This is a genomic window from Enterobacter cloacae complex sp. IR5418 (genome assembly GCF_049238105.1).
Lineage (GTDB): Bacteria > Pseudomonadota > Gammaproteobacteria > Enterobacterales > Enterobacteriaceae > Enterobacter > Enterobacter hormaechei.
In genome coordinates, this window is record NZ_JBMKHS010000031.1 from 1 (window position 1) to 53,084 (window position 53,084).

General features: G+C 55.2%; 49 protein-coding genes and 5 pseudogenes. 22 read left to right on the plus strand and 32 right to left on the minus strand.

Features of this window, described 5'->3' with window-relative positions; genetic code table 11:
• Nucleotides 1-220: 220 nt before the first annotated feature.
• The gene (locus ACOTX7_RS19190; RefSeq protein WP_221813192.1) at nt 221-700 is read left to right on the plus strand and encodes an Hcp family type VI secretion system effector; all 480 of its coding nucleotides are present in this window, start codon (nt 221-223) and stop codon (nt 698-700) included.
• Between the two features lie 88 nt (nt 701-788).
• Nucleotides 789-1,214, plus strand: a pseudogene (locus tag ACOTX7_RS19195) (DUF3828 domain-containing protein).
• Between the two features lie 71 nt (nt 1,215-1,285).
• On the opposite strand, the gene fusA reads toward ACOTX7_RS19195, so the two are convergent.
• Nucleotides 1,286-3,385 carry an elongation factor G gene (gene fusA, locus ACOTX7_RS19200; protein WP_221813194.1) on the minus strand — a complete coding sequence of 700 codons (2,100 nt, stop codon included), beginning with the start codon at nt 3,383-3,385 and terminating at the stop codon, nt 1,286-1,288.
• A gap of 161 nt (nt 3,386-3,546) precedes the next feature.
• On the opposite strand from fusA, the gene ACOTX7_RS19205 reads away from it, so the two are divergent.
• Nucleotides 3,547-3,846, plus strand: coding sequence for an ArsR/SmtB family transcription factor (locus ACOTX7_RS19205; protein WP_006810729.1), 300 nt, complete (start codon nt 3,547-3,549; stop codon nt 3,844-3,846).
• On the opposite strand, the gene ACOTX7_RS19210 is transcribed toward ACOTX7_RS19205, so the two are convergent.
• The 12 genes and pseudogenes from ACOTX7_RS19210 to ACOTX7_RS19265 all read right to left on the minus strand — a co-directional run.
• Nucleotides 3,839-4,480 carry a helix-turn-helix domain-containing protein gene (locus ACOTX7_RS19210; RefSeq protein ID WP_221256032.1) on the minus strand — a complete coding sequence of 214 codons (642 nt, stop codon included), beginning with the start codon at nt 4,478-4,480 and terminating at the stop codon, nt 3,839-3,841. The two genes, ACOTX7_RS19205 and ACOTX7_RS19210, sit on opposite strands and share 8 nt — an antisense overlap.
• 91 nt (nt 4,481-4,571) lie before the next feature.
• Nucleotides 4,572-5,573, minus strand: coding sequence for a Kdo(2)-lipid IV(A) acyltransferase (locus ACOTX7_RS19215; protein ID WP_221256033.1), 1,002 nt, complete (start codon nt 5,571-5,573; stop codon nt 4,572-4,574).
• Between the two features lie 185 nt (nt 5,574-5,758).
• Nucleotides 5,759-5,989 (minus strand): tautomerase PptA, encoded by a 231-nt coding sequence (gene pptA / locus ACOTX7_RS19220; protein ID WP_221256034.1) that lies wholly within the window; start codon nt 5,987-5,989, stop codon nt 5,759-5,761.
• Nucleotides 5,990-6,026: 37 nt separating this feature from the next.
• Nucleotides 6,027-6,644 carry a glutathione S-transferase family protein gene (locus tag ACOTX7_RS19225; RefSeq protein ID WP_047354855.1) on the minus strand — a complete coding sequence of 206 codons (618 nt, stop codon included), beginning with the start codon at nt 6,642-6,644 and terminating at the stop codon, nt 6,027-6,029.
• A gap of 66 nt (nt 6,645-6,710) precedes the next feature.
• Nucleotides 6,711-7,484, minus strand: a complete 774-nt coding sequence (locus tag ACOTX7_RS19230; protein ID WP_221813195.1) for an amino acid ABC transporter ATP-binding protein — start codon at nt 7,482-7,484, stop codon at nt 6,711-6,713.
• Entirely contained in the window at nt 7,468-8,394 is a 927-nt protein-coding gene (locus tag ACOTX7_RS19235) for an amino acid ABC transporter permease (RefSeq protein ID WP_221256036.1), read from the minus strand. The genes ACOTX7_RS19230 and ACOTX7_RS19235 overlap by 17 nt, the downstream gene beginning before the upstream one ends.
• Before the next feature lie 9 nt (nt 8,395-8,403).
• On the minus strand, nt 8,404-8,913 hold the full coding sequence (locus ACOTX7_RS19240; protein WP_221256037.1) for a GNAT family N-acetyltransferase: 510 nt from the start codon (nt 8,911-8,913) through the stop codon (nt 8,404-8,406).
• A 9-nt stretch (nt 8,914-8,922) separates the two neighbouring features.
• Nucleotides 8,923-11,186 (minus strand): annotated as a pseudogene (locus ACOTX7_RS19245) (NtaA/DmoA family FMN-dependent monooxygenase).
• A 16-nt stretch (nt 11,187-11,202) separates the two neighbouring features.
• A complete protein-coding gene (locus ACOTX7_RS19250) occupies nt 11,203-12,324 on the minus strand; it encodes an amidohydrolase (RefSeq protein WP_221256039.1) in 1,122 nt (373 codons plus the stop codon).
• The gene (locus tag ACOTX7_RS19255) at nt 12,321-13,322 is read right to left on the minus strand and encodes an LLM class flavin-dependent oxidoreductase (RefSeq protein WP_221256040.1); all 1,002 of its coding nucleotides are present in this window, start codon (nt 13,320-13,322) and stop codon (nt 12,321-12,323) included. Before ACOTX7_RS19255 ends, ACOTX7_RS19250 begins: the two co-directional genes overlap by 4 nt.
• Nucleotides 13,323-13,431: 109 nt before the next feature.
• Nucleotides 13,432-13,971, minus strand: coding sequence for a shikimate kinase (locus ACOTX7_RS19260; RefSeq protein ID WP_221256041.1), 540 nt, complete (start codon nt 13,969-13,971; stop codon nt 13,432-13,434).
• A gap of 71 nt (nt 13,972-14,042) precedes the next feature.
• Nucleotides 14,043-14,135: pseudogene (locus ACOTX7_RS19265) on the minus strand (cupin domain-containing protein); the annotation flags it as partial.
• A 13-nt stretch (nt 14,136-14,148) separates the two neighbouring features.
• On the opposite strand from ACOTX7_RS19265, the gene ACOTX7_RS19270 reads away from it, so the two are divergent.
• Together ACOTX7_RS19270 and ansP are read left to right on the plus strand one after the other, a co-directional pair.
• A complete protein-coding gene (locus tag ACOTX7_RS19270) occupies nt 14,149-14,466 on the plus strand; it encodes a LysR substrate-binding domain-containing protein (protein ID WP_260630811.1) in 318 nt (105 codons plus the stop codon).
• 328 nt (nt 14,467-14,794) lie between these two features.
• The gene (gene ansP, locus ACOTX7_RS19275; protein WP_221256042.1) at nt 14,795-16,291 is read left to right on the plus strand and encodes an L-asparagine permease; all 1,497 of its coding nucleotides are present in this window, start codon (nt 14,795-14,797) and stop codon (nt 16,289-16,291) included.
• A gap of 92 nt (nt 16,292-16,383) precedes the next feature.
• On the opposite strand, the gene ACOTX7_RS19280 is transcribed toward ansP, so the two are convergent.
• The gene (locus tag ACOTX7_RS19280; protein WP_006810744.1) at nt 16,384-17,445 is read right to left on the minus strand and encodes a YncE family protein; all 1,062 of its coding nucleotides are present in this window, start codon (nt 17,443-17,445) and stop codon (nt 16,384-16,386) included.
• Nucleotides 17,446-17,692: 247 nt separating this feature from the next.
• On the opposite strand from ACOTX7_RS19280, the gene pqqU reads away from it, so the two are divergent.
• Nucleotides 17,693-19,810 (plus strand): TonB-dependent receptor PqqU, encoded by a 2,118-nt coding sequence (gene pqqU, locus ACOTX7_RS19285; protein ID WP_221256043.1) that lies wholly within the window; start codon nt 17,693-17,695, stop codon nt 19,808-19,810.
• Between the two features lie 131 nt (nt 19,811-19,941).
• On the opposite strand, the gene ACOTX7_RS19290 is transcribed toward pqqU, so the two are convergent.
• The 3 genes from ACOTX7_RS19290 to ACOTX7_RS19300 all read right to left on the minus strand — a co-directional run bounded on the left by ACOTX7_RS19290 (nt 19,942) and on the right by ACOTX7_RS19300 (nt 22,543).
• Nucleotides 19,942-20,610, minus strand: coding sequence for a GntR family transcriptional regulator (locus tag ACOTX7_RS19290; RefSeq protein ID WP_221256044.1), 669 nt, complete (start codon nt 20,608-20,610; stop codon nt 19,942-19,944).
• A 256-nt stretch (nt 20,611-20,866) separates the two neighbouring features.
• Nucleotides 20,867-21,901 (minus strand): NADP-dependent oxidoreductase, encoded by a 1,035-nt coding sequence (locus tag ACOTX7_RS19295; protein ID WP_221256045.1) that lies wholly within the window; start codon nt 21,899-21,901, stop codon nt 20,867-20,869.
• Between the two features lie 66 nt (nt 21,902-21,967).
• On the minus strand, nt 21,968-22,543 hold the full coding sequence (locus tag ACOTX7_RS19300; protein ID WP_006810748.1) for a helix-turn-helix domain-containing protein: 576 nt from the start codon (nt 22,541-22,543) through the stop codon (nt 21,968-21,970).
• Nucleotides 22,544-22,690: 147 nt separating this feature from the next.
• Between ACOTX7_RS19300 and ACOTX7_RS19305 the strand changes: the two genes are divergently transcribed.
• Both ACOTX7_RS19305 and ACOTX7_RS19310 read left to right on the plus strand, forming a co-directional pair.
• Nucleotides 22,691-23,209 carry a GNAT family N-acetyltransferase gene (locus ACOTX7_RS19305; protein ID WP_221256046.1) on the plus strand — a complete coding sequence of 173 codons (519 nt, stop codon included), beginning with the start codon at nt 22,691-22,693 and terminating at the stop codon, nt 23,207-23,209.
• Entirely contained in the window at nt 23,206-23,655 is a 450-nt protein-coding gene (locus ACOTX7_RS19310; RefSeq protein WP_047354868.1) for a DMT family transporter, read from the plus strand. The genes ACOTX7_RS19305 and ACOTX7_RS19310 overlap by 4 nt, the downstream gene beginning before the upstream one ends.
• A 3-nt stretch (nt 23,656-23,658) precedes the next feature.
• On the opposite strand, the gene ACOTX7_RS19315 is transcribed toward ACOTX7_RS19310, so the two are convergent.
• Together ACOTX7_RS19315 and ACOTX7_RS19320 are read right to left on the minus strand one after the other, a co-directional pair.
• Entirely contained in the window at nt 23,659-23,892 is a 234-nt protein-coding gene (locus ACOTX7_RS19315; RefSeq protein WP_125357687.1) for a YdcY family protein, read from the minus strand.
• 74 nt (nt 23,893-23,966) lie between these two features.
• Nucleotides 23,967-25,565 (minus strand): ABC transporter substrate-binding protein, encoded by a 1,599-nt coding sequence (locus ACOTX7_RS19320; RefSeq protein ID WP_006810752.1) that lies wholly within the window; start codon nt 25,563-25,565, stop codon nt 23,967-23,969.
• Nucleotides 25,566-25,847: 282 nt separating this feature from the next.
• On the opposite strand from ACOTX7_RS19320, the gene ACOTX7_RS19325 reads away from it, so the two are divergent.
• From ACOTX7_RS19325 to ACOTX7_RS19335, 3 genes are read left to right on the plus strand one after another with little or no spacing between them, the layout of a single operon-like run.
• Nucleotides 25,848-27,179: an SrfA family protein gene (locus ACOTX7_RS19325; protein ID WP_221813197.1), complete on the plus strand. Its 1,332-nt coding sequence runs from the start codon at nt 25,848-25,850 to the stop codon at nt 27,177-27,179.
• 4 nt (nt 27,180-27,183) lie between these two features.
• Complete coding sequence (locus tag ACOTX7_RS19330) at nt 27,184-30,165, plus strand: virulence factor SrfB (RefSeq protein ID WP_221256048.1); 2,982 nt, start codon at nt 27,184-27,186, stop codon at nt 30,163-30,165.
• The gene (locus tag ACOTX7_RS19335; protein WP_221256049.1) at nt 30,162-32,336 is read left to right on the plus strand and encodes a virulence factor SrfC family protein; all 2,175 of its coding nucleotides are present in this window, start codon (nt 30,162-30,164) and stop codon (nt 32,334-32,336) included. Before ACOTX7_RS19330 ends, ACOTX7_RS19335 begins: the two co-directional genes overlap by 4 nt.
• Nucleotides 32,337-32,369: 33 nt before the next feature.
• Here ACOTX7_RS19335 and ACOTX7_RS19340 read toward each other — a convergent pair whose 3' ends face one another.
• Both ACOTX7_RS19340 and ACOTX7_RS19345 read right to left on the minus strand, forming a co-directional pair.
• A complete protein-coding gene (locus ACOTX7_RS19340; protein WP_205922445.1) occupies nt 32,370-33,128 on the minus strand; it encodes an alpha/beta fold hydrolase in 759 nt (252 codons plus the stop codon).
• An 86-nt stretch (nt 33,129-33,214) separates the two neighbouring features.
• The gene (locus ACOTX7_RS19345; RefSeq protein WP_003856960.1) at nt 33,215-33,388 is read right to left on the minus strand and encodes a GhoT/OrtT family toxin; all 174 of its coding nucleotides are present in this window, start codon (nt 33,386-33,388) and stop codon (nt 33,215-33,217) included.
• A gap of 243 nt (nt 33,389-33,631) precedes the next feature.
• Here ACOTX7_RS19345 and ACOTX7_RS19350 point away from each other — a divergent pair, with 243 nt between their 5' ends.
• The 3 genes from ACOTX7_RS19350 to ACOTX7_RS19360 are packed head-to-tail and all read left to right on the plus strand — an operon-like array spanning nt 33,632 to nt 34,525.
• Nucleotides 33,632-33,958 (plus strand): DUF1971 domain-containing protein, encoded by a 327-nt coding sequence (locus tag ACOTX7_RS19350; protein ID WP_221256050.1) that lies wholly within the window; start codon nt 33,632-33,634, stop codon nt 33,956-33,958.
• A 27-nt stretch (nt 33,959-33,985) separates the two neighbouring features.
• Nucleotides 33,986-34,339 carry a DUF1971 domain-containing protein gene (locus ACOTX7_RS19355; protein WP_032673849.1) on the plus strand — a complete coding sequence of 118 codons (354 nt, stop codon included), beginning with the start codon at nt 33,986-33,988 and terminating at the stop codon, nt 34,337-34,339.
• A gap of 3 nt (nt 34,340-34,342) precedes the next feature.
• On the plus strand, nt 34,343-34,525 hold the full coding sequence (locus tag ACOTX7_RS19360) for a DUF1869 domain-containing protein (protein ID WP_003856955.1): 183 nt from the start codon (nt 34,343-34,345) through the stop codon (nt 34,523-34,525).
• A gap of 35 nt (nt 34,526-34,560) precedes the next feature.
• Here the strand turns inward: ACOTX7_RS19360 and patD are convergent, their stop codons facing one another.
• From patD to ACOTX7_RS19375, 3 genes are all read right to left on the minus strand, one after another.
• Nucleotides 34,561-35,985 carry an aminobutyraldehyde dehydrogenase gene (patD, locus tag ACOTX7_RS19365; protein ID WP_221256051.1) on the minus strand — a complete coding sequence of 475 codons (1,425 nt, stop codon included), beginning with the start codon at nt 35,983-35,985 and terminating at the stop codon, nt 34,561-34,563.
• 140 nt (nt 35,986-36,125) lie between these two features.
• Nucleotides 36,126-37,550, minus strand: a complete 1,425-nt coding sequence (locus ACOTX7_RS19370; protein WP_221256052.1) for a PLP-dependent aminotransferase family protein — start codon at nt 37,548-37,550, stop codon at nt 36,126-36,128.
• An 82-nt stretch (nt 37,551-37,632) separates the two neighbouring features.
• The gene (locus ACOTX7_RS19375; RefSeq protein WP_000205128.1) at nt 37,633-37,821 is read right to left on the minus strand and encodes a hypothetical protein; all 189 of its coding nucleotides are present in this window, start codon (nt 37,819-37,821) and stop codon (nt 37,633-37,635) included.
• A 393-nt stretch (nt 37,822-38,214) separates the two neighbouring features.
• Between ACOTX7_RS19375 and ACOTX7_RS19380 the strand changes: the two genes are divergently transcribed.
• The 4 genes from ACOTX7_RS19380 (at nt 38,215) to hslJ (ending at nt 41,314) form a co-directional block, all read left to right on the plus strand.
• Nucleotides 38,215-39,609 (plus strand): cytochrome ubiquinol oxidase subunit I, encoded by a 1,395-nt coding sequence (locus ACOTX7_RS19380; protein ID WP_221256053.1) that lies wholly within the window; start codon nt 38,215-38,217, stop codon nt 39,607-39,609.
• A 5-nt stretch (nt 39,610-39,614) separates the two neighbouring features.
• Nucleotides 39,615-40,625 carry a cytochrome d ubiquinol oxidase subunit II gene (gene cydB, locus ACOTX7_RS19385; RefSeq protein ID WP_006810765.1) on the plus strand — a complete coding sequence of 337 codons (1,011 nt, stop codon included), beginning with the start codon at nt 39,615-39,617 and terminating at the stop codon, nt 40,623-40,625.
• Nucleotides 40,625-40,753 (plus strand): DUF2474 domain-containing protein, encoded by a 129-nt coding sequence (locus ACOTX7_RS19390; protein ID WP_048339493.1) that lies wholly within the window; start codon nt 40,625-40,627, stop codon nt 40,751-40,753. The genes cydB and ACOTX7_RS19390 overlap by 1 nt, the downstream gene beginning before the upstream one ends.
• 123 nt (nt 40,754-40,876) lie before the next feature.
• On the plus strand, nt 40,877-41,314 hold the full coding sequence (gene hslJ, locus ACOTX7_RS19395; protein ID WP_047354879.1) for a heat shock protein HslJ: 438 nt from the start codon (nt 40,877-40,879) through the stop codon (nt 41,312-41,314).
• Between the two features lies 1 nt (nt 41,315).
• Here hslJ and ACOTX7_RS19400 read toward each other — a convergent pair whose 3' ends face one another.
• Nucleotides 41,316-41,582, minus strand: coding sequence for a DUF333 domain-containing protein (locus ACOTX7_RS19400; protein ID WP_003856935.1), 267 nt, complete (start codon nt 41,580-41,582; stop codon nt 41,316-41,318).
• A 268-nt stretch (nt 41,583-41,850) separates the two neighbouring features.
• Here ACOTX7_RS19400 and nifJ point away from each other — a divergent pair, with 268 nt between their 5' ends.
• Together nifJ and ompC are read left to right on the plus strand one after the other, a co-directional pair.
• Nucleotides 41,851-45,375, plus strand: a complete 3,525-nt coding sequence (nifJ, locus tag ACOTX7_RS19405; RefSeq protein ID WP_221256054.1) for a pyruvate:ferredoxin (flavodoxin) oxidoreductase — start codon at nt 41,851-41,853, stop codon at nt 45,373-45,375.
• 388 nt (nt 45,376-45,763) lie between these two features.
• The gene (gene ompC, locus ACOTX7_RS19410) at nt 45,764-46,903 is read left to right on the plus strand and encodes a porin OmpC (protein WP_221813263.1); all 1,140 of its coding nucleotides are present in this window, start codon (nt 45,764-45,766) and stop codon (nt 46,901-46,903) included.
• A 35-nt stretch (nt 46,904-46,938) separates the two neighbouring features.
• On the opposite strand, the gene ACOTX7_RS19415 is transcribed toward ompC, so the two are convergent.
• The 3 genes from ACOTX7_RS19415 to ACOTX7_RS19425 form a co-directional block, all read right to left on the minus strand.
• Nucleotides 46,939-47,361 (minus strand): GFA family protein, encoded by a 423-nt coding sequence (locus ACOTX7_RS19415; RefSeq protein WP_221256055.1) that lies wholly within the window; start codon nt 47,359-47,361, stop codon nt 46,939-46,941.
• Nucleotides 47,362-47,364: 3 nt separating this feature from the next.
• Nucleotides 47,365-47,562, minus strand: coding sequence for a hypothetical protein (locus ACOTX7_RS19420; RefSeq protein WP_003856931.1), 198 nt, complete (start codon nt 47,560-47,562; stop codon nt 47,365-47,367).
• Nucleotides 47,563-47,753: 191 nt separating this feature from the next.
• Entirely contained in the window at nt 47,754-47,885 is a 132-nt protein-coding gene (locus ACOTX7_RS19425; RefSeq protein ID WP_260630815.1) for a hypothetical protein, read from the minus strand.
• Nucleotides 47,886-47,955: 70 nt separating this feature from the next.
• On the opposite strand from ACOTX7_RS19425, the pseudogene ACOTX7_RS19430 reads away from it, so the two are divergent.
• Nucleotides 47,956-48,153, plus strand: a pseudogene (locus ACOTX7_RS19430) (tyrosine-type recombinase/integrase); the annotation flags it as partial.
• Between the two features lie 49 nt (nt 48,154-48,202).
• Complete coding sequence (gene ttcA / locus ACOTX7_RS19435) at nt 48,203-49,138, plus strand: tRNA 2-thiocytidine(32) synthetase TtcA (RefSeq protein WP_001186974.1); 936 nt, start codon at nt 48,203-48,205, stop codon at nt 49,136-49,138.
• Nucleotides 49,139-49,181: 43 nt separating this feature from the next.
• Here ttcA and dbpA read toward each other — a convergent pair whose 3' ends face one another.
• The 4 genes and pseudogenes from dbpA to ACOTX7_RS19455 all read right to left on the minus strand — a co-directional run.
• Nucleotides 49,182-50,555, minus strand: a complete 1,374-nt coding sequence (dbpA, locus tag ACOTX7_RS19440; protein ID WP_221256057.1) for an ATP-dependent RNA helicase DbpA — start codon at nt 50,553-50,555, stop codon at nt 49,182-49,184.
• Nucleotides 50,556-50,612: 57 nt separating this feature from the next.
• On the minus strand, nt 50,613-50,759 hold the full coding sequence (locus ACOTX7_RS19445) for a hypothetical protein (RefSeq protein ID WP_275427718.1): 147 nt from the start codon (nt 50,757-50,759) through the stop codon (nt 50,613-50,615).
• 281 nt (nt 50,760-51,040) lie between these two features.
• Complete coding sequence (gene zntB / locus ACOTX7_RS19450) at nt 51,041-52,024, minus strand: zinc transporter ZntB (RefSeq protein ID WP_006810774.1); 984 nt, start codon at nt 52,022-52,024, stop codon at nt 51,041-51,043.
• 90 nt (nt 52,025-52,114) lie between these two features.
• Nucleotides 52,115-53,035: pseudogene (locus ACOTX7_RS19455) on the minus strand (methyl-accepting chemotaxis protein); the annotation flags it as partial.
• Between the last annotated feature and the right edge of the window lie 49 nt (nt 53,036-53,084).

Consider the following 53,084-nt stretch of genomic DNA (forward strand, 5'->3'; position numbering starts at 1 on the left):
GAAGATGCGTGATCTGATCCTTCAACTCAGCAAAAGTTCGATTTATTCAACAAAGTCAAAGCGTAGTCTTTCCTGTACTCGTCATAGGTTTTGGTTTGTTATGGCTTCACCTATTCCCTGAGTACTGTCTGTCATTAACATTGTTCACAATCATTATTCTGGTTTGGTTGTTTCCTCGACTCACCTCACGCTTAACAAAACTGAAATAAAAGGATTTACTATGTCTAATCCAGCTTATATGTGGTTAACGGATGAAAATGGTTCACCGATGATTGGCTCATCTTTGGTCTCCGGGCGTATCGGTGCCATTGAGTTGAAATCACTGACTCATAATGTCAATATCCCAGCCGATAGCAATACAGGTCGCCTGACGGGCACACGAATTCACGCACCGATTATGTTTCAGAAAGAATTCGATCGCGTTACCCCCCTTTTATACAAAGCTTTAACGACTGGAGCCACACTCAAATCAGCTATGATAAAAATGTACATAATTAACGAAGCTGGAATTGAAAGCGAATACTTTAACATATTCCTGGACAATGTTAAAATCACATCCATAACACCTGATTTATATCCTGGCGCAGGTTCTGGCACTCACCTGGAAACAATCCTTCTACGTTATGAAAATATTACCTGGAAGCACTGTGATGGTAATATCGTTTACAAAGATAGCTGGAACCACAGAGTTACAGCATAAACGTTTGGCACTGTCTAACTCCACAGTGCCATATTTCTCCCGTCTGGTATACCATCAAGCTCATTGCAGATAACACAGGTCATGATTAATGAAGCTACTCTTTTTTTTACTTTTCGCCCTGTATCCGCTCGCGGTCGCAGAAAACATTTATGCACCGGGTCAGGCGGCGCTTAAATTCAATCAATGATATATCGCACAGTTAGAACAGAACAAACCGCCCATACTCAATCCAGACATGATGAATGTTTACGTTGCCTCTGGGACAATTGCAGCCATAAAAGAATTGTATTCAGGCGACAGTAACGAAAAAGATATGCCCGACGCGGATATGTTTATCAAAGCGCAGGACTGGAATAATGACTGGAATCAGATAACCGTCTTACATTCAGATTTTGACGTCGTTTGCACAAACGTCTATATCGCGTTTGGTAAGAAGCAAGATCATGTTGTTGAAGATTGCCTCATTGAAGAGCAAGGAAAATGGAAAGTGCAATCGGCAACGCTAATTAAATAACAGGCTTAAACCCCCTGTCGTAATACTAAAAGCACATGGTAGCCAAATGACCACCATGTGCAATTAATTCACTACTTCACACGCTTCGCAATAATCTCATCCGCCACATTCCGCGGCGCTTCCGCGAAATGATGGAACTCCATCGTATACGTCGCGCGTCCCTGGGACATCGATCGCAGCGTGGTGGCATAGCCAAACATCTCAGCCAGCGGGACGTCAGCGCGAATAATCTGGCTGCCGTACTGCTCTGCCATCCCCTGCACCATGCCGCGACGGGAGGAGAGATCGCCCATAATGTTTCCGGCGTACTCTTCCGGCGTTTCCACCTCAACGTGCATGACCGGCTCGAGAATAACCGGATCCGCCCGCCGTGCGCCCTCTTTAAAGCCGAGGATCGCCGCCATGCGGAAGGCCATCTCCGAGGAGTCGACGTCGTGGTACGAGCCAAACGTCAGCGTCGCTTTCACATCCACAACCGGATAGCCCGCCAGCACGCCGCTGTTCATGGCCTCACGCAGCCCTTTTTCAACGGACGGAATATACTCGCGCGGCACCACGCCGCCCTTGGTGGCATCTTCAAATTTAAAGCCACTTCCAGGCTCCAGCGGCTCCAGGCTCAGGACAACATGACCATACTGCCCTTTCCCGCCGGACTGTCGGACAAATTTACCTTCAATATCCTTCACCGCTTTACGCAGGGTTTCGCGGTAGGTGACCTGCGGACGACCAATGTTCGCCTCTACGCCAAACTCACGCTTCATGCGGTCAACGATGATTTCCAGATGCAGCTCGCCCATCCCGGAGATAATCGTCTGGCCGGACTCTTCGTCCGTGTGCAGGCGGAACGACGGATCTTCCGCCGCCAGACGCTGTAGGGCGATCCCCATTTTCTCCTGATCGGCCTTGGTTTTCGGCTCAATCGCCAGCGAAATAACCGGGTCCGGAAACTCCATCCGTTCAAGGGTGATCACCGCATTCGGGTCGGTCAGCGTGTCACCGGTGGTGACGTCTTTCAGCCCGACACAGGCTGCGATATCCCCTGCGCGCAGCTCGTCCACCTCATGGCGATCGTTGGCATGCATCAGCACGATGCGTCCGATACGCTCTTTCTTGCCCTTCACCGGGTTGTACACCGCGTCGCCTTTGCGCAGTATGCCGGAATAGACGCGGATAAAGGTCAGCTGGCCGACGTACGGATCGCTCATCAGTTTGAAGGCCAGCGCCGAGAACGGCTCATCATCGCTTGGGTGGCGCTCGGCGTGCTGTCCGTCTTCATCAACACCGTCAATGGCGGGCACGTCCAGCGGAGACGGCATCAGCTCAATCACCGCGTCGAGCATGCGCTGCACCCCTTTGTTCTTAAAGGCGCTGCCGCACAGCATGGGCTGTATTTCACCGGAGATAGTCCGGATCCGCAGCCCTTTGATGATTTCCGCTTCATCCAGTTCGCCCGTCTCAAGGTACTTATCCATAAGTTCCTCGCTGGCTTCTGCCGCCGCCGAAACCATTTTTTCTCGCCACGCCTGGGCGGTGCTCAGCAGATCGTCGGGCACCGGCGCGTAGCTAAACGCCATACCCTGCGTTGCATCGTCCCACAGAATGGTGCGCATCTTGATGAGATCTACCACGCCGGTGAAGTGTTCTTCTGCCCCCACCGGGATCACAATCGGGACCGGATTAGCTTTCAGGCGCTCCTGCATCATCTGTACCACGCGGAAGAAATCCGCACCCGGGCGGTCCATTTTGTTGACGAAGGCCAGCCGCGGGACGTGATATTTATTCGCCTGACGCCAGACGGTTTCCGACTGCGGCTGCACGCCACCAACGGAGTCATAGACCATTACCGCGCCGTCGAGCACACGCATGGAACGTTCCACCTCAATGGTGAAATCTACGTGCCCGGGGGTGTCGATAATATTGATGCGGTGCGGTTCAAAGCCTCTGTCCATACCGGGCCAGAAACAGCTCACCGCCGCCGACGTAATGGTGATCCCGCGCTCCTGCTCCTGCGCCATCCAGTCGGTGGTTGCCGCGCCATCGTGTACTTCACCCAGCTTGTGGCTCATCCCGGTGTAAAACAGAATGCGCTCAGTGGTGGTGGTTTTACCGGCATCGATATGCGCGGAGATACCGATGTTGCGATAACGTTCGAGTGGAATGGGTCGGGGCATGATATTTCCTTACGTCGTTATGACGGGTATGTGACGACCGGGATGGTCGCGTATTCGTTCGTTTGTTATAATAGTCCCATTGTACGAGTATTATCGAACTATTTTTTAACGGTTGACCTATTGTTGATATAGCTCAATCTGACGTGAGACGCAGGAAAACGATGATCCCAAACCACCCGGAACCTGAACAAATAGTGTTGGAAAATGTGCTCTTCGCCCTCGGCAATCCGCTGCGACTGGCGATTATCCGCAGGCTGGCCGACGGCAGCGAACTGAGCTGTAACGCGCTGCGCCCGGAAGAGGTAGTGAAATCTACCATGACCCACCACTGGCGCGTCCTGCGCGACAGCGGCGTGATCTGGCAGCGCCCGCAGGGGCGCGAGAATATGATTTCACTGAGAAGAGAGGATCTGGACGCCCGTTTTCCAGGGCTGATGGCGATCTTGCTCCAGGCTAAGTAGCGGCAGCGTCCTCAAGACGATAAACCGGAACGCGCCGTGTTGTTCCGGTAAGGGTGTCGAACACCTCCGTATCGGACGTCGCTATTCTCATCCCGGTCTTCCTTAACCGCTGCACGTCGGCGGCTATGCGCTGGATACCAAACCAGAAAAGCCCGTCAAGCGCGGTGACCGCAAGCCCTTGTTCGAGCGCCATCTGGAGGCGCTCGCGGGGGGCTTTCACCTGCTGGGCAATTTGTCGGTAAGGCACTTCCGAGCCGCCGAACGCGTCGATTCGCTGAATACGGGTCTTCAGGTGGTAGGTAAACTCATCGGGAATGCCGTTCAAATCCTGTTTAAGGCTGTAGACGCAGCCAAACCGCTTGCCGTTGAACAGGACATTTTTTTGACTAAGCTGAAACTCATTTCTGATGCCATCAATCAGCTGCGGTGCGCGGGTAAGAAGTAACCGGAAGGGAAGCTCAAAGCTGGTCACATAATCCACATTCAGCAGCGCGAGACGCAGACGCTCTTCGGCCCCGGATTTCTGGTCATGACACTCACGTATCACTTCCGCCCACTGCCGCGTCAGGCGTTCCGGCTCGGCGGCTTCGGTGAGGTGGTATTTTTCAAGATGATAATCGACTCTTCCGGTCATGTGTGGCATCCCGTCAATGTGGATGCGCTAATTCTATCCAGCGCGGCGGGTTTTATAAAGGGCGGAGCGCACCCGCATCCGCCCTGCCGGGCTACTGCTGAATACTCGACCGGTCCGAAATATCGCTGGCAGATAAGGTTCTTGCGGATGAGGCGATCTGTTTTTTGCGTTTATACCGGTCCGGCTGGCCTTCAGGGCGGGTTTTGAACCGGCGATGCAGCCACATATATTGCTCGGGCGCCATCATCACGGCGCGCTCAATCGCCCGGTTCATCTGCGTGGCTACCGACACTTTATCGCCCCCCTGCAAGGTCTCGCTGATATCTTCGAGAATAATCAGCTCATACCCTGTACCGTCTTCTTTTCTGCGCGGTACAAACGGGATCACGGCCGGTCTGGCACTTTTCACCAGCATGTAGCTCCCGGCGGTTGTCGCAGCATCCGGGACGGCAAAAAACGGCACAAACACGCTATTCGTTTTGCCATAGTCATGATCCGGGGCATACCACAGGATCTCATTTTGCTTCAGCGCGCGGATCATGCCCTTCAGGTCATAGCGGTCAAGCATGGTTTTATTGGAACGCAGACGACCACGCGTCTGTAGCCAGTCAAGCAACGCATTATTGTTGGGACGATACACACCAATTCCCGCGTTAAGCATGCCGAAGATGCGCGCGCCCAGCTCCAGCGTCAGAAAATGCATGCCAATCAGCACCACGCCCATTCCCTGCGTCCGCGCCTGTTCCATATGTTCATAGCCCGTCACGCTGAAGTGTTTGCGCACGCGCCAGTCGGGCCAGAACCACGCAATCCCCGTTTCGATGACGCCCATCCCGACCGATTCAAAATTACGCTCAAGCAGACGCTCGCGCTCATCCTCTTTCATCTCCGGAAAACAAAGTTCAAGGTTACGTCTGGCAATGTCCACGCGGCGTGGAAGCAGACGCATGGCCAGGCGCCCAAGCCCGTGCCCTGTTTTTAACAGAAGCGGATAGGGAAGCTGAACCGTACACCAGAGCGCGGCAATGCCAGCCCAACTGAGCCAGTAACGGGGATGAATAAAGGCGAGTGAAAACTGAGGTAATTTTGTCATGAAAAAATTATCCTTTTACTATTTGTACTTAATGTAGTGCAGTTGCAGTGCTTACCTGCTGATTTAACGGATATTGTTCGGAGGGATGAATTGTAGCGGAATCGTTATGGTTTTTATTATCGATTTTTGCGAAACGGAATCAACGTGAGGTTTGCCGGGTGAAATTGCCCCACCCGGCTTGTGAATTACATCGAATAGCCGGGTTTCTTAATCAGTTCATCCAGTTTCGGGCCGATCTCGGTATCCCAGACCTGCGCCTTCCAGTCTGCTTCCTGAACTTCGTGAAGCGCCACGGAGATTGAGCGATCTTTGCTGTTCAGATGACGCACGATCGCGTTCGCGATATCCGCCGCCAGGGCCGTTTTTTGTTCTTCAGTCAGGTCGCGGGGAAAACATTTAATATCAACGTGTGGCATGAGCAGGGCTCCTTTGATAAGTGAGCATTCCACGTTATCAGATTATGTCGTTAGCTTTTAGCACCTTGTGCAGTTCCGGCAGCGCACAGACGGCATCCGCGATGGCGGTGATACCAGGCGTGTTGGCGGCAAACCACTCATGACGTGGCCCCCAGGTCCGCGCGACGGCGATATAGACGTCAAGCAGCGTTAGCTGTTGGCCAAAAGCGAAAGGCGAGGCACTGAGCTGGCTGTCAAACCACAGATAAAGAGATTTACGGTACTCAATACAGTTTTTCCTGAGCTGTTCCGGCGCATCCGGCGCCCAGCGTTCCGGATAATCTGCATACGTAAACGTGGGATAGACGTTTGCCACAAACCAGACGAGCAAACGCTGAAACTGTTGGCGCTCGGCCTGCCCGACGGGCGGCGCGAGATCGGGACATCGGTCGAGCACCATCAGGGCGATGGCCGCGGTTTCCGTCATTATTGTTCCGTTTTCCAGTTCGAGCGTGGGGACCTGGCACAGCGGATTGCGTTTTAGCAGCAGCTCACGCTGCGGGCCGGGCTGGTCAAACCCGTCCACGTTGACAAATTGATACGGGATATCTGCCAGGGTCAGCATCACCTCACTGATTGCCGAGCCCCAGCCGGGTACGCCATAGAGTTTAATCATGTTGCCCCCTCGGGGATAAAACCCTAAGTGTAGAGCACCATGAGCGGGTTATCCCAGGCGGGAAAACTACAATACTTTTGACAAAAACTGGCGCGTTCGCGGGTGCGACGGACGGTTTAACACCTCGTCGCTGCTGCCCTGCTCCACAATTTTTCCGTCGACCATAAACACCACCTGGTCCGCCACTTCCCGGGCAAAGCCGATCTCATGGGTGACCACCACCAGCGTGGTGCCGGAACGGGCCAGCTTTTTAATCACGTCCAGCACTTCGCCCACCAGTTCCGGATCCAGCGCCGAGGTTGGCTCGTCAAACAGCATCACGCGCGGGCGCAGCGCCAGCGCGCGGGCAATGGCGATGCGCTGCTGCTGGCCGCCGGAGAGGTGACGAGACCAGGCATCGGCTTTATCGCGCAGCCCTACCACATCCAGCAGGCTGTAGGCGTTCTCAACAGCCTCTTTTTTAGTGAATTTTTTATGCGCGACGGGCGCTTCAATCAGATTTTCCAGCACCGTGAGGTGCGGAAAGAGATTGAAGTTCTGAAACACGTACCCAACGTTGACGCGCTGTTTGAGGATCTCTTTCTCTTTTAGCTCGTAGAGTTTGTCACCCTGACGGCGATAGCCGATGTAATCCCCGTCTATCTGAATAAAGCCTTCGTCTACGCGCTCCAGATGGTTAATGGTGCGCAGCAGCGTCGATTTCCCCGAGCCGGAAGGACCGAGGATCACCGTCACGGAGCCCGGCGGGATCTCAAGCGTGACGTTATCGAGCGCTTTATGTCGGCCAAAAAACTTACTGACGCCGGTAATGGAAATGTGTCCTTCAGGAGAGGCTGGCATGAACAGGCTCCTGTGCTGGCGAAGAGGTAATGGAACGTGCGCGACGGGCTGCCCGGCTCTGGCTTACGGCGGATCGGCGCTCGCTGCGGGCGAGCGCTCGCTCAACAATATGCTGGATGGCAGAGAGAACGGTGGTGATCACCAGATACCAGACGGCGCCGACCATCAACAGCGGGATCACCTCCTGCGTGCGGTTGTAGATCATCTGTATCGTGTAGAACAGTTCCGGCATCGCCAGCACGTAAACCATTGCCGTCCCTTTGGCGAGGCTGATGATTTCGTTAAACCCGGACGGCAGGATGGTGCGCAGCGCCTGCGGGAGAATAATACGCACGGTGCGACGCCACGCCAGCAGCCCCAGCGCAGCGGCCGCCTCATACTGACCGTGATCGACCCCAAGGAAGCCCCCGCGAATGATCTCCGCGGTATAGGCGCTCTGCACCAGCGTCAGCCCCACGATGGCGGTAGAAAACTGCCCGAGCACGTTGATGGTGTCAAAGCTGCCCCAGGTAATGCCGGTAAAAGGCACGCCGAGAGAGAGCGTGTCGTACAGATAGGAGAAGTTATAGAGGATGATCAGCACCACGATCAGCGGCAGCGAGCGGAACAGCCAGATGTAACCCCAGGCCAGGCTGCTCAACAGCCATGATGAGGAGAGCCGCGCCAGCGCCAGCATGCCGCCCGTCACCACGCTCAGCACGGTAGCTATCAACGTCAGCAGCAGCGTCTGACCGACGCCTTCGAGGATCACCGGGTCGAAGAACCAGCGGGCAAAAACCGCCCACTCCCAGCGCGGATTAAAGGCCACGGACTGGATCACGACCGCCAGCACAAACAGCGCCACCACGGCGCCAGCAGCGCGCAGCGGATAACGTGCCGGGACCACTTTTATGGTTTCAACGTTGCTCATCGTCGCTCCTTATGCGGTTTTGCTGAGCGCTTCGCGGATCAGCGTTTTGGTGAAACGTAGCCGACCATCGAACGGCGGCTGGCTGTACTCTTCCGGATCGCGGTTGAGATCGAACTGCGGCTGATACCCCTGGCTGAGATAGAGCCGCACCGCCTCCGGCTGACGAAACCCCGTTGTCAGGTAGATGTGGCTGTAGCCCGCCAGCACCGCCCGGCGCTCCAGCTCCTGCACCACGCGCGCGGCGAGTCCCTGCTGGCGCAGCGTTTTATCCGTCCAGATGCGTTTGATCTCTGCGGTATGTTCGTCGAAAGGCTTGTACGCACCGGTGGCGATGATTTCGCCATCGCGCTCCAGGACGATAAACAGCCCCTGCGGCGCCAGGTACCACTCTGTCAGCTCGACTTCCGCATCCTTTGAAAAGCAGTCACCGTAACGCGCGGCGTATTCACCGAACAGCCCCTCGATAACAGGCTGAAGATCGGCATCTTCCGGGGAAACGTCACGAAATTTTTCACGCATAGCGCCTCCTTAATCGCCCAGACCGGCCGGATTAACGTCGGAACGGGGGATACGCTCCACGCCTTCCCCCCAGCGGTTCAGCACCTTGTCGTAATCGCCGTTCTTGATCACGCCGTTCAGCGCGGTCTGAACCGGTTCGACCAGCCCGCTGCCTTTTTTCAGCGTCACCGCGATATGCGCCGCCTTCGGCCAGCCGCCGTCGACGCTACCGACCAGTTTGGTTTTCCCGTTGAGCGCCGCTTTCCAGGCGCCGATCACGTTCGGGCCGAAGTAAGCATCCGCACGTCCGGACTGAATCGCGAGGGTTTGCGCCGCATCGTCTTTGGTGTAGATCGGCGTAAAGGGTTTAAGCCCTTTTTTGATGTTCTCTTCGTTCCATGCCAGCAGAATGGCTTCCTGATTAGTGCCGGAGCCGACGATGATGCGCAGCCCGGCGATATCCTCCGCCTTCTGGAGCGAAGCGATCGGGCTGGTGGATTTCACGTAGAAGCCAAGAGAATCCTTGCGATAGGTCGCGAAGTCGAACTTCTCTTTGCGCGCTTTGGTGACGGTGATGTTGCTGATAGCCGCGTCGTATTTCCCGGAGGCCACCCCCAGCGGCCAGTCTTCCCAGGAGGTGGGAACCACGTTCAGCTCCAGCCCGAGGCTGTCCGCCACCAGACGCGCAATGTCGACCTCACTTCCCAGCAGGGTTTTGTTGTCGTCAGAAAAGACCGTCAGCGGCGGTTGATTCAGGCCCGCTACCGCCACGGTAAATTTCCCCGGCACGGCAAAGTGATAGTCTTTCGGCAGTTGCGCGATCGCATCGCTGTTTTTGGCGGTATTGATCGGCGTTTTATTGGCCTCAATGCTCACGCCGGTGCCGTTAATATTGACGTTCTCTGCCCAGACGGCAGGGGTAAAGGCCAGCGCAAGCGCCAGAATAAGCGATGATTTCTGCATAGCGTTGTTCTCTTTTATTGTTGTGTGAACTGGTTTTTGGGCTGGTCTAAGCCCAGACTTTCGCGCAGCGTGGTGCCGGGATAGTCGGTGCGGAACAGGCCGCGCGCCTGTAAAACGGGCACCACCTGGTCGACAAAGCGCGGGAAGGTGTCCGGCGTGCCGCCCTGAATGATGAAGCCATCCGCCGCCATCTCTTCGAACCAGGCCTGTAAACCATCGGCCACCTGCTCCGGTGTGCCGGAAAAACGCGGGCGCGGCGATGCGGCTTCCAGCGCGACCTGACGCAAAGTTAAGTTGCGCTCACGGGCGTTACGCTTGATTTCATCGGTGGTGCTGCGGAAGCTGTTTTTGCCCAAATCGCCAATATCCGGGAACGGCGCGTCGAGGGGATACTGGCTAAAGTCGTGATGCTCGAAATAACGTCCGAGGTAATTCAGCGCATCAGCAATGGAGACCAGTGCCGCCGTGGTTTGATACTGCTTTTCGACGTCATCGGCATCGTTTCCGACAATGACGCTGACACCCTGGAATATATGTAAATCCCCTGCGCGACGACCGTGACTTTCCAGCTGCTGTTTAACATCGCGGTAAAAGGCCTGGGCGTCTTCCCGCGTGTCATGGTGGGTAAAGATGGCGTCAGCGTGTTTTGCCGCCAGCTTTTTACCGTCGTCTGACGCGCCAGCCTGAAAGACAATCGGACGCCCTTGCGGCGTGCGGCCAATATTCAGCGGGCCGGAAACCTGGAAGAAATCACCGTGGTGATCAAGGGTATGCAGTTTCGACGCATCAAAGAATTGTCCACTCTCTTTATTGCGGATAAAAGCATCCTCTTCCCAGGAATCCCACAGCCCTTTCACCACGTCGAGATACTCATCCGCAATGCGGTAGCGCAGCGCATGCTCCGGGTGTTTTTCGCGGGAGAAGTTCTTCGCCGATCCTTCCAGCGGCGACGTCACCACGTTCCAGCCCGCCCGTCCGTTGCTCAGGTGATCGAGGCTGGCAAACTGGCGCGCAACGGTGAAAGGCTCGCTGTAGGAGGTGGATAACGTGCCGACCAGCCCCAGGTGCGAGGTAATACTCGCCAGCGCGGACAGCACCGTCAGTGGCTCAAAGCGGTTTAAAAAATGGGGAATGGATTTCTCGTTAATATAAAGACCGTCGGCGACAAATATAAAGTCGAGCTTGCCCGCTTCCGCCTTTAAAGCCGTTTCTTTAACGAAATCAAAATTAATGCTGGCATCTGCGACCGCCGCCGGATGGCGCCAGGCAGACATATTTCCTGATGCACCATGCAAAATGGTCCCCAGCCGCAATTGTCGATATGCAGACATATTCACCTCAAATTAATTAAACGTGTCGCAGGGCTTGTTCCGCGAGCTGAGCAAAATAGCGGGCAGCGGGTTCGATGAGTGCTTCGTCCGGGTTAAATGCCGGGTGATGTAACCCATACGAACTGTTGCTGCCAATGCTGACAAACGCGCCGGGAATGTTTTGCAGATAGACCGCGAAATCCTCCCCGCCCATGTGCAGTTCCGCATGCCGGGTTTCATAACCCGCTTCGCGCGCGACCGAGGTGGCAAACCCGGCCCAGTGCTCATCGTTCACCAGCGCGGTGGGTCCGGCGTACCAGGTGATGTTGATCTGCGCGCTAAAGGCGCTGGCAAATCCGGCGGCGATTTCACCGACGCGCGCTTTCACGTTCTGCTGCACTTCCGTGCGGTGCGTACGCAGCGTACCCTCCAGCTCAACGCTTTCCGGCAGTACGTTCCAGGTATTTCCCCCGGCGATGCGCGTCACGCTCAGAACAACCGAATCCAGCGTGTTGACGTTACGGCTGGCAACGCTTTGCAGCGCCGTCACCAGCTGGCTTGCCAGCACAATGGCGTCGTTGCCTTCATGCGGACGTGCGGCATGTGCGCCTTTGCCGGTAACGTGAATAACGAAGCGATCGACGTTGGCATAGAACGGGCCGCCGCGCGTGGCAAACTCGCCGACTGGCAGTGAAGGCTCGTTATGCATGCCGAAAATCGCGCGTACGTCGCGTAATGCCCCGGCCCGCACCATGCTTTTTGCACCGCCGAAATTCTCTTCCGCAGGCTGGAACAGGATCCGCACGCGGCCGTTAAGCGAGGCTTCCCGCTCTTTCAGCTTTAACGCTGCGCCGAGGATCACGCTGGTGTGAATGTCGTGTCCGCAGGCATGCATCACCCCCGCACGCCGGGAGCTAAACGGCACCCCGCTGCGCTCGTCGATGGGTAACGCGTCGATATCGGCGCGCAGCGCAACCAGTGCGTTACCCGTGCCGATCTCCGCAACCAGCCCGGTCTTGAGATCGTAATCCAGCGGGGCAATCCCGGCCGCCGTCAGCCACTCGCGCAGGCGAGCCGTTGTTTCGACCTCCTGACCGGAGAGTTCAGGGTTCTGGTGCAGCTCACGACGCCAGGCAATCAGTTGTTCGCTAAAGCTCATACGGTCACCTCCCTGTTAAGACGCGCCTCGGCCAGCAGACGCAGGGACTGCACGCGCGTTGCGCCATCCGCCACCGGCGTGTCGATGATAAATTCGTCAATCCCCCACTGCTGATGCAGCGCGTTGAGCTGTTCAAGCACCGACGCCGCCGTTCCGGCCAGCAGAGACTGTGCCCGACGCGCGATGCGCACCGGTTCACTCCCCGCCTGCCGCGCAAAGGCGTAGGCCTGTTCTTCGCTGGCCACGGTGACGCGCTGCCCGTTTGCCAGTTCCACGCCCCACACTTCAACCTTCTGCGCCAGCGCGTCGGCCTCGGCCTGCGTGGGCGCAACGATCGCCTGCACGGCGACAATCACCTCCCGGACGCTGTGTTGACGCCAGGCTGTAACGACCTCGCGCAGCAGTTCAGGATCACCGTTCAGGTGGGCGGCAAAGACAAAATGCCAGTCGAGGGAGGCCGCCAGCAGCGCGCTTTCGGTGCTGGCGCCCAGCAGAAAACCCCGGGCAGGCACCGGCGGCAGCGGCGTGGCGCGAACGTCCTCCTCCGCTGACTGATTTTCAGGGCGGATCCAGCGATCGAGCTGCGTCAGTTGTTCAGCAAAGCTGCCTTTTTTCTGCGGATCCAGGCCGTGCTGCAACGCGCGGGTTGAGAGCGGCAGACCGCCGGGCGCTTTACCAACGCCCAGATCAACCCGGCCCGGCGCCAGGGCAGCCAGTACGTTAAAATTTTCGGCGACTTTATAGGGGCTGTAATGTTGCAGCATGACGCCGCCGGAACCCACGCGAATACGCTTTGTTTGCCCGAGGATCCAGGCAATCAGCAGTTCCGGCGAGGGGCTGGCAAGCTGCGGGGTATTGTGGTGTTCGGCAATCCAGAAGCGGTGATAACCCAGCGTTTCCGCCTGCTGCGCCAGTGTTAAGGTTCGCGCCAGCGCATCGGCGGCTGTTTCGTGTTCTGCGACGGGGCTTTTATCCAGAATGCTGATTCGCCATGACATGTTGCGTTCTCGTTTGACTTAACATGGCGTCATTATTAAAGGCGGATTTCACCTCTGAGAAACAATTTATTTACATTTGGATTGCCGGAAAACGGCAATAGAGGATCTGTCAACGGCGTGACTGGAGCGATGTAATGAGTGTTTCCACTTCATGCCGTCGGGTAATGCGGAGAAAGCGAATGTGTGCGTACTGCGGGTTGTGCATATCCGCTTCATAGCGTTTGCGGTTGCTGCGCCAGGTCTTGATCGTCCAGATGATGATGGAGTCCTTGCTAAAGAACGATTGACGAAAGCTTTCGCGGTTCCCCGTACCGGGCCAAAGCTCCTGTTTGTGCCATGCACGTTTGAAGGCTCGCGTCACCGCCTGCCAGAGCGTGCGGATAAACCCATGATCTATCCACACCACCATATCAACGTCGCGCCACTTTACGTCGCGTGTACGGTTGTAATTCCCGTCCAGTACCCAGTCAGGCGATGCGGCGAGCGTTTGTTCCAGCGCTGCGAGAAACTCCTCATCAGGGGTTCCCTGCCAGTTCGCTCGCCAGTAGAGCCTGTCCATCTCAATGTAAGGGATAGCCAGCGCCTCCGCGATTCGCCTGCCAAACGTGCTTTTCCCACTTCCGCTGGTGCCAATGATATTGATTTTCACCGTTCCGCCTGCACATGCTGAAGAAAACGGATCGAATCATAACGTTATTAATTGGTTTACGAAACGCCAGACTACTCGTTCGGATACTGCTCGTCGGCGACCTTCTCCAGCCACTCCACCGCACTGCCGTTAACCGCTTCTGCAATGGCGATATGGGTCAACGATCTGCTTTCCTTTATGGTCGTCGCCCGGGAGCGCAGCTTGGGGTATCTCAGTCGGCGCTCAGCAACGCGATGCGCAATCTGGAAGCGAGGGCGGGTTGACGGCCAGCTGATCCTCAACAGCCTGCCGCAACGCATCGATGCCGCCGAAAACGGTCTGGGGCTGGCCTACGTTCCAGAAGATTCGGTTCTCGACGCTCTTGCGGAAGGCCGGTTAGTGCGTGTTCTTGAAGCCTGGTGTCCGGCTTTTACAGGCTACCATCTGTATTATCCGAGCCGCCGCCAGCACACGACGGCGTTTGCTTTACTCATCGCAGCCCTGCGGGATTCCTGATGCCCTACCTGTCAGTAATTATTAAGTAAACCTGATGATTAAATCCGCATTTACTGGCCTTTTTGACTAAAAAAACGCCACGATTCAGCGCGTTGTGATCCCCGTCTGCTCTGACCACACGATTTCCTTCGACGTGCATCACTTTCGACACGGTTATATTTTGCGTCGCTTATCAATTGCGGGTAGGATGCCTCGCCATGTTTTGCCTTATCCATACACAGAATGACTGGAAAGGCAGCATGTGTCTGTGCAGAAGCAATCGTTTGTTTTGGCTTCCGCCAGGCAGGACTATCACGTTAATGGTTCAGACAGGCAAACAGGTAACTCAATGAAAACAAGCAATAAAAGCGCAGCCGATCATCATGCTGCGAAACGTCGCTGGTTGAACTCTCATGAAGAGGGCTATCACAAGGCGATGGGCAACCGTCAGGTGCAGATGATCGCCATCGGCGGCGCTATCGGTACAGGTCTGTTTTTAGGTGCAGGCGCACGTCTGCAAATGGCTGGCCCTGCTCTCGCCCTGGTCTATCTGGTGTGCGGGATCTTCTCTTTCTTCATCCTTCGCGCCCTTGGCGAACTGGTGCTCCACCGCCCTTCCAGCGGCAGCTTTGTCTCTTACGCCCGTGAATTTCTCGGTGAAAAAGCGGCCTATGTCGCGGGCTGGATGTACTTCGTTAACTGGGCGATGACCGGTATCGTCGATATCACCGCCGTTGCGCTGTACATACACTACTGGGGCGCGTTTGGCGATGTGCCCCAGTGGGTGTTCGCCCTTGGGGCACTGGCGATCGTCGGGACCATGAACATGATCGGCGTGAAATGGTTCGCCGAGATGGAGTTCTGGTTCGCGCTGGTGAAGGTGCTGGCCATTGTGATCTTCCTGGTGGTCGGTACCGTGTTCCTCGGCACCGGTAAGCCCCTGGACGGCAACGCGACCGGCTTCCACCTGATTACCGATAACGGCGGTTTCTTCCCGCACGGTCTGCTGCCAGCGCTGGTTCTGGTGCAGGGTGTGGTGTTCGCCTTTGCCTCCATCGAACTGGTGGGGACGGCGGCCGGTGAATGTAAAGATCCGCAGACGATGGTGCCAAAAGCCATCAACAGCGTGATCTGGCGTATCGGCCTGTTCTATGTAGGCTCCGTGGTATTGCTGGTGCTGCTGCTGCCGTGGAACGCATACCAGGCGGGTCAAAGCCCGTTTGTGACCTTCTTCTCCAAGCTGGGCGTGCCGTACGTGGGCAGCATCATGAATATCGTGGTCCTGACCGCCGCGCTCTCCAGCCTGAACTCCGGGCTCTATTCAACAGGTCGTATCCTGCGCTCCATGTCGATGGGCGGCTCTGCGCCGAAGTTTATGTCGAAGATGAGCAAGCAGCAGGTGCCTTACGCGGGTATCCTGGCGACGCTGGTGGTGTACATCTTTGGCGTGTTCCTGAACTATCTGGTGCCATCTCAGGTGTTTGAGATTGTGCTGAACGTCGCCGCACTGGGCATCATCGCCTCCTGGGCCTTTATCGTGGTGTGTCAGATGCGTCTGCGCAAAGCGATCAAAGAAGGGAAAGCGGCTGACGTTAGCTTCAAGCTGCCGGGCGCACCGGTGACCTCCTGGCTTACCCTGCTGTTCCTGCTGAGCGTGCTGGTGCTGATGGCCTTCGACTACCCGAACGGAACTTACACCATCGCCACGATCCCGCTGCTGGCGGTGTTGCTGATTGCTGGCTGGTTTGGCGTGCGTAAACGCGTGAACGAAATTCACAGCACTGCACCGGTTCATCCTGATGATAACAAACAGGATGGTCCCCTGGTGGAAGAGACCTCGCGTTAATAAAAAAGCCGGGTGGCGGCTTCGCCTTACCCGGCCTGCATTTCATGGTTTTTCTGGCCCGGTAAGCGCAGCGCCACCGGGCAATTCACACCTTACAACTCGATACGAATCACATCGTCAGGCTGGGTCGCTTCCTGCTGACGGGTGGATTTCTGTTTCACCGTCACGTACAGCGTCTTACCGTCCGCAGACAGCGCCAGGCTGTTCGGGTAGACCGGAGTATCGTAGGTTTTGGTCACTTTGTAGGTTTTGGCGTCAATCACGCTCACCTTGCCCGCCTCGCGGTGCGTCACATAGGCTTCGTTACGCGCGGGGTTGAACAGTACGGCCAGCGATTCTGGCGCGGCGATTTTCTGCATCACGCTGCCATCTTTCAGGCTCACCACCAGCACTTCTGGCTGTTTAGAATCCGTCAGGAACGCGCGCTGACCGGCAGTGTCCAGGCTCAGGTTCAGGTAGAAGTGTTCTTTTCCGTCGTCCTGCACCTTTTTACGGCTGAGGATTTTGTTGGTTGCCGTATCAATGGTGACCAGCTCGCCGTCCGCATTAGTGGTGTACAGACGTTTTGCCTGTGCATCCAGCGCCAGCCCGGTACTGAACGTGCCGGTGTTCGCGATGGTGTCCTTCAGCTTCAGCGTTGCGCCATCAACAACCCAGATCACGCTCTCCTTACCAATGCCGGTAATGTACACCGTATTCGTTGTGTCATCGGCCACCAGCTGGCGCGGCTGAAGCGGTTTCACCGTGTCGCTACGCTTGCGATCGTCCAGCACCAGGCGCCCTTTCACCTCGCCCGTTTTGGCGTCAATCGCCGTCACGGCGCTGTTGACGGTGTTTCCGAACCACAGCGTCTGGGTGGCTTTATCGATCGTGGCGCCAAACGGCTTGAGATCGTTATGAATCGCCTGCGTCACTTCAAGCGTGACCGGATCCAGACGATAAACCACGCCGCCCTTATCGGTTTTGCGGCTTTGAGTCGTCGCAACCCACAGCGCGTTTTCCTGCTGGCTGACGGCCATTTCATACGCGCCCTTGCCTACCGCCTTGCGCAGCATCTCTTCAGCAGCATGAACCTGGAACGTACCGGCAAACAATAAAGAACCCAGCAGCAGAGACCCACGCAGGCGCGGCGAGCACAGATGACGTAAAGACATAACAATTCCTTTTTAAATGAGGAGATTTACCGCTGACATCACTTCCGGTGGGCAAAGTCATCGCTTTGCCGTTATTTTAATGAGAATAGTAATCATTAATGGGTTGAATGTGGAGTATTTCTTTCCTTCAAACCCTTACATTCACGAAATGTGCGGTTATAGTTTTCATAACATTTACAAAGGATTTAACATATATACACAGGTTCCAGTTGATTTGGTTCGAATTTTTTCTTAATCGGTTTACTTCATGAAAATTATTACTGCCCGTAGGGTATCGCTACCCCTGCTGTTCGTTCCCGTCGTTTTTGGCCCGCTGAGCGCGATGGCCGCAGATGAACAGACCCTGATCGTCAGCGCCACGCCGCAAACCGTCTCCGAACTGGACACCCCAGCCGCAGTCAGCGTGGTGAGTGGCGACGATATGCGACATGCCACACCGCGCATCAACCTTTCTGAATCTCTGGGAAGCGTACCTGGCCTGCAAATCCAGAACCGCCAGAACTATGCCCAGGATCTGCAACTTTCTGTCCGCGGATTCGGCGCGCGCTCAACCTTCGGCGTACGCGGGATCCGCATGTACGTGGATGGCATTCCGGCAACCATGCCCGACGGCCAGGGGCAGACGTCAAACATTGACCTCAACAGCATCGAGAGCGTCGACGTGCTGCGCGGCCCCTTCTCCGCCCTGTACGGCAATGCCTCCGGCGGCGTGATCAACATCAACACCCAGACCGGACAACAGCCAGCCACAATTGAAGCCAGCAGCTATTACGGCAGCTACGGCACCTGGCGTTACGGCATGAAGGCCACCGGTGCGGTGGGCGACGGGACTCAGGCGGGAGATGTGGATTACGCCGTCTCCACCACCCGTTTCACCACCCATGGCTATCGCGATCACAGCGGCGCACGGAAAAACCTCGCCAACGCGAAACTAGGTGTGCGCATTGACGATGTCAGCAAGCTGACGCTGATTTTTAACAGCGTGGACATGAAAGCCAACGATCCGGGCGGACTGAGCTATCAGGAATGGCAGAATAACCCGCGCCAGTCACCTCGCGGCGATCAGTACAACACGCGTAAAACCATTAAGCAGACCCAGGCCGGGATCCGCTACGACCGCCAGCTGAGCGAACAGGATGACCTCAGCGTGATGATGTACGCCGGTGAGCGTGAAATGACCCAGTATCAGTCCATTCCGGCGTCCACTCAGCGTGACAATCCTGCGCATTCGGGTGGCGTAATTGATATGCAGCGCCACTATCAGGGTATTGATACCCGCTGGACCCACCGCGGCGAGCTGCTGGTGCCGGTAACGTTTACCACCGGCCTGAACTACGAAAATATGAGTGAAAATCGCCGCGGGTATGAAAACTTCGTGATGAACAACGGCGTGACGGATTATGGCGTGAAGGGTGACAAACGCCGTGACGAACGTAACCTGATGTGGAACCTTGATCCCTACCTGCAAACCCAGTGGCAGCTAACGCAAAAGCTGTCCGTTGAGGCGGGTGTGCGTTACAGCTCCGTCTGGTTTGACTCCAACGATCATTACATTACCCCGAAAAACGGCGATGACAGCGGTGACGCCAGCTACCATAAATGGCTCCCGGCAGGTGCGGTAAAATACGCCGTGACCGACGCATGGAACCTGTATGCCGCGGCGGGACGGGGATTTGAGACTCCGACCATTAACGAACTCTCCTACCGTTCTGATGGCAAAGGCGGCCTCAATATCAACCTGCAACCGTCAACCAACAACACCTATGAGATTGGCAGTAAAACCCGCATCGGCAATGGCATCCTGACGGCGGCGCTGTTCCGCACGGATACCGACAACGAGATCGTGGTCGACGAAAACAAAGAGGGTCGCACCACCTATAAAAATGCCGGGAAAACGCGCCGTCAGGGTGTGGAAATTGCGCTCGACCAGCAGTTTGCCGAGAACTGGAAGCTGAAGATGGCGTGGACCTATCTCGATGCGACCTACCGTACCAACGTCTGTAACAATACAGACTGTAGCGGCAACCGGATGCCGGGCATTGCCCGTAACATGGGGTATGCGTCGTTTGGCTGGGAGCCTGAAGAAGGCTGGTACGCGGGTGCAGATGCGCGCTACATGAGCGACGTGATGGCAAACGACACCAATACCGCCAAAGCGCCCTCCTATACCGTGGTTGGCCTGAATACCGGCTATAAACTCAATTACGGTAAATGGGGAATGGACCTCTTTGGTCGCGTCGATAACCTGTTCGATAAAGAGTATGCCGGTTCAGAGATTGTTAACGCTGGCTACAATCGCTATTACGAACCTGCTCCTGGCCGTAACTATGGCGTCGGTCTGTCGGTCTCTTATCGCTTTGAGTAAAACATTCTCCGGCAGCGTACGTTGCCGGTAAAAATTAAGCGAAATAACGTCATTCCCGGTAGCCTGATGCGCCGGGAATATAATCCGGGAGGGGTAATACGAATATTTAAATAAGGGCGTCAGAGGGATCCTTAACTGTAGTATTGCCGTTGCAGGAGGATATTGGCTTCATCAATAGCCCGGTCGATCGCCTCCCGACTCGCCGTCACATCCCGTTGCTCCAGCGCAGAAAGCAGATCGGCATAATGATAGGTCGTGGCGGGGATGTCTTTCAGCTCTTCGTGCAGGTAGTTGATACACGGGCCAATTCGTACCCAGAGCTGCTCAATCAGCGAGTTCAGGGTCGGCATCTCGGCATACTGATAGAGCGTAAAGCGGAACACGCGGTTGGCATAGATCGCTTTCTGCACGTCGCCCTGATGCATGGCGGTGCTGAAGTTATCGGACAGCGCGCGTAACGCATCCAGCCTGGTCTCGGTCATATTCTGGCACGCCGCCGCAACGGCCATCGGTTCAAGCTGCTTTCTGATGGCGTTAATTTCGTTATAGCGCTCCAGCGTGACTTCTGGCACCAGAAATGCCTGCGCTGGCGTGGCCTGTAAGGCACCCGCAGACACCAGGCGCAGCAGGGCTTCGCGCACCGGTGTGATACTGGTGCCTAATTTATCCGCAATCTCTTTCGTGACGAGTCGAGCCCCAGGTTTTAATGAGCCCGTAATTAACGCTCCCTTTAAACTGTTCTCAACTTGCAAAGTCAGACTGATTCTTTGTGCTTTTTCCAAATGTTCCAAATCAAACATGTTTAATTCCCGTAGCCAAACAAAATGCCATTTTCAGCGACTGTTTAAAAAAACGTCGCCGGTCAGATATATCCTGTATCGTCATGCCTGGTATGAGGGGCGCGCGTAAAATTACATTCGTTCAAATAATATTGCATTTTTCAATTCTGGCTCAGCTGGCCGAGGGCGCGCAAAGCTTATGGATTAATTAAAGACAATATATCGTATCTTCACAAATAATTATGGCGGACATCGCCCGCCATAACCGATGGTCTGATTAGTCTGCCGCCACGCGGATCACGACTTTGCCGAAGTTTTTCCCTTCAAGCAGCCCAATCAGCGCGTCCGGCGCCGCGTCCAGTCCTTCAATGACCTGCTCGCGATAGTGAATTTTGCCTTCCTGCACCCAGCGGCCCATTTCCTGCTGGAACTCGTCGATACGATGACCATAGTCCTGAGCGATGATAAAGCCCTGCATGCGGATGCGTTTTTTCAGGATGGTTCCCATCAACAGCGGCAACCGATCCGGACCCTCCGGCAGGTTGGTCGCATTGTAGCCGCTCACCAGTCCGCAAACCGGCACGCGCGCGGAGGTATTCAGGAGCGGCAGCACGGCGTCAAAGACTTTACCGCCAACGTTTTCATAATAAACATCAATGCCCTGCGGGCAGGCTTTCGCCAGTTGGTCGGCAAAATCATCCGCGTGGTGATCCAGACAGGCGTCGAAACCGAGCACGTCAACCGCATAACGGCATTTCTCTTCCCCGCCAGCCACACCAATGACCCGGCATCCTTTGATTTTACCGATCTGCCCCACCGTTGCGCCAACCGGCCCCGTGGCTGCCGCCACAACAAGGGTCTCCCCCGCCTGCGGCTGGCCGATATCAAGCAGGCCCATATACGCGGTGAAGCCCGGCATCCCCAGTACGCCGAGCGCCCATGAAGGGTGCGACGGGTTTTCACCCAGCTTCACCAGCCCTTTCCCGTCTGACAGTTCATACTCCTGCCAGCCACTGTAGCCCAGAACCCACTCACCCTCTTTATAATCCGGATGACGCGAGGTCTCGACGCGGCTAACCGTACCGCCCACCATCACCGCGCCAATCTCGACCGGAGGTGAATAGGATGGCGCATCGCTCATACGGCCCCGCATGTACGGATCAAGCGAGAGCCATACGGTGCGTAACAATACCTGCCCCTCTGATGGCGTGGGGATCGGCTGTTCTTCTAAACGGAAATTATCGGCGACCGGCGCGCCATGTGGACGGGAAGCCAGTACCCAGCGTCGGTTTTGCGTAGTTGATTGACTCATTCATCGCTCCTTACTGCTGAAAATGTCATTAAAGTCTGGCACGTTATCCTGCGGATCGCCTTCGCATTATGAGCCGGACTGATTAAGCCGCACGACCAGATAAAGGCACGGCTCATCCGTTTCGTTGATAAACCGGCAGTCGTTCGGCGGCCCAAGTTCCAGGCAATCTCCGGCCTTCATTTCATGGCGGGTCTCCCCTTCCAGAAAGACCAGTTCACCTGCCTGCAACCAAATCAGCTGTCGCGCCAGCGCATAAGAGGATGCAGGCATAGGCACATCGCTGCGTGCGGGCAGTTCCACCTGGACGAGATCGATAGGCATATCGGTGCGCGGCGACACATGGCGACGCAAATAGTGGGTTTGCGGATCGCGCCAGACGGGCTGGTTCGCCAGACGTAAAAGTTTACCCTCCTGCATTTCCGCGCGCGCAATGAGCGTAGACATGCTGATACCAAAGGCACCGGATAAACGGGCAAGCAGGGTCGCCGTCGGGCTACTGTCACCCCGTTCAATCTTGTGGATCATGCCGCGCGAGATGCCTGCCCGTTCGGCGAGTTCGCTTAAAGACCAGCCCCGCGACTCGCGTTCAAGGCGTATACGGACGCTAATCCGTTGATTCATATTGTCTGTCATCGTATTCATGACGTAATACTATAGTGTATGGATGGTGACTCGGGGCAATTTAATGACAATAAAACAGGATTTTGCGTAGCGATGCACGACAAGAACTGTGTAATATTGTGAGAAAACCGTACTACTATAGTAAACATCACAGCCAGAGGGTTAATCATGATTGTTCGTCATGCCTGCAAAGAAGATTGTGCCGCTATCGGTGAAATTTATAACCATGCGGTGCTGCACACCGCCGCCATCTGGAACGATACCACTGTCGACACCGATAACCGTATTGCATGGTTTGAGGCGCGTACGCTATTGGGTTACCCGGTGCTGGTCAGTGAACAAGAGGGTGTGGTAACGGGATACGCCTCATTTGGCGACTGGCGAGCGTTCGACGGTTTTCGCCATACGGTGGAACACTCGGTTTACGTTCATCCCGATCACCAGGGCAAAGGCATTGGCCGACTGCTGATGACGGAATTGATCAAGGAAGCCCGCCAGATCGGTAAACATGTGATGGTGGCTGGCATCGAGGCGCAGAACCAGGCGTCAATTCATCTGCATGAAACCCTGGGCTTTAAAACCACCGGAAAGATGCCGCAGGTGGGAACCAAATTCGGTCGCTGGCTGGATTTAACCTTTATGCAGCTCCAGCTCGATGAGCGCAGCGAACCGGATGCTCTGTCATGAATCAGTCATTGACGTTAGCGTTTCTGGTGGCTGCCGGGATTGGCCTGGTGGTGCAAAACACCCTTATGGTGCGCATTACGCAATCCTCCTCCACCATTCTTATCGCCATGCTGCTGAACTCGCTGGTGGGGATTGTGCTTTTTGTCAGCATTCTGCTGGTGAAAAATGGCCTGGCGGGATTTAGCGAACTGGCGTCAACGGTGCGCTGGTGGACGTTGATCCCCGGCCTGCTGGGGTCATTTTTTGTCTTTGCCAGTATTAGCGGGTATCAGAACGTGGGAGCGGCCACGACTATTGCCGTACTGGTGGCAAGCCAGCTGATTGGCGGCATGGTGATGGACATCCTCAAAAGCAACGGTGTGCCCCTGCGCGCGCTGGTTGGGCCGGTCTGCGGCGCAGTGATGCTGGTGGTAGGCGCCTGGCTGGTGGCACGGCGCCAGTTTTAACCCTTAGAGGATGGTACCGCCCTGCGTGAGGTGAGCATGGCGCGCCTCCGCCTCTTCTTTATGCTGCTTACCATGATGCGCAATCGCAGTACGCAGGCGCTGCTGCTGGGTATAGCGATCTTCACGGCTGAGTTCTGCATCATCGCTTAATGCGATCAGCAGTTCGTTCATGTGGGTAATGACGCTCTCTTCGATGGCGGCGTCGACGCGAACGATAACATCGTTTAAATGTGACATTGTCACTCCTTTTCACGTGCCCGGTGGCAAATGTTAGCCGGGTAAGGCGTAGCCGCCACCCGGCAATAATACGATCAGTTCAGCTTCGCTTTCGAGAAATCGCTGCCCATCAGGCTTACGCTGTACCCGGTCACGTTGCTGCGTGTCGCGTAGAACGTTTTACCGTTAGCTAACGCAATCCATGGCGCCTGCTGGTAGAAAATCTCCTGTGCCTGGCCATACAGCTTCGCACGTTCTTCCGGGTTGCTGGTCAGTTTGGCCTGTTGCACCCGTTCATCATACCCCTTATCACACCAGCGCGCGGCGTTGGATCCGGTTTTGATGCTATTACATCCCAGCAGCACGTCGGCGAAATTGTCCGGATCGCCGTTGTCAGACATCCAGCCGAACAGTGCGGAGTCATGCTCGCCTTTACGCATGCCGGACAGGTATTCCCCCCACTCGTAGGAGACAATTTTCGCCTTCACGCCCACTTTCGCCCAGTCAGCCTGGATCATCTCCGCAATGCGTCGGGAGTTCGGGTTGTACGGACGCTGCACCGGCATTGACCAGAGGGTCACTTCCGCGCCCTTCTCCAGACCCGCCTGCTTCAGCAGCGCTTTCGCTTTTTCCGGATCGTAGCCGTAATCCTTCAGGTCTTTATTAAAGCCGAGCATATTCGGCGGGATCGGCGATTTAGCGACCGTACCAGACCCCATAAAGACCGCGTTCACAATGGCCTTTTTGTCCGTCGCATAGTTCAGCGCCTGGCGCACCAGCACGTTATCAAACGGTTTTTTCTCCGTGTTGAACGCCAGATACCCCACGTTCAGCGCCTCCACCGAGTGGAGCGTCAGGTCTTTGTTTTTCTTGATCGCGTCGAACTGCACCGGCGACGGCGCAGGAATGATCTGGCACTCGTTCGTTTGCAGCTTCGCCAGTCGCGTCTCAACGTTTGGCGTGATGGAGAAGATCAGGTGTTTGGTTGGCACCTCACCGTCCCAGTAATTCGGATTGGCGACGTAGCGGATCAGCGAGTCCACCTTGTACTGCTGAAGCGCATACGGCCCGGTGCCGATTGGCCAGGTGTCCACATTTTCAGGTGTGCCTTTTTTCAGCATGGCGTCCGCGTACTCGGCAGAGAGGATCGAGGCGAAGTCCATTCCCCAGTCGGCCAGGAACGCCGCGTTGGGTTCGCTCAGGGTGAACTGGACGTGGTAATCGTCGATCTTTTTCACATCCTGAATCAGCTTGTCGAGGCCCACGTCATTAAAGTATTCGTAATTGCCCTGGGAAACATTGTGATACGGATGTTTAGGGTCTTTCTGACGCATAACGGAGAAAATAACGTCATCAGCGTTAAAATCGCGGGTAGGTTTAAAGTATTTATTGCTGTTAAATTTCACCCCTTTTCGCAGGGTAAACGTATACGTTTTGCCGTCAGGCGAAATGGTCCATGACTCCGCCAGAGAAGGAACCGGCGTGTTTTTTACCGGGTCGAAGTTAATCAGACGGTTATACAGCGTTTGCGAGCTGGCGACAAACGAGGGTCCAGAGCTGGCGATCTGCGGGTTAAACGACTCCGGCGACGCCTCGGAGCAGTAGATAATGGTGTCATTGTTTGCCGCCCATGCGGCGCTTGCCGGTAGCAGCGCGCTCAGCGCGAGGGCGAGCACGGTTTTCCCTGTAGACATGGTTATTACCCTTTCGGTTTTATTATAGTGAACAGTAATAACAGCACAGACGTTTTGACCTGACAAATAACGAATCACTATCAGGTTATTCTAAAGACGTACATTTCGCTGGTTTTAGCATCAGCCCGCATAAGCCGATTTGCCTTAAGGTCCATTATTCGTCAAGCACAACCGTCACGATCAATGCCGCAAGAAATCGTCCCTTTTGCCGTCTCCTCAGCCGTTTGCTTGCTTACCGGTTTCGCTAAAGTAATGGCGTGAAGAAGTCTACAGGACCAAATCGTGGCAAAAACACTCTTACGCAGCGGTAATCTGGATGATTTTCAGGCCGTTGGCGGCGGCGGACAAGCCGTTTTTGAATCAGCGCTGCAAATCCGCGAAGCGCTTCGGTTGCGCAAACAGCAGGCTATCGTCGATTGCCTGGCTATACCTCAGGTTAACGACGGCGGCGATCGCGTTGACTGGTACTCCCCGGTTGAGGGAACCGTCTCCAGCTGGAAGGCAGCGGATGAAGATGACCGTTTTCGCGCCCTGCGCTATCTGGAAAACACGCTCGCCAGCGTGGAGTCGCTGAGTAAGAAATGCCTTCAGTCACCGAAAACGGCGCAGCAACTGTTTGGCTCTCTGCTCTCGAAATCCTTCCAGTTTCCCGGGGAAAACTTTGTCTATCTGGTCGATGGCAAACCGGTGATCTGCTTCTGGGATTTCGTCAATCTTAACGAGAGTGCGCGTGATAACGTGCTGGACTGCCTGCGCGAATCGTTGATCCCTGATCCTGAACCCGTGGTGATCAACGAACCTGAACCGGAGCCAGAACCGGCCCCGGTGGTGACTTTTGAGCAGGCCGATGCGCCGCTAATCACGCCTGCGGCTACCGTCCGTATCACCGAAGATGAACTGTATACGCCTGAACCGGTGCGTATGGACCTCACACCGCCAGAGCCCGCCCCGGCGGTCGTGCAGAAAAAACGTCGCTCCCCCCTGTGGTTACTGCCGGTTGCCGCGGTCATCATTGCGGCTATCGCCACCCCGCTGCTCTGGCCAAAACAGGCCCCGACCGCAGCGCCAGCCGCCACGCCTGCACCGGCCCCTGTCGCAATTGCTCCGGCCCCCGTGAAGACGGTAGAGCCGCTGGAGCTGAAGCTCCCGCTGCACCAGGCCGAAGTGGTTGAGCCGAAGGTGAAAACGCCTGCCCCGGCGGCCGAACCGGTGGTCATTACCGCAATACCAAAAGATGCGATGGTAATGGAGGCAAACCAGGTCAAAGCGGGGTTAACGCGCTTCCTGAACGGCACCTGGCGCGCGTTTCTCGATGTGCAGGATCCGCTCACCGGCAAACCGCCCTCGCTGCGCTACCAGATCCAGAACAACAAAGGTTTCGCCCGGGTCGTGCATGGCGACAACATTGTCTGCCGGGTAGACGTTTTCTCCGGCTTACACAGCAACGGCGAGCTGTTGATCAAAACGCGCGGTAACGCTCGTTGCTCCGACGGTTCACGCTATCCGATGCCGGAAGTGACCTGTAAGGCCGGTGCCAGCGATGTGGCGGAATGCACTGCACGTTACGATGCCAACACCGTCGTTCCTTTGACGTTCAAGAAAGCAGGTGTCTGATCCTATGCTGGTTAATCTTTGCGACTATAAACAGAGCGTGACGCTGATTGCTAACAGCGGCGTACAGTTTCTCGATTTTGGCCTGACTCCGCAGGATACCGCCAGCAACGGGCGTTTCGTGCGTAAAACGGCAAATGGCCCGCTGCTGCGTCTGGATTTCGATCTGGTTAACGGCCGGTACACGCTGCCTGCCACCGATGGCGGGCAGCCGGAAGTGGTCAAGCCTGAAAGCACCATTCCACTGCATGACTCCCTGACCGTGCTCGACGGCGTCTGGCTGCCGCTTCCTTTCCTGCGCTTCAACCCGCCGCGGACGTTTGTTGAAGGCCCGGATAACTGGGCGCGCGTCCAGGTACGAAAGCTTTCCACGCCCGACGCGGCTGGCAATACGCACCGTGTTACCGTCGCGCTCGACAGCCAGATTGCAGAGCATGCGACGTCTGCCCTGTCGCCGGTTGAAAACGATATCCTGAACGGCACGCGTTTCGCACTCGCCTGGCGCGACAGTGAAATTGAAAGTTTCCTCGACCAGACCTGGATTGACGGCTGGCTGCGCGAAGCTTTCACGCAGTTTGCCGACGGGGTTGAAAAACGCTCCGAGCGCGAGCTGCATCAGGCCATGCGCAGCTTTGAGTATCAGGCGCACTGGCTCAACCTGCTCTCCATGCTCGGTGAACAACTCACCGTGCCGGAAGTGAAATTTGTTACCCATACCCTGAGCACGCCTGCCATTCCTGTCGATCTGATCCTTGACGTGGGCAACACCCACACCTGCGGCGTGATTATTGAAGATCATGGTGATGCCAACGACGGCCTGCGCCAGACGGCTGAACTCCAGGTACGATCTCTGAGTGAGCCGCAGTTCCTGAATGAGCCGCTGTTTACCAGCCGTCTTGAATTTTCCGAAGCGCGTTTTGGCAAGCAACACTTCTCGGTGGAAAGCGGCCGGGAAGACGCGTTCGTCTGGCCATCGATTGTCCGCGTGGGTGATGAAGCACGTAAGCTGGCGATGCAGCGTCTGGGCACGGAAGGCAACAGCGGCATCTCCAGCCCGCGTCGCTATCTGTGGGATGAAACCCCGGTGGTGCAGGACTGGCGCTTTAGCCAGATGAACAGCAAAACCCAGCGCGAACCGCTGGCCACCGCGTTTCCACTGATGAACCTGATGAACGACGACGGGGAACCGCTCTTTACGCTGCCGCAGGATGAACGCCTGCCGGTGTTCTCTCCGCAGTACAGCCGCAGCACCCTGATGACGCACATGCTCTGCGAGCTGCTGGCTCAGGCGCTTGGTCAGATTAACAGCGTGGCCACACGTCTGCGGCTTGGTTTCCCGGCTTCTCCCCGCCAGCTGCGGACGCTGATCCTCACCCTGCCTTCGGCGATGCCGAAACAGGAGCGCGAGATTTTCCGTCGCCGCATGTTCGAAGCTATTGCCATCGTCTGGAAAGCGATGGGCTGGCACCCGCAGGATGAGGATTTTGCCAGCCGTAAGCAGCAGGAAAAAAGCGTGGTGCCGGTTCCTGAGATCCAGATGGAGTGGGACGAAGCCAGCTGCGGCCAACTGGTGTGGCTGTATAACGAAGCCATTTCCCACTTCGGTGGCCAGACCGAGGCCTTTTTCGCCTCTCTTGCCCGCCCGGACCGCGCGCCTGAGCCGGGCGTCCAGCCGGGACGCGCGCTGCGCGTGGCCTCAATTGATATCGGCGGCGGCACGACGGATATGGCCATCACGCACTATCAGTTAGATGATGGTTCCGGGAATAACGTTAAAATCACCCCGCAGCTACTGTTCCGCGAAGGGTTCAAGGTTGCTGGCGACGATACGCTGCTGGACGTGATCCAGCGCTACGTACTGCCCGCGCTGCAAACCCATCTTCAGAAATCCGGCATAGCCGATGCCCCACAGCTGATGGCATCCCTCTTCGGCGACTCCGGGCGGATTGATACCCAGGCGATACTGCGCCAGCAGACGACGCTTCAGCTCTTTATGCCGATCGGCCACGCGATCCTGGCCGCGTGGGAAGCAAGCGATATTGACGATCCGCTGGCCGGGCTGCATGCCACCTTTGGCGATCTGCTCACGCAAAAACCGACGCGTAACGTGATGAATTACCTCCAGCAGGCGATCGACCATGCATTGCCTGCTGGCTCTGAAAACGTTGATCTGTTCAGCGTACCGCTGCACGTCCATTTCCGGGAGATGCAGGACGCGATGCTGGCGGGTCAGTTCACGCTCGCCGCCCCGCTTCATGCGGTCTGTGAGGCGATCTCTCACTACAGTTGCGATATTCTGCTCATCACGGGACGGCCTGGCTGTCTGCCGGGCGTGCAGGCCTTGATTCGCCACCTGCAACCGGTGCCTGTCAACCGCATCGTCTGGCTGGATAAATACCAGGTTCATGAATGGTATCCGTTCAGCCAGCAGGGGCGGATCGGCAACCCGAAATCCACCGCCGCCGTGGGTGCGATGCTCTGTAGCCTGGCGCTGGATCTTCGCCTGCCGCGCTTTAACTTTAAAGCAGCGGATATCGGGGCGTACTCTACGGTGCGCTATCTGGGCGTGCTGGATAACACGATCAATACCCTGCGGGACGAGAACGTCTGGTATCACGATGTCGACCTCGATAAACCCGGCGCGAAACTGGACGCCCGTCTGCACTTCCCGCTGCGCGGCAATGTCACCCTCGGCTTCCGGCAACTGGCCAATGCCCGCTGGCCCGCGACGCCGCTCTATACCCTGAGCATCAACTCTGCCGAGCTGGCAAAAGCCATTGCGGGCGACGGCGTACTGAACGTGCGCCTGAAGCTGCGTGGCGGTAACAAGCAGGAAGGCCCGGAATCTTTCGAACTGAGCGACGCCTGGCTACAGGACGGCACGCCAGTGCCGCCAGATGCTCTGACCTTTAAACTGAATACTCTGGCCGATCGCCGACACAGCGGCAGCCACTACTGGATCGACAGCGGGAGCGTATACCTCAAATGACTGCGACGACTGCCACCACTCAGGCCTTAATCGGGTGGATCAACGAGACGCGACAGCACGCTCCGATGCTGGATAACGAAGCCGACGCCCTGCTTGCCCGCCTTAACGCAGCAAGCGCGCGTGAAGAGGCGCTCGATCGCGCCCTTGCCAGCCCGGGCAGCATCGGCTTATACGGCCACTCGCAGGCCGCGAAAGCGCACCTGCTGGCCGCCCTGTGCGGCAACGGCGACGAACGGCTGAACGTTACGCCGGGTCAGCGCACGTTTGATTACTTCTCGCATATTAATCCCGGGCATGCGCCCACCAACATGGCCGTGCGTTTCAGCAGAGCGTCCGGCGAGGTCGCAGACGACGCGTTTCCCCTGCGCCTGCGCCTGGTAACGGAGGCCGAGCTGGTGCAGTTGTTTATCGCCCGCACCACGTTAGATCCGCAGATCCGCGCGGTGGATAAATCGGTGATTGAAGCCCGGCTTGAGAAGTGGCGTGTGCTACGTCAACCGCAGAGCGTGCCGGGAATGACGGCGCGGGAGGTCGCGTCCATTGCCCGGTTCTGGCAGAGCATAGTACCCGGCGCTAAGCAGCACATTGACGATGCTCTGTGGCACCAGTTTGCCCTTTTAGTTCCGTCGCTTGATCTCAGCACCCGCGCCAGCGTCTGGTCTCTGCTGTGGGGTGAGCAGCAGGAGTTAACCCAGCAGTGGCTGAAGCTCGCCCATGTGCTGCATCAAACCAGCCATGCCAGCGTACTTGCTGCGCCGTTGAGTCTGCTGGTGGACAGCTTTGGTTTGCCGTGTGAAGGCTTCCTGACTCACGGGGCATTTGCCATGCCGGAAGCACAGGAAACCCTCCTTCATCCGGTAAAAAACGGCGAGTTGCTTAATGCCATTAGCCTGCCCGTTGATGTACTGGCATCGCTTACCCGCGAACTGGTGCTGCCCGTTGAGCAATGCGTGCTCGATAACGTTGACATCATTGATATTCCGGCTATTTCTGAAGAACACACGCCGCTGATGACGCAGGCAAAATGCCTGTGGTTGCTGGATCATTATCGTCAGCACATTCAGCCTGATGTTATGGTTATCTGCAATGCGACGGCGCACCACCAGCAGACGGCAAAAACGGCCAGGCGCCTGCAAAACTGGGTTAAAGAGACGCAGCCGGTTGAAGAGTCCGCGTTGCCGGGGCTGGTCTGGGCCATTACCCCTCACGATGCGCGATTCATCTCAAAGCAGAATCTGGACGAAGCGGTGCAACAATTGCTGGGCCAGCCGGGTCGGCGCTGGGGCACACTACAGGCGCTCGATACCCACAGCATGCAGCGGGTGATTGAATGGCTGTCGCAGGCTACCCTACCGGCACAGCGCCAGAAGCGTCTTCACACGCTGAAAAGGTTATTGCAACAGTCGATGTCGGCGCTGATGCGCCCGTATGTCGACCCCCTCACGCAGGATCCAGGCGCTGGACGCTCGCAGGCCGAAAAAATGGTCCGAACGCTGCAAGGCAGTGCCGCCCGTCATGGTGAACTGCTTGAAGGACTTCTGCCGCCGTTAAAAGCGTTTGAGACGCTGCTGACCGTTCACCAGCCTCGAGAGGAACAGGTCAACGGTCTGTTTAACGATGTTATCGATCTGTTTGCGGAAGAGACGCAGGAAAATCCTGGCGCGGTGCAGACCAAAGACAAAGCGCGGCTGGCTCATAGCGTGTGGGTTAATCATCTGCGTCAGTGGAGTCGCAACGACGCGGCGGCTGCCCGTCTGGGCCTGGACGCAGAGGTTTTACAGCAGATTGCCGATGTGCTGATCGTCACCAGCTACCGGCTGGATCTGCCGCTGCAACTGCAACGGATTGTAGAAACCGATAAAAGCAGCGCCGCGCAGCTGCATGCCGCAACAGGCAATTTCATTAGCTGGCTTGGCTACGAAGTGACGCCCGTCTCTGAACGGCCTGCAAGCCGGATCCGCAAAGGTCAGCCCATTTTCGTGACGCCGGTTGTGAGCAGCGCCTCACCCCGTCTCACTCGACTTGGCGAGCAGCCTGTTCATGCGGCGACAGCCTATGTGTATGACTGGCTGGTTGCGCTCTACACGCGCGCTATTGAGAACGTGGATTATCAGTGTCCGTATGACGTTCAGCCTGCCGCGCGGAAAGCCTTGTCTGCCTTGCTGTCATAATCATTGCAGCCCGCAGCAATGCGGGCTACCCATTCATGAACCGTTTATGAAGCCAGACAAAGCCTGAGCCAACGCTGACGGGTTTTCCCAGGACATTGAATGGCCTGCATCAGGGATAATTTTTACCGCAACGCCTTTTTGTTGCAGGCGGTTAAAATCGTCATCAGGCAGAGATAGCTCACCAAAAACTAACATTACCGGGCAGGTTAATGACAAGAACAGGTGTTCCCAGTCAGGTTTAACGCCCTCGACCAGGCTTGTTGCGCCGCGCCAGACGGCCCAGGGAGCATTGCTTTGAAGGCTTCCCGCCCACGGCGACGTTTCCGCCCGCAGCATGTCATCATAGCCCTGTTCCAGAAAATGTTGTTCCGTTTGGGCCGCGATTGCCCGGCTGAACATCCCGCCACCCGCATGGAAATTGGGTTCAGACACGATCAGGCCCTTAACGCGCGACGTTAACAGCGTTGCCGTTTCGATCGCGATACTTCCCCCCATGCTATGACCATAGAGCCAAAGACTATCCAGGCCGAGATGGTTTAACAGTTCAACCACCACCTGCGCCTGTTCGCTCGTGCGATAACGGTAGTTGTCAGGTTTGTCACTGTAACCGCTACCGGGAAGATCGATCAGAATGGCTCTGCGCCCCCCGAAACGGGGATCACAGACGATACGAGGATATTCATACGACGATGCGCAGCCCAACCCGTGGATAAACACAACCGGGTCACCGAAACCGGGAAGATCCTGCCAGCGCACAGTGCAGCCTGCTTGCTGTGAATAGAAACTGTTCATAAGCACTCCATGTACAATCAACTGTATATTTATACATGCTCAATGTATGGAATGCTATGTCTGGATGCCGGTTCTGGAATCGTGCTTCAGAAAAGAGAGATCAACAGGGCAACAGGGAAGCTCATTGGCCAGGTGGAACCCACCAGGAATGCGCTCAACAGGCGAATGCGTTTACGATCTTTAGACAGGAACCAGGTGATTAATGCGCAGATGGAGGCCATGATTGCGTAGAACACCAACATCTTTTGATACAACGTCATTCTGTTTACCTGAGCCGAAAAATAACCGCACGCAATATGCGTCATATGTTGACACAGATCAAGTTTTTTCGTTACATCATAACCACTTAAATGCTAAGGATAATAACAACTGAGTACCTTGTGTAACAACGCCGGGTAACGCAAAACGGTTATTATTGATAAGATGCATATCAAATGCACTTTTTGACAAATGCATCCCCGCAGAAAGCAGTCTAATAAGAGCAGGCTTTTAAGGGAGGAAATATGCTACGCATTCCGCAGAGTTGCATTCACACCCGTTCCACGCCTTTCTGGAACAAAGAAACGGCCCCCGCAGGCATTTTTAAACGTCACCTTGATACGGGCACGCGCCCGGGCGTCTACCCTCGCCTGTCGGTGATACGTGGTGCAGTGCGTTATCTGGGCTATGCTGATGAATTTACACCTGAGCCTGACAGCGAGCTTGTCATTGAAGCGGGTCGTTTCGGCGTTTTCCCGCCAGAGAGATGGCACCACATTGAGCTGATGACCGACGACACCCTGTTCAATATTGAATTCTTTGTTGAACCTGAGGTGCTTAAGTCCCTTTAAGCACCCGCCAGCATGAAGGAAACTATTATGTTACGTATTCCTGAAAACTTTGTTCATACCCGCTCGACCCCGTTCTGGAATAAAGAGACCGCGCCAGAAGCGCTTTTTACCCATCACAACACCAAAGCTGGCGTGTACGGTCGTTTGTCCGTTATGCAGGGTGCGGTGCGTTACTTTGGCTTTGCCGATGGCGATGCCACCGAGCCCGATCTGGACGTGGTGATTGAGGCCGGATCTTTTGGCATCTCTCCACCGCAAAAATGGCACCGCATTGAGCTACTTACCGACGACACCTATTTTAATATCGACTTTTTCGCGGATCCTGCCGTCACGCTTAGCGGTGCCGGTATCGGTAAAGTGGTCAACACGCATAAGGAGTAAATGATGGGTAAGGCTACCTATACCGTGACCGTCACCAACAACAGCAACGGCGTATCGGTGGATTATGAGACCGAGGCGCCCATGGAGCTGTTGATCCCGGACGTTGCGGCAGATGTCGTCAAGGACCTGGTGAATACCGTTCGCGCCTACGATACGGAAAATGAACACGAGGTGTGTGGCTGGTAAGTTGAATCGCCCGGCACTGCGCCGGGCATGAGGGCTTAGTGTTTGATCATGACATGTCGCACAACCGTGTAGTCCTCGAGTCCGTAGACCGACATATCTTTTCCATAACCGGATAACTTCATCCCGCCGTGCGGCATTTCGCTCACCAGCATAAAATGGGTATTGACCCAGGTGCAGCCATACTGCAAACGCGCGCTGAGTCGATGGGCGCGTCCGACGTCTTTGGTCCAGACGGACGAGGCCAGGCCGTATTGCGAATCGTTAGCCCAGGCCAACACCTGCGCTTCATCCTCAAACGCTGTTACGCTGACCACCGGGCCAAACACCTCGCGCTGGACGATCGCATCTTCCTGCTTCGCCCCGGCCAGCAGCGTTGGCTGGAAGTAATATCCTGCCCCCTCTTTTTTACTGCCACCGGTGATGACGCGGATATGTCCGAGGGCTTTGGCTTCATCCACGGCAGCACAAACACGGGAAAGATGCGCTGCGGAGCTGAGCGGTCCCAGCTCCGTTGACGTATCGTCCGGTGCGCCCATCTTCAGGCTGGCAACGGCGGCACCCAGCTTTTCAACCAGCGCGGGATAAATCCCCTTCTGGGCATAAATACGACAGGCCGCGGTACAATCCTGACCGGCATTGTAGAAGCCAAACGTACGCACACCTTCAACCACAGCATCCAAATCTGCATCGTCAAAGACAATGACCGGGGCTTTTCCGCCCAATTCCATATGGGTACGTTTCACAGAAGATGCGGTATGCCCGATAATATGTTCTCCGGTAGCGATAGAGCCGGTGAGAGAAACCATACGCACTTTTTCGTGGCCGGTCAGCGGATCCCCTACGGTTTTGCCGCGACCAAACAGCACGTTGAGCACGCCTGGCGGGAAGATATCTTTCGCCAGTTCCGCCAGCTTCAGCGCCGTTAATGGCGTAATTTCAGACGGTTTGATAACGACACAGTTTCCCGCCGCCAGCGCGGGTGCCAGCTTCCATGCCGCCATCATCAGAGGATAGTTCCAGGGCGCGATAGAGGCGACGACGCCAACCGGATCGCGGCGAATCATCGAGGTATGTCCTTCGAGGTATTCTCCCGCAGCCAGCCCATTCAGACAGCGGGCGGCCCCGGCAAAGAAGCGAAACACATCGACCACCGCAGGGATCTCATCCCCCTGGACACAATGCAGCGGTTTCCCGCAGTTAAGGGACTCCAGTTGTGCAAAGGCGTCGGCGTTGGCTTCTATCACGTCAGCCAGTTTCAACAGACATTCAGCGCGCGTTTTGGGTGTGGTTTGCCCCCACCCGGTGAAGGCACGATCGGCGGCCTGCACGGCAGCGTCTACCTGTGCGGCCGACGCTTCAGCAATCTCAAGCAGCACCTCACCCGTCGCAGGATTGAAAACCGCCTGCTTTTCACCTTCGCCAGCCACCAGTTCACCATTTATCAGCAATTGATTTTGCATAGCATTGTCCTGTTGAAATCGACATTGTTTTTCGCTGTCAGCACACGTTCTGGCGAATCGATACGTGACAACGTCACGTTACCAATCCGCGCTCCCTTACTAAAGGTAGTCTGCGCGTCATGCCGCTTCAGGAATTTTCATCAAGGTGTGACTGGAGGCAGCATCATTTCGCGGATTAACGCCGCCAGCTGGACGACCGCCTGCTCCTCCCGCTCGCCCCAGCCCCATGAGGTATTGAAACGGAAAAACGGTGTCCAGATATTGGAGGTGGAAAACATCTTGCCGGGCGCAATGCTGATTTGATGGGTTAAGGCTTTTTCACTCAATTGTCCCGCATCCAGCTGTTCAGGCAGTTCCAGCCACAAAAAGTAACCGCTGTCGTTATGATGAATTTTGACGCCAGCAGGCATATGGCGCAGAAGCGATTGCCAGGCCTGCTGTTTGCGTTCAGCAAGCGTACGCCGCAGGCGACGAAGGTGAGCGTCGTAACGTTTGGTCGCCAGATAATCCACCAGCGCCAGCTGCATGGGAGAACTGGTGGATAACGTACTCATCAGCTGCAACTGCTGGATACGGCGCGCATGTTTTCCCGCCGCCACCCAGCCAATACGGAAACCGGCCACCAGACACTTGGAGAATGAGGAGCAGTGCAACGTCATGTCCTGCTTATCCCAGGCTTTTGCCGGAAGCGGTTTTTCGCGGCCAAAGTAGAGTTCGCTGTAAACATCGTCTTCAATCAGCGTGACGTTATGCCGGGTTAATAAGGCCACCAGCTGAGCTTTCTTTTCAGCGCTTAGCGTGAATCCGAGCGGGTTCTGACTGTTGGTCATCAGCCAGCAGGCTTTCACCGGATAGTCGTTTAACGCCTGCTCAAGGGCACTGAGATCGATGCCCTCCCGAACGTCAGTGGCAATCGACAGCGCTTTCAGTTTCAGGCGTTCAAGCGCCTGGAGCGCGCCATAAAAACAGGGGTTTTCAACGATAACCCAGTCCCCTGGTTCTGTGACAGCCTGCAAACTGAGGTTGAGCGCCTCAAGCGCGCCCGCGGTGATCACAATTTCATCCGGCGAGATATTCATCCCCTGCTGGGCGTAGCGACGGGCAATGGCATGACGTAAGTCGACGTTACCCGGCGGCAGGTTTTCAATCACGCTCATGGCGGTAGCCGTTTTGCTGACGTTAGCCAGCGATCGGTTGAGTTGCTGAAGTGGGAAAAGGCGCGGATCGGGAAACGCCGAGGCAAAAGGAACAACGGAGGGATCGCGGCTGGCCTGTAGCACATCGAAGATATAGGTATTGATGTCGACCACTTCATCGCGCATTACCTGCGCAGGCGGTGCGGGCTGGTGTGTGGTCGGGCGGGCGGCAACGTAATACCCCGACTGCGGTCTGGCAACAATGCGCCCCTGACTTTCCAGCATCTGATACGCGTGGCCCACGGTCATAAAACTCATGCCGCTGCTTGCCACCTGCTCTCGCAGGGAAGGCAGCTTATCGCCCGGCAACCATACGCCAAGCTCAATCTGCGAGATAATTTGTTGCGCCAGACGCTGGTATTTTTTCATCAGATTCTCCTTAATGCTGACAGTGTATATCAGCAGGAGAAAAAGAGAAGATTTTGCTAACTGTTATGGGAAATGCAGTTAATTACTTGCGGTATTCAGTAACGTGATTCTGAGCGAAACGCGCTGCGGCCAGATGGTCGAGCGTGATCATCGGCGATTTGCAGAAAATGCATTTCGCGCCGAACGGATTTTTGTCAGACACGTCAAAAGCTGAGGTGCGGTACTGCGAGCCATGACAGCATGGGCAGCGGAAATGGATATAAGAAGTCATAGGATTCTCCTGTAAACGTAAAAACGTAAATTACTCATGAGCCGATCAGGCAAAAAATGGTTCGATACAAAACGAATCGGAATGTAGATAAAGACCCAAGAGAGGCTGCGGAGAGGCACAACGTGATGAGAACTGCTTTATAAAACTACGTCAGATATTTATTTGGATTCAAAACCAGAAATCCATTAACGCATGTTGCTGGTGACAAAGCAAGCTGTTTAATGCGTAAAAATCATAAAAAGAAATTTTTTATTCTTCTTTGCAAACTATATCAGCCAGATAAAGTTCATCATTTTCTTCAACTGTTATAGTTAAATTATCACTTTCTGATTCTGATATCTCCCCTGGCCCCTCTTTATCATAACAGCACACCTTTTAACACTGAGGCAGTGCATGTTTGGTCTAGATGCGTTTCATCTTGCGCGAATACAGTTCGCCTTTACCGTATCCTTTCATATTATTTTTCCGGCGATCACCATCGGCCTCGCGAGCTATCTCGCCGTGCTGGAAGGGCTGTGGCTGAAAACCAAAAATCCCGTCTGGCGCTCGCTGTACCATTTCTGGTCGAAGATCTTCGCCGTTAACTTCGGTATGGGCGTGGTCTCCGGTCTGGTGATGGCTTACCAGTTTGGCACCAACTGGAGCGGGTTTTCGCAATTCGCGGGCAGTATTACCGGCCCTCTGCTGACCTATGAAGTCCTTACCGCGTTCTTCCTTGAGGCGGGTTTCCTCGGAGTGATGTTATTTGGCTGGAATAAGGTCGGGCCGGGGCTGCATTTCTTCTCGACCTGCATGGTGGCGCTAGGGACCATCATTTCTACGTTCTGGATCCTCTCGTCAAACAGCTGGATGCAGACACCGCAAGGGTATGAAATCGTTAACGGTCAGGTTGTTCCGGTGGACTGGTTTGCCGTGGTGTTTAACCCCTCCTTCCCTTACCGCCTGCTGCACATGTCGATAGCGGCATTCCTCAGCAGCGCGCTGTTTGTCGGTGCCTCCGCGGCCTGGCATCTGCTGCGCGGAAACAGCACGCCCGCCATTCGCACCATGTTCTCTATGGCGTTGTGGATGACGTTGATCGTCGCTCCGATCCAGGCACTGGTGGGGGATATGCACGGGCTTAATACCTTAAAACACCAGCCAGCGAAAATAGCTGCCATTGAAGGCCACTGGGAGAATCTTCAGGGTGAACCTACTCCGCTGCTGCTTTTTGGCTGGCCGGATATGGAGCAGGAGCGGACCCGTTTTAGTCTGGCGATCCCCGCTCTCGGCAGCCTGATCCTGACCCACAGTCTCGATAAACAGGTGCCAGCACTAAAAGCGTTTCCGAAAGAAGATCGTCCGAACGCCACCATTGTCTTCTGGTCTTTCCGCATCATGGCCGGTTTAGGGATGTTGATGCTGATTCTGGGCGTGGCGGCAGTCTGGTTGCGTTACAAACAGCGCCTCTATACCTCACGTCCGTTCCTGTGGTTTGCCCTGCTGATGGGGCCGTCCGGGCTGATCGCGATCCTTGCCGGTTGGGTAACAACGGAAGTCGGCCGCCAGCCGTGGGTCGTCTATGGACTACAGCGTACGAAGGATGCAGTTTCCGCGCATGGCGATCTGCATATGAGTGTCAGTTTGCTGGCCTTCTTTGTGGTGTATACCGCAGTGTTCGGCGTGGGTTACAGCTATATGGTGCGTTTGATTAAAAAAGGGCCACAGCCCCAGGAGTCCTTCGCGACCGAATCCGTTGGCCGCCCTGCTCGTCCGCTTTCCGCCGTCACCACTGAATTTAAGGAGTAACCGTAGTGGGTATCGATCTTTCCATTATCTGGTTCGTTATTATCGTTTTCGCCACATTGATGTATATCGTGATGGATGGTTTTGACCTGGGCATAGGCATCCTGTTTCCGGCAACGCCAAATGCCGACGATCGCGACGTGATGGTCAACAGCGTGGCTCCCGTCTGGGACGGAAACGAAACCTGGCTGGTGCTTGGCGGTGCGGCCCTGTTTGGCGCTTTTCCTCTCGCCTATGCGGTCATCATCGACGCGCTAACCATTCCCCTGACAATAATGCTGATCGGGCTTATCTTTCGCGGAGTCGCCTTTGAATTTCGCTTCAAAGCGACTCCGGCGCACCGCCCGTTCTGGGATAAGGCTTTTATTGGCGGGTCGATTGTCGCAACCTTCAGTCAGGGCGTCACCGTCGGCGCGGTCATCCATGGGTTCAGCGTCACCGGTCGCGCATACAGCGGCGGTCCGTTTGACTGGTTTACCGCGTTTAACCTTTTCTGCGGCGCGGGTCTTGTGGTGGCTTACGCGCTGTCAGGATCAACGTGGCTGGTAATGAAAAGCGAAAATACCCTGCAACAGCGGATGCGCCAGATATCGAAAGTGCTCCTGCTTCTGCTTCTGGTATTCATTGCAGCAATCAGTATCTGGACGCCTCTGGCGCAACCGACCATTGCTGCGCGCTGGTTTACGCTGCCGAATCTGTTTTACCTGCTGCCCGTTCCTGCACTGGTTGTCATCCTCAGTCTGTGCCAGTGGCGCTGCCTGAACGATCCTGCGAGCCATACCCTGCCGTTTATCATGACGATAGGGCTGCTTTTCCTTGGGTTTATCGGGCTTGGGATCAGCATCTGGCCGCATATCATCCCGCCGGACATCACTCTCTGGCAGGCTGCCGCGCCAGCTCAAAGCCAGGGCTTTATGTTAGTGGGTGCACTGTTGATCATTCCCGTCATTCTGGTCTACACCTTCTGGAGTTATTACGTTTTTCGCGGAAAAGTACAGCATGGGGAGGGTTATCACTGATGCAACAACCTGTATGGAAACGTTTGATGTGGCTTGCCATCATCTGGGGCGGCAGCGTACTGGCGCTGGCATGCGTAAGTATGCTCTTCAAAATGCTGATGTCAGCGGCAGGCTTTAAATCGCACTAATTCGCTCACCGGGTGCGCCGCAGCCCGGTGCTTTCTCGCACTTTCAGATAAACCCCATTAACACTCGGGGGGGTATGGTTACACTGAAAAAATATTTACAGCATTGATAGTTTGAGAAGAAAAATGAAAAAGCTCGCGGCAGTAAGTTTAATCAGCCTCGCACTGGCTGGATGCGTTAATCCTGGTAAAGCCTCCGTTCAGACCGATCAGTTAGAGAATCACCGTTTCGTTCTCGAAAACGTGGATGGCAAAGCCGTTAAAGGCGGGAAAACCCAGCCAGAAATCCGCTTTAGTGCGCAGCCCAATATCAGCCTGATTAACAATATTGTCGTTTCCGGCACAATGTGCAACGGCTTCAACGGCCAGGGGAAACTGTCCGAAGGAGAGTTGACGGTCAAAACGCTGGCAATGACCCGGAAACTCTGCACCGAGCCGCAGCTTAATGAACTGGATCAGACCATCGCCGATATGCTACGCAAAGGCGCACAGGTTGACCTGACCGAGGACCAGTTAACGCTGGCGACAGCCGATAAGACATTGATGTTTAAGCGAGTAGAGTAACTCAGTAGCTTCCGCACGAACCTACGGCAAGCGACTGCTCACTACAGCGTTTGCCGTTTGGCAACGCGCACATGCCGATGGCGGAACCGTCGAGCTGACGGGCAACGGAAAGTGACCCTCCGATCATTGCGCAGTTAGCCTGACCTGAACTGGACATAGCCGCTCGCATACCCGGCGTAACGTGTGCCGCTGTCGCCTGCTGTACAGGTTCATTGCTGCATGCCGACAACAGTAACGCGGCACATCCTACCCAAAATGCTGAACGCATACCTTCCTCCCCGTAGTTAAAGCGAAACCTATGCATAATAGGCATCACGCGCCGCATCGTCGAGAGCGGATGTGCGTATTTATGCGCCCTGGTAACAATTTCTCGCAATTTTTTAACGCGAATAGCCATCCACTCATTGATACAGCGCATACCAGGACACAAAAGCGAAAATCGTAAAACCTGAGCTTTGCTAAAATACACAGATAATATTCAGGGTCTGTTGTCGTTTTACAGACCCCCTTTTTGCGCAATGTAAGGGTGTTGTCCTATGCAAACTATTGACGGCAATGGTGCAGTCGCGTCTGTTGCGTTTCGTACCAGCGAAGTAATCGCCATCTACCCTATCACCCCAAGTTCCACGATGGCTGAACAGGCAGACGCCTGGGCGGGTAATGGGGTTAAAAACGTCTGGGGCGATGTCCCGCGTGTCGTAGAGATGCAGTCCGAAGCTGGCGCCATTGCCACCGTGCATGGTGCGTTGCAGACCGGTGCCCTGTCGACCTCATTTACCTCGTCTCAGGGGCTGCTGTTGATGATCCCCACGCTTTATAAGCTGGCAGGACAATTAACGCCGTTTGTTTTGCACGTTGCCGCTCGCACCGTAGCCACGCACGCGCTCTCGATTTTTGGCGACCACTCGGACGTGATGGCCGTTCGTCAGACTGGCTGCGCCATGCTTTGCGCCAGCAGCGTGCAGGAAGCGCAGGACTTCGCGCTCATTTCGCATATCGCCACGCTGAAAAGCCGTGTGCCATTTATTCATTTCTTTGATGGTTTTCGCACCTCCCACGAGATCAATAAAATCGTTCCGCTGCCGGACGACACCCTTCTGAACCTGCTGCCGCAGGCTGACATTGATGCCCATCGCGCGCGTGCCCTCAATCCGGAACATCCGGTGATCCGGGGTACTTCTGCGAACCCGGATACCTATTTCCAGTCCCGCGAGGCGACAAACCCGTGGTACAACGCGGTCTATGAGCACGTTGAACGTGCTATGGACGATTTTGCCGCCGCGACGGGTCGCGAATATAAGCCGTTTGAATATTACGGTCATCCGCAGGCCGAGCGCGTGATCGTCCTGATGGGCTCCGCCATCGGCACCTGCGAAGAGGTGGTCGATGCGCTGCTGACGCGGGGTGAAAAAGTTGGCGTACTTAAAGTTCGCCTCTATCGCCCCTTCTCAGCGAAACATCTGCTCGCAGCCCTGCCGGACAGCGCACGTGCCGTGGCGGTGCTCGACCGCACCAAAGAGCCTGGCGCGCAGGCTGAACCACTTTATCTTGACGTGATGACCGCGCTGGCAGAGGCGTTTAACTCCGGTGAGCGTGAAACGCTGCCGCGCGTCATTGGCGGGCGTTATGGATTGTCTTCCAAAGAGTTCGGACCGGAGTGCGTCCTGGCGGTATTTGCTGAACTGCGGGAGTCAAAACCGAAGCCGCGCTTTACGGTCGGCATTTATGATGACGTAACTAACCTTTCCCTCCCTTTGCCAGAAAACACCCTGCCTTCGAATGCGAAACTGGAAGCGCTGTTCTACGGCCTGGGCAGCGACGGCAGCGTCTCGGCGACCAAGAACAACATCAAAATTATCGGCAATTCCACGCCGTGGTATGCGCAAGGCTATTTCGTCTACGACTCCAAAAAAGCGGGCGGGCTGACCGTCTCCCACCTGCGCGTCAGCGAACACCCGATCCGCTCGGCATACCTGATTTCTCAGGCAGATTTTGTTGGCTGTCACCAGCTCCAGTTCATTGATAAATACCAGATGGCCGAGCGCCTGAAGCCCGGCGGTATTTTCCTGATCAACACCCCTTACAGCGCCGATGAGGTCTGGGCGCGTCTGCCCCAGGAAGTCCAGGCGGTACTGAACCAGAAACAGGCGCGCCTGTACGTCATCAACGCCGCGAAGATCGCCCGCGAATGCGGCCTGGCCGCGCGTATCAATACGGTCATGCAGATGGCGTTCTTCCATCTGACCAATATTCTGCCGGGTGACAGTGCGCTGATGGAACTTCAGGGGGCGATCGCCAAAAGCTACAGCAGCAAAGGTCAGGAGCTGGTTGAGCGCAACTGGCAAGCGCTGGCGCTGGCGCGCGAGTCGCTGTTCGCGGTGCCGTTGCAGCCGGTCAATGCCAGCAGCCCGAACCGGCCACCCGTGGTGTCTGACGCCGCCCCGGATTTCGTCAAAACCGTCACGGCGGCGATGCTTGCGGGGTTGGGCGATACCCTTCCCGTCTCTGCGCTTCCGCCTGACGGCACCTGGCCGATGGGCACAACCCGCTGGGAAAAACGCAATATTGCCGAAGCGATCCCTATCTGGAAAGAAGAGCTGTGCACCCAGTGCAACCACTGCGTCGCGGCCTGCCCGCACTCCGCCATTCGCGCCAAAGTGGTCTCGCCAGAAGCGTTGGCTGCCGCACCGGAGAGTCTGCACTCGCTGGATGTAAAATCCCGCGATATGCGCGGCCAGAAATATGTTCTTCAGGTGGCGCCGGAAGACTGTACCGGCTGTAACCTGTGCGTCGAGGTGTGCCCGGCGAAAGATCGTCAGGATCCGTCAATCAAAGCCATCAATATGATGTCGCGTCTGGAACATGTTGAAGAAGAGAAAGTGAATTATGATTTCTTCCTCGACCTGCCTGAAATCGATCGCAATAAGCTGGAACGCATTGACATTCGTACCTCGCAGCTCATCACCCCGCTCTTCGAGTACTCTGGGGCGTGCTCAGGCTGCGGCGAAACGCCGTATATCAAACTGCTTACCCAGCTTTACGGCGACCGGATGCTGATTGCCAACGCGACGGGCTGTTCGTCCATCTACGGGGGGAATCTGCCGTCCACGCCTTATACCACCGACGCGAATGGCCGCGGTCCGGCGTGGGCAAACTCGCTTTTCGAGGATAACGCAGAATTTGGTCTGGGGTTCCGTCTGACGGTCGATCAGCACCGCGCCCGCGTAATGCGTTTGCTGGCACAGTTTGCCGATAAGATCCCGGCGGAACTGAATGACGCGCTGCATGCGGAGGCCACACCTGACGTTCGTCGTGCCCAGGTTGCTGAACTGCGTAACGCGCTTCAGGGTACTGAGGGGGCTGAACAACTGCTGACCGATGCGGACGCGCTGGTAGAAAAATCTGTCTGGCTGATTGGCGGTGACGGATGGGCCTATGATATTGGGTTTGGTGGTCTTGATCACGTCCTGAGCCTGACCGAAAACGTCAATATTCTGGTGCTCGATACTCAGTGTTATTCCAACACCGGCGGACAGGCATCAAAAGCAACGCCATTGGGTGCGGTCACGAAATTTGGTGAGCATGGCAAGCGCAAGGCGCGGAAAGATCTGGGCGTCAGCATGATGATGTATGGACACGTCTACGTCGCGCAGATTTCGCTGGGCGCGCAGCTTAACCAGACGGTGAAAGCCATACAGGAAGCAGAGGCGTATCCTGGCCCGTCGCTGATCATCGCCTACAGCCCGTGTGAAGAGCATGGCTACGATCTGGCGTTCAGTCACGACCAGATGCGTCAGCTCACCGCTACCGGCTTCTGGCCGCTGTACCGCTTTGATCCGCGCCGTGCCGATGAAGGGAAATTACCGCTGGCACTGGATTCGCGTCCGCCGTCAGACGCGCTTGCCGAAACCTTACTTCAGGAGCAGCGTTTCCGCCGACTGAACGCCCAACAACCAGAAATAGCGGAGCAGCTATGGAAGGATGCGGCAGCGGATCTTCAGAAGCGATATGACTTCCTGGCGCAACTTGCAGGGAAAGCCGAAAAATCGACCAGTGATTAATCCCTGTGCCCGGCTTGTCCGGGCATTTTTTTGCCAGAAAAAAAGCCCGATGCACGTGCACCGGGCTAATCCAGAAGATCGGTGAAAATTGCCTCAACGTTCTGAGAAATATTCACATGAATTATGGATGAAGAAATCTTAAAGGCATATAACGGCGTGGAGATTACCCTATTTCACTCATGATTAATAATTTTTATTTTGTATTGATTCCAACAACTCATTCACTGCGTCAATCGTTATTTCAATCGCATCATTTGGTTTAGATTTTACTTAACCCGTAACAATTATAATTTATTCATCCGCCGCCAGAGTGATTTAGCATGGGACACCTTTCCAGCCCGGAAAGTTCACTAAGCAATAAAAAAATAACTGCAAAGGAATAATCAAAATGCAAAGAAAAGTACTGGCACTGATGATCCCCGCTCTGTTAATGGCTGGAGCAACCCACGCAGCTGAAATTTATAATAAAGACGGCAATAAACTGGATCTGTATGGCAAAGTAGATGGTCTGCATTATTTCTCTGACGACACATCTAAAGATGGCGACCAAACCTATATGCGACTGGGCTTCAAAGGTGAAACCCAAATCAACGACATGATGACCGGCTTCGCACAGTGGGAATACAACATTCAGGCAAACAACACCGAAGGGTCTGACAATCAGTCCTGGACGCGTCTGGCCTTCGCGGGTGTGAAGTTTGGTGACTACGGCTCCTTCGATTATGGCCGTAACTATGGCGTCCTGTACGACGTGGAAGGCTGGACCGATATGCTGCCAGAATTTGGTGGCGACTCTTATACTAACGCCGATAACTTTATGACTGGTCGTGCAAACGGCGTGGCGACCTATCGTAACACCGACTTCTTTGGTCTGGTGCAGGGTCTGGACTTCGCGGTGCAGTATCAGGGTAATAATGAAGATGCCAGCAACAATCAGGAAGGCACCAACAATGGCCGCGATGTACGTCATGAGAATGGCGACGGTTATGGTCTCTCCGCGACATATGATTTCGGCATGGGCTTCAGCGCGGGTGCGGCATATGCCTCTTCTGACCGTACCAACGATCAAGTAAGTGTTGGCACAGGCGCAGCATCTCAATATGCAGGTGGCGATAAGGCAGATGCATGGACTGCTGGCCTGAAATATGACGCTAACAATATTTACCTGGCGGCAATGTATTCCGAAACTCGCAATATGACCCCTTATGGTTCAACCGATAGTCATGATGGCGGTGGTATCGCTAATAAAACCCAGAACTTTGAAGTGACCGCACAATATCAGTTTGACTTCGGCCTGCGTCCGGCTATTTCGTATTTACAGTCCAAAGGTAAAGATCTGGGCAATGGCCAGGACGATAAAGATCTGGTGAAATATGCTGATGTAGGGGCTACCTACTATTTCAACAAAAATATGTCCACCTATGTTGATTATAAAATCAACCTGCTGGATGAAGATGATTCCTTCTACAAAAACAATGGCATCGGCACCGATGACATCGTAGCGTTAGGTCTGGTTTACCAGTTCTAATCCCGTTAGCCCGCAGCGTTCTGCGGGCTAATTTTTTATCTCTGTTTCGCCTCTTCTTTGCGGAAAGAGAGATAGCCAATTACCCCGCTGTCGCCATCCGCAGGATGATTTACCCCATCCATTACCACCACCTCCGGGAAGTCGAAAGGCGTGACATTTTCCAGACAGGCGACATTCACACCATATTCATTGGGATTGGAACGCCGTTGATGGAACGTATAAATACCGCAGATCGAGCAGAAGAAATGGCGCGCCGTGCCGGTGTTGAAACGGTACTCTGTGAGCGCATCCGCGCCCTGCGTCACCTTAATGCCCGTTAATGGCGCGGAAACCACTACCGCTCCACGCATCCTGCAAAATGAACAGCTACATCGACGTGCGGTATTCAGGCCATCCGTCAGCTCAACTGTAAATTTCACCGTCCCACAATGACACTGTGCAAGACGAATGTCAGCCATCGTTTATACCCCTTTTCTCACTAACTCAGCGGCTTTTAGAAAAACCTCATCTTCGACACCATCTCCCTTCTGTCTGCCGAGCCTCACCAGCTCGTCGACAATACTTTCACGGTTGATGATCTTCTGCGATGAAACCAGCCCAATTACGGCAGCGCCAATCGCCAGCCCAACTAATCCTGTTTGTTCGTCTTTATTCTTCATAGAAGTGCTCCCTTGTCCCTTTCAAAAAGCGTAGCAGGAGTACTGTAAAACGCGCTGGTACGCAGGTATGAGATCCGTGCTTTATCGCCCGGCAAAACAGGGGATCGGTTATCAGACAATGTTGACGAGGATAGGGTGGATAGCAATGCCGTAATTTAGGTTAAAACCGCCTTCGTAAAGGCGGCTTGTCATCACTCTGGTTCTTTATCACCTGATTCAGGCGCTGAGCCAGGATCATCTTTCGGTTTTTTTCCATCCTTTTCCGGGTTTTCCGGGCTGGGGTTATAATCAGGATGGTCACCATTAACGGGACGGTCAGTCATTTTCACCTCCGTTTTTACTGCGTAAGCTGTAAGTGTAGACAACCCTTCAGTCTTAACCAAACTTCTCCTGTGGGGCTCATTTGTAAATCGTGCTGGCATTCGTCGCTGCAATCCGTACCATACACGGCACACTTTCGCATGCTGGTTTTTACCGGCAGCCGCAAACCCGTCTTTAATTGCTAACCAGATGGGGCACGAAAATGCGCTGATGGTGTATGAAATCTATGCTACATGGATAGAAGAGATGAACACGAAGCTGACGCTTTGAAGTCGTTTTCCTCACCCTGTGCCCCATTTGAGATCTGAGTAACGTATAAATGCAACAAAATCAAGAAATTAACAAAAAAGAACAGTACAACCTGAATAAACTGCAAAAGCGACTGCGCCGTAACGTGGGCGAAGCCATTGCAGACTTCAACATGATTGAAGAAGGCGATCGCATCATGGTCTGCCTGTCGGGCGGAAAAGACAGCTATACCATGCTGGAGATCCTGCGCAATCTTCAGCAAAGCGCACCGGTGAACTTTTCCCTGGTCGCGGTTAACCTCGATCAAAAACAGCCAGGTTTCCCGGAGCATATCCTGCCGGAGTACCTGGAAAACCTGGGCGTTGAGTACAAAATCGTAGAAGAGAATACCTACGGCATTGTTAAAGAGAAGATCCCAGAGGGCAAAACGACCTGCTCGCTCTGCTCACGTTTACGTCGCGGCATTCTGTACCGCACCGCAACTGAACTGGGCGCCACCAAAATTGCGCTTGGTCATCACCGGGACGACATTCTGCAAACGCTGTTTCTGAATATGTTCTACGGCGGCAAAATGAAGGGAATGCCACCGAAGCTGATGAGCGATGACGGCAAACACATCGTGATCCGCCCACTCGCCTACTGCCGCGAGAAAGACATTGAGCGTTTTTCTCAGGCCAAAGCCTTCCCTATCATTCCGTGCAATCTGTGCGGCTCACAGCCGAACCTGCAACGTCAGGTCATTGGCGACATGCTGCGTGACTGGGATAAACGCTATCCGGGCCGCATCGAAACCATGTTCAGCGCCATGCAGAACGTGGTGCCTTCGCACCTCGCGGATGTTGAACTGTTCGATTTCAAAGGGATTAACCACGGATCAGAGGTGGTAAATGGCGGGGATCTGGCGTTTGACCGGGAAGAGATCCCGATGCAACCGGCTGGCTGGCAGCCAGAGGAAGAAGATGCGCAATTCGATGAACTGCGCCTGAACGTGGTAGAAGTCAAATAACCTGACCGCGTCTCAGACATTGCTTCTGAGACGCGCTTTAAGTTTACTTCAGCAGCCGAACGCGGCAGGTTTTCCCTTTAATCTTCCCGCCCTGCAACTGTTTCCAGGCCTTCTGCGCAACCGACTGGCGAACCGCTACGTAGACATGCGCAGGATGGACAATGATCTTGCCAATATCTGCCCCGTCGAGACCGATATCCCCTGTTAATGCCCCCAGAACGTCACCGGGACGCATTTTAGCCTTTTTACCACCGTCGATGCACAGCGTGGCCATTTCCGCCACCAGCGGAGCAATGCTGATATTACCTGGGGCACTCACCCAGTTAAGTTTCAGTTGCAGCATTTCCGCAAGAATATTGGCGCGTTGCGCCTCTTCAGGTGCACAGAAGCTGATGGCGAGACCACTGTTACCCGCACGTGCGGTACGCCCGATACGGTGGACATGCACTTCCGGATCCCATGCCAGTTCGAAATTGACCACCAGCTCAAGCGATTTGATATCCAGGCCACGGGCAGCGACATCCGTTGCAACCAGCACGCGAGCGCTGCCGTTAGCGAAACGTACCAGCGTCTGATCGCGATCGCGCTGTTCCAGATCGCCATGCAGCGATAATGCGCTCTGCCCGGCGTCATTCAGGGCATCGCATACCGCCTGACAATCTTTTTTGGTATTACAGAACACCACGCAGGACGCAGGCTGGTGTAGGCTCAGCAATTTTTGTAGCAGTGGAATTTTGCCCTGCTGCGATGTCTCGAAGAACTGCTGCTCAATCGCTGGCAACGCATCGACAGTATCGATTTCAATGGTCAGGGGGTTCTTCTGCACACGCCCGCTGATCGCCGCAATGGCCTCTGGCCAGGTGGCAGAAAAGAGCAGCGTCTGACGTGTGGCTGGCGCAAAGCGGATCACTTCGTCAATCGCATCGCTGAAACCCATATCCAGCATGCGGTCAGCTTCATCCATCACCAGCGTTTGCAGTGCGTCGAGTGAAACGGTGCCTTTTTGCAGGTGATCAAGCAGACGACCCGGCGTGGCCACAATGATATGCGGCGCATGCTGAAGGGAATCGCGCTGCGCACCGAACGGTTGCCCGCCGCAGAGCGTTAAAATTTTGGTGTTAGGCAAAAAACGCGCCAGGCGACGCAACTCCCCCGCGACCTGGTCGGCCAGCTCACGCGTCGGGCAGAGTATCAGGGACTGGGTCTGAAACAGGGTTGCATCAATGTGTTGTAACAGACCCAGACCGAATGCAGCCGTTTTTCCACTGCCGGTTTTCGCCTGCACGCGCACGTCACGGCCTTCGAGGATGGCCGGCAGCGCGGCGGCCTGGACGGGGGTCATAGTCAGGTAGCCCAACTCATTCAGGTTAGACAGTTGGGCTTCAGGCAGAACGTTCAGCGTGGAAAAAGCGGTCACAATATACTCTCGTGGTGATGATTGCAGTCAGATGGCGCGTATCCTCGCAGATCTCCGCTAACGATGCGACAATTTAATCGGTTCTTCATCCGGCGGCGGATCTGGCATCGGCTGCGGACGTGGGACAGGATCGGGTATCGGCGTCGGATCGGTGGGCACCGGATCGGACTGCCAGGTGTTCAGGCGTTGCAGGGCAAGTAGCATACTCATCTTTTCCTCCTGATTAGGGTGCTGACCCCTAAAGGGTAGACGCAGATAAACAGGAGGCAAAAAAAAGCCGACTATGAAGTCGGCGTCGTACGAATCAATTGTGCTATGCAGTAATTCAAAAAAAGGAAGTAAGACAATATGGAGCGCAACGCCCATCGCTTGACGTTGCATTCACCTGCGGGAGTAATATTGCACCTAACATGGTAGGAGTTTATTGACTTCGCTCAATTAAAATGTCGTTTTGAAGCACCCGATTCGTTTGAAAATGCGCAATTTTACAGCCATTTACTACGATGCAACCACCATGCAACACCCCCAATCAAAACCACTAACATGACGCAAAACGTGGTGAAGCCATAGTGATATTCACCGCCGGGGATCCCGCCGAGGTTCACGCCAAACAGCCCTGTTAAGAACGTACTCGGTAAAAAGACCATCGCCATCAACGACATGGTGTACGTTCTCCTGGCTAACGACTCCTGCATCACTTGCGCAATCTCGTCCGCCATGACTGCCGTTCGGGCGATACACGAGTCAATCTCGTCCAGACCACGTCCCAGCCGGTCTGCGATATCCTGCATTCTGCGGCGCTGATCGTCGTTCATCCAGCTCATGCGTTCGCTGGCCAGTCGCGCATAAACGTCGCGCTGCGGGGTCATATAGCGGCGCATCACGATGAGCTGCTTACGCAGCAACGCCAGAAAACCACGCGGGGGGATTTGCTGATCGAGCAGATTATCTTCCAGATCGATGATTTTATCGTGGAGTTCTTCTATAAACTCGCTGGCATGATCGGTCAGTGCATCACACACATCCACCAGCCAGCTACCGCAATCCGTAGGCCCCGTTCCCTCTTTCAGGTCGTTAATGACGTCATCCAGCGCGAGCACTTTTCGCTGGCGGGTGGAAACAATCAGCCGTTCATCCATATAAACGCGCATTGCCACCAGCTGATCAGGTCGTTCATCCGTACTGCCGTTTATACATCGCAGCGTAATTAACGTGCCTTCACCCATCCGGCTTACGCGGGGTCTGAGACTTTCACCCGCCAGCGCATCCCGAACGTTGTTGGGCAATAGCGGCGTGGACGCGAGCCACTCGGCGCTGTCCGGGTGCGTGTAGTTGAGGTGCAGCCAGCATGGATGTTCGCTGTCGATGTGATCCTGATCTTCAAGCGGCCTTGCGCCGCCACGTCCATCAAACACCCATGCAAAAACTGCGTCCGGTACGTTAACCTCAGACCCTTTAATGCTCTCCACAGCGCCTCCACCGTTTTATCTCTTTCGGTGTCAGTCTAGCTTTCGCCGGGGGTTAAGCAATAATTATGTGAGGCATCGTCCTGAATACGCTCAGGAATTCACCGCCCACTCGCGGCTACTTAACGCATTGTCAGTCACGTACTCATTTTCCAGACGGAAATTGCGGGTTCGTGTCTGGAGTTCAATCACCTGATTGCGCAGTACATCGGACGAACCATTGAGTTCTTCAACCATCGACACGTTACTCTGCGTGACGCGTTCCAGCTCTGACAATGCCTGCGTAATTTGTGAAATGCCTTTTTCCTGTTCTGATGTTGAAGCGGAGATTTCATCCATCAGTCTGCTTACATTGCCCGAACCGGTAACAATGTCATGCATGTTTTTTTCGGCTTCAGAGACCACGTTAACGCCCTGCGTTACGTTATGGCTGGTGACTTCAATCAAGGACTTGATATTTTTTGCCGCTTCGGCGCTACGATGCGCCAGGCTTCTGACCTCACCAGCCACCACAGAAAACCCTTTACCATGATCCCCCGCTCTTGCCGCTTCAACGGCGGCGTTAAGCGCCAGAATATTGGTCTGGAAAGCGATACCGTCAATCAGCGAGATAATCTCTGTCATTTGCTGGGCGCAGTCGGTAATCGACTGCATATTGTTCGCGACCTGTCCCATTAACTCTCCGCCTTTACGCGCCTGCAACGTCGCGATATTCGCCTGCTCGCTGGCTAAACGGGTATTGTCGGCATTATTTTTTGTACTGGCAGCCATCTGTTCCATACTGGCTGCCGTTTGCACCAGCGAAGCTGACTGCTGTTCTGTTTTAACGGAAAGCTGCGCGCTGCGTGAAGAGAGTTGATCTGAAAGGGTCATCGCGGTTTGCGAGGAGGCGCGGATCTCACGGACCAGCGTTGCTATATTGCTGGAGAGACTATTAATCCCCGGGATCAGTCGTCCCGCGCATTTGTTGCCAAATTCAGGGATCGACACGCCCAGTTTGCGACTTTGGACTTTGTTGAATAAATCGAACTTTTGCTGAGTTGAAGGATCAGATCACGCATCT

Coding starts and splice junctions, on each gene's coding strand:
- ACOTX7_RS19205 (WP_006810729.1), top strand. CDS start 3,547: ATGATCCCAAACCACCCGGAACCTGAACAAATAGTGTTGGAAAATGTG.
- ACOTX7_RS19295 (WP_221256045.1), bottom strand. CDS start 21,901: ATGAGTCAATCAACTACGCAAAACCGACGCTGGGTACTGGCTTCCCGT.
- ACOTX7_RS19350 (WP_221256050.1), top strand. CDS start 33,632: ATGCTACGCATTCCGCAGAGTTGCATTCACACCCGTTCCACGCCTTTC.
- ACOTX7_RS19370 (WP_221256052.1), bottom strand. CDS start 37,550: ATGAAAAAATACCAGCGTCTGGCGCAACAAATTATCTCGCAGATTGAG.
- ACOTX7_RS19340 (WP_205922445.1), bottom strand. CDS start 33,128: ATGAACAGTTTCTATTCACAGCAAGCAGGCTGCACTGTGCGCTGGCAG.
- ACOTX7_RS19280 (WP_006810744.1), bottom strand. CDS start 17,445: ATGTCTTTACGTCATCTGTGCTCGCCGCGCCTGCGTGGGTCTCTGCTG.
- ACOTX7_RS19225 (WP_047354855.1), bottom strand. CDS start 6,644: ATGATTAAACTCTATGGCGTACCCGGCTGGGGCTCGGCAATCAGTGAG.
- ACOTX7_RS19390 (WP_048339493.1), top strand. CDS start 40,625: ATGCAACAACCTGTATGGAAACGTTTGATGTGGCTTGCCATCATCTGG.
- ACOTX7_RS19380 (WP_221256053.1), top strand. CDS start 38,215: ATGTTTGGTCTAGATGCGTTTCATCTTGCGCGAATACAGTTCGCCTTT.
- ACOTX7_RS19375 (WP_000205128.1), bottom strand. CDS start 37,821: ATGACTTCTTATATCCATTTCCGCTGCCCATGCTGTCATGGCTCGCAG.
- ansP (WP_221256042.1), top strand. CDS start 14,795: ATGAAAACAAGCAATAAAAGCGCAGCCGATCATCATGCTGCGAAACGT.
- ACOTX7_RS19420 (WP_003856931.1), bottom strand. CDS start 47,562: ATGAAGAATAAAGACGAACAAACAGGATTAGTTGGGCTGGCGATTGGC.
- ACOTX7_RS19210 (WP_221256032.1), bottom strand. CDS start 4,480: ATGACCGGAAGAGTCGATTATCATCTTGAAAAATACCACCTCACCGAA.
- ACOTX7_RS19230 (WP_221813195.1), bottom strand. CDS start 7,484: ATGCCAGCCTCTCCTGAAGGACACATTTCCATTACCGGCGTCAGTAAG.
- ACOTX7_RS19250 (WP_221256039.1), bottom strand. CDS start 12,324: ATGAGCTTTAGCGAACAACTGATTGCCTGGCGTCGTGAGCTGCACCAG.
- ACOTX7_RS19315 (WP_125357687.1), bottom strand. CDS start 23,892: ATGTCACATTTAAACGATGTTATCGTTCGCGTCGACGCCGCCATCGAA.
- ACOTX7_RS19270 (WP_260630811.1), top strand. CDS start 14,149: ATGGTCGTCGCCCGGGAGCGCAGCTTGGGGTATCTCAGTCGGCGCTCA.
- ACOTX7_RS19215 (WP_221256033.1), bottom strand. CDS start 5,573: ATGACAAAATTACCTCAGTTTTCACTCGCCTTTATTCATCCCCGTTAC.
- ACOTX7_RS19330 (WP_221256048.1), top strand. CDS start 27,184: ATGCTGGTTAATCTTTGCGACTATAAACAGAGCGTGACGCTGATTGCT.
- pqqU (WP_221256043.1), top strand. CDS start 17,693: ATGAAAATTATTACTGCCCGTAGGGTATCGCTACCCCTGCTGTTCGTT.
- nifJ (WP_221256054.1), top strand. CDS start 41,851: ATGCAAACTATTGACGGCAATGGTGCAGTCGCGTCTGTTGCGTTTCGT.
- ACOTX7_RS19400 (WP_003856935.1), bottom strand. CDS start 41,582: ATGCGTTCAGCATTTTGGGTAGGATGTGCCGCGTTACTGTTGTCGGCA.
- ACOTX7_RS19415 (WP_221256055.1), bottom strand. CDS start 47,361: ATGGCTGACATTCGTCTTGCACAGTGTCATTGTGGGACGGTGAAATTT.
- ACOTX7_RS19335 (WP_221256049.1), top strand. CDS start 30,162: ATGACTGCGACGACTGCCACCACTCAGGCCTTAATCGGGTGGATCAAC.
- ACOTX7_RS19235 (WP_221256036.1), bottom strand. CDS start 8,394: ATGAGCAACGTTGAAACCATAAAAGTGGTCCCGGCACGTTATCCGCTG.
- ACOTX7_RS19255 (WP_221256040.1), bottom strand. CDS start 13,322: ATGTCATGGCGAATCAGCATTCTGGATAAAAGCCCCGTCGCAGAACAC.
- ACOTX7_RS19425 (WP_260630815.1), bottom strand. CDS start 47,885: ATGACTGACCGTCCCGTTAATGGTGACCATCCTGATTATAACCCCAGC.
- fusA (WP_221813194.1), bottom strand. CDS start 3,385: ATGCCCCGACCCATTCCACTCGAACGTTATCGCAACATCGGTATCTCC.
- ACOTX7_RS19345 (WP_003856960.1), bottom strand. CDS start 33,388: ATGACGTTGTATCAAAAGATGTTGGTGTTCTACGCAATCATGGCCTCC.
- ACOTX7_RS19190 (WP_221813192.1), top strand. CDS start 221: ATGTCTAATCCAGCTTATATGTGGTTAACGGATGAAAATGGTTCACCG.
- ACOTX7_RS19310 (WP_047354868.1), top strand. CDS start 23,206: ATGAATCAGTCATTGACGTTAGCGTTTCTGGTGGCTGCCGGGATTGGC.
- ACOTX7_RS19355 (WP_032673849.1), top strand. CDS start 33,986: ATGTTACGTATTCCTGAAAACTTTGTTCATACCCGCTCGACCCCGTTC.
- ACOTX7_RS19305 (WP_221256046.1), top strand. CDS start 22,691: ATGATTGTTCGTCATGCCTGCAAAGAAGATTGTGCCGCTATCGGTGAA.
- pptA (WP_221256034.1), bottom strand. CDS start 5,989: ATGCCACACGTTGATATTAAATGTTTTCCCCGCGACCTGACTGAAGAA.
- ACOTX7_RS19360 (WP_003856955.1), top strand. CDS start 34,343: ATGGGTAAGGCTACCTATACCGTGACCGTCACCAACAACAGCAACGGC.
- ACOTX7_RS19290 (WP_221256044.1), bottom strand. CDS start 20,610: ATGTTTGATTTGGAACATTTGGAAAAAGCACAAAGAATCAGTCTGACT.
- patD (WP_221256051.1), bottom strand. CDS start 35,985: ATGCAAAATCAATTGCTGATAAATGGTGAACTGGTGGCTGGCGAAGGT.
- ACOTX7_RS19300 (WP_006810748.1), bottom strand. CDS start 22,543: ATGAATACGATGACAGACAATATGAATCAACGGATTAGCGTCCGTATA.
- ttcA (WP_001186974.1), top strand. CDS start 48,203: ATGCAACAAAATCAAGAAATTAACAAAAAAGAACAGTACAACCTGAAT.
- ACOTX7_RS19240 (WP_221256037.1), bottom strand. CDS start 8,913: ATGCGTGAAAAATTTCGTGACGTTTCCCCGGAAGATGCCGATCTTCAG.
- hslJ (WP_047354879.1), top strand. CDS start 40,877: ATGAAAAAGCTCGCGGCAGTAAGTTTAATCAGCCTCGCACTGGCTGGA.
- ACOTX7_RS19320 (WP_006810752.1), bottom strand. CDS start 25,565: ATGTCTACAGGGAAAACCGTGCTCGCCCTCGCGCTGAGCGCGCTGCTA.
- ompC (WP_221813263.1), top strand. CDS start 45,764: ATGCAAAGAAAAGTACTGGCACTGATGATCCCCGCTCTGTTAATGGCT.
- ACOTX7_RS19445 (WP_275427718.1), bottom strand. CDS start 50,759: ATGCTACTTGCCCTGCAACGCCTGAACACCTGGCAGTCCGATCCGGTG.